Here is a 57,671-nt window from a genome sequence, read left to right on the forward strand (position 1 = left end):
TCACATTCTGTTTTCAGCATTGGGCGGCTAAATTCATAACGGTTAAATTCAGCAATTTCACCCGGTAACAATGGTAAGCTAGTTTCACGCTTCGCAGTATCTTCTGTGTAGCCTGCAGTATAAAGACCAACAGGACCCGCGGTACATAAAACAAGATCAACCCATTCCAGAGTCTTATCTGAAGCAACTAATGGATCTGACTCTCCAGTAAGTGCTTCAGCTTCATCTTCGTTCATCGCAACAACAGTCACATGCTCACGAAGAAAGTCACGCCACCATTGTGGATCATCTTCGATAACAAACTTTGTACCCAGCGTAAGTACAACAGGTACATCATATTTCTTGGCAAATTCGATCGCTCGCATCGTTGCTTCTGGCATTGGGTCACCATCTTTACAACGAACAAGGTAAGCCGTTAGCACAAGTGCTGCAGCTGTTTCGAAAATAGACTCAGGAATATTATCAGGATGCAGTTGGTTCATGCGTCCTTCATTTATGGCGAAAGTACGTTCACCATCTTTAGACATTAGCGCAAAACAACGGCCAATAGGACCCACTACAGGTTGAAGGAAGTTCATATCCATACGGCTAGAGGTATTACAAAGATAACGGTATGCATAGCTACCAATTTCAATATCTTTGCTCATAACACCTAATAGCACTGATTTATCATCAGCCAATACAGAGTAGTTGTGTAATGTATTGCCAATCGTGCCACCCGCAAATTCATGCGTAATGAGATTATTGTCTTTTAATTCACGGTATAGCTCTTCTGCTTTTTCATCAGTGATGACAAGCGAGTGCCCTTTACTTAGCTCATAGCGTTCCAGGAATTCGTCATCAACATACGCTTCAATATCAACCAAAGTCTGATCAATACCGACCACATGAGTACGAGTTAAACGCTTTTCTTGTTTCGTTTGACTTAAAAGCGGATCACGAGCATGTACTGGAAAGTAATGCTTTGATTTTCGTTGGCCTGGAAATTTCATGTAAATGGGCTGTCTGTTGTGAGATTTTTGTGGATTCTATCACACAATATAGTACAAAAAATACTGAGCTCTCACAGTTTTTAAGAGCTCAATAAAGATATCTCAACGACGCAAACCTTTGCTACCAACCCTGAGTGTGCTGAATAACCAAATTTTCCATCATGCGAATATGTGCTTCGTTATCGTTTAAACATGGAATCAAATTAAAAACTTCGCCCCCAGCGTTTATAAAGGTTTCTTTGCATTGCTCTGCAATTTCTTCCAATGTCTCTAAACAATCAACAGAAAAAGCAGGACACATAACGTCTAACCGTTTAACGCCTTTTTTAGCCAATGCTTCAATAGTCGCTTCAGTATATGGCTGCAACCATTCTTCACGACCGAAAATTGATTGGTAACTCATACTCATATTTTCACGAGGCATTGCCAGCTTTTCAGCCAGTTTTTCGGTTGTAGTATGACAATGCTTAGGGTACGGATCACCGTTATCTGCATAACGTTTGGGAATACCATGATAAGAACACAGTAAATAATCTGGCTTACCGTTTTCAGCCCAGAACTCTGAAGCAGATAGTGCTAACGCATCAATATAATCAGGGTGATCAAAGTAATGATTAATAAAACGTAACTCTGGAATATAAGGCTGTTGTTTTAGCTCTTTTGCAATACGATCAAAAACAGCAGCTGTGGTTGTACCCGAATATTGAGGGTACAAAGGCAATACCACCACGTTGTCGCAGCCTTGCTGCTTTAATTCGGCTAAACCCGTTGAAATGCTTGGCGTACCATACGTCATACCGAGTGCCACTGGCACATTTAGCTGTTTTTCTAGCGCTTGTCGCTGACGCAGAGAATACACCATTAACGGAGAACCCTCTTCCATCCATACTGACTGATAAAGCTTGGCTACTTTAGGCGAGCGAATGGGTAAAATAACACCATGTAAAATAGGGCACCAAAGCCAACGGGTCATATCAACAACACGCTTATCATGCAGGAATTCAGCTAAGAAACGCTTGATTGCCGCCGACGATGCTTCATCGGGCGTGCCTAAATTGACTAATAAGACGCCATAGTTATTATTTTTCATTGCCACCCACTGCACATTCATCAAAATCAAGAATAAGTCTATCTTATCATTAAGCGACGAATTCAAGCTTTATAAACCAAAGAAAATATAACGTTTGATATTGCCTTTTCAATTACTGAATCAACGATATATATACCATTATTCCTAAATCACCTAGATCAACGCCCTGATCTGCTAAAATAAGGACATAAAAAAAGCGAGTAACCTAAAGGTTTACTCGCTTTTTCTTACTGGTAATAAAACCAATAATTATGCTAGTGCTTTTTCTAACTCAGCGCTAACTTCTGCAACCGCTTTAGTACCGTCAAACTTCAGGTACTGTGTGTTGCCAGCTTCTGCTTCTTTACCGTAGTAAGCAATCAATGGTGCTGTTTGGTTATGGTATACACCTAAACGAGCACGCACTGTCTCTTCTTTGTCATCTTCGCGGATAACAAGATCTTCGCCAGTTACGTCATCTTTGCCTTCAACCTTTGGTGGGTTGTAAACACTGTGATAAGTACGACCTGATGCAAGGTGAGCACGACGACCCGCCATACGCTCAACAATTACACTGTCAGCAACATCGAACTCAATTACGTAATCAACAACAACGCCCACTTCTTTCAAGCCATCAGCCTGAGGAATTGTGCGAGGGAAGCCGTCAAGTAAAAAACCTTTTGCACAATCGTCTTGGGCAATACGCTCTTTAACCAGACCAAGGATGATATCATCAGACACCAACTGACCAGCGTCAATAACTGACTTCGCTTGTTTACCTAGCTCAGTACCCGCTTTGATCGCTGCGCGTAACATGTCACCAGTAGAAATTTGTGGAATGCCAAACTTCTCCATGATGAATTGTGCCTGTGTACCTTTACCTGCACCTGGAGCGCCCAGAAGAATGATGCGCATCTTGATCCCCTTTAAAAAATAAACTGTAGTTTTACAAAGTTATCGTTTTTAAAACCTGTAATTTAAATAACGCTAAAAAACATCGGATTTAAAAAGGGTAACTTTGAAGACATGGAAAATACACTGAATAGCCCCTACTCGCAAGCCTAGAGCCCGTCTTGCCTGCGATTACATGCGTTATCAGAATACAATTTGATACAAAAACGAAAACAAACAATGCCTGATACTAAGATAATCAGTATCAGGCATAAAAGCGATTAGGCCTTAATCAAAAGCTTGTTCACCGCAGCAACATACTGTGATGGGTCTTCTAATGAACCACGCTCAGCTAACATCGCTTGGCCAAGTAACAGCTCAACCCAACGACCGAATGTTTCTTCATCCGCTTCGTTCGCCATTTGCTTCACTAAACCATGCTCTGGGTTAATCTCGAAAATGTACTGCACTTCAGGTGCATCATGACCAGCAGCAGCAAGTAATTTTGCCATCTGTGTGCCCATCTCATTTTCGTCGGTTACAACAACTGCTGGCGTATCATGTAGCTTGAACGTTGTGCGCACGTCTTTAACACGAGCACCAAGGTAACCTTTTGCACGTTCAACAACTGATTTGAATTCTTCTTCTGCTTCTTTTTGCTTTTCTTTATCTTCTTCGTTTTCAAACTTAGAAAGATCAAGATCTGCTTTGGTAATTGCTTGGAACTGCTTACCGTCGAATTCAGGTAATTGGCTCATCAACCATTCATCAATACGATCGTGCATTAAAATAACCTCTAAACCTTTCGCGCGAAATTGCTCAAGGTGAGGGCTATTCTTTGCAGCAGTAAAGCTGTCAGCCGTTAAGAAATAAATTTTCTCTTGATCTTCTTTCATACGTGATACGTAATCAGCTAAAGATACTGTTTGATCAGCTGTATCGTTCTCTGTAGAACTAAAGCGAAGTAAATTAGCAATTTTTTCTCGATTCGAGAAATCTTCAGCAGGGCCTTCTTTTAGCACTTGACCAAATTCAGTCCAAAAAGTCTGATATTTTTCTGCATCGTTCTTTGCCATACGATCCAACATGCTAAGTGCACGCTTCGTACATGCTTTACGTAGCGCTTGAGTAACCTTGTTATCTTGCAAGATTTCACGAGAAACGTTTAGCGGTAAATCATTTGAATCAATCAGACCACGCATGAAACGTAGGTAGCTTGGCATAAACTGCTGAGCATCATCCATGATAAACACACGCTGAACGTATAGCTTAAGACCATGCTTGCTATCGCGATTGTTCATGTCCCACGGGGCTGCAGATGGAACATACAACAAGCTTGTGTAATCTTGCGTACCTTCTACACGGTTGTGGCTCCACGTTAATGGCTCAGCAAAGTCATGAGAAACATGGTTGTAGAATTCTTTATATTCCTCTTCTGTTACTTCTGATTTATTACGTGTCCATAAGGCTTGAGCTTTATTTATTTGCTCCCACTTACTGCCTGTCGGTTTTCCTTCATCATCGTTTTCAGTCACTAAGATATGAACAGGAATGCCAATATGATCAGAATACTTACCGATGATGTCACGTAAACGGTGCTCGTTTAAGAATTCAGTTTCATCATCACGCAAATGCAGAATAATATCCGTACCGCGTGTTGTTTTATTGATATCTTCAACGGTGTAGTCGCCTTCACCTTCAGATGTCCAACTTACACCTTTATCTGCAGTTTCACCCGCAGCTCGTGTGTTAACCGTTACTGATTTAGCCACGATAAAAGAAGAATAAAAACCAACACCAAACTGACCAATTAATTGCGAATCTTTTGATTCATCGTTGGTCAATTTAGAAAAGAAGTCTTTTGTACCTGATTTTGCAATCGTACCTAGATGTTCAATAACATCATCACGATTCATACCAATGCCATTATCGCTAACGGTTAGCGTGCCCGCTTCTGCATTGAATGATAATTTCACACCGATATCGGCATCATTTTCAAATAAATCAGGTTGAGACAAAGCACGGAAGCGAAGCTTATCTGCAGCATCCGACGCATTAGAAATCAACTCACGCAAAAAAATCTCTTTATTCGAATATAAAGAATGAATCATCAAATGAAGTAATTGTTTGACTTCAGACTGAAAGCCACGCGTTTCCTTGTTGATATGTGTACCTTGTTCGCTCATCGAGTACTCCGAAACAGTTAGTTTACGTAATTCATTAGATATATATGGTCAAATAATGTATTTTCAACCTAAAATGGACCTTTTCATATTCTTTAGGTTTTTTCAGTACGTGTTTTTATTTTTTTATATTCAGACTGTGTTCAGTACAAATATGATATATAGACGCACAAACTATATATCCGGGGCAAAAAATGCTTAAAATTTCCACCAAATATTTGATCGGGCAACGATTCCTTTTTGACCCTTACGATAATAGCCTGATCGATCAACATGAAAGTGATGAGTTAACACGCTTAGGTAGCAATGAAAGCCGAGCCCTAGGTTTACTAATTGAAGACCCTGGCGCCATCATTACTCGTAACCGCTTACATGATTATGTATGGCGTGAGCAGGGTTTTGAAGTTGATGATTCAAGCTTAACTCAAGCAATTTCAACGCTGCGTAAAGCATTAAAAGATTCGACAAAGTCACCAGATTTTATAAAAACGGTACCTAAACGCGGTTATCAAATGATCGCTCCTGTTGAAGAATACAGCAGTGAGGCTAGCAATACAGAACATACTGTAGCAGAGACACCTGATAGTCCAGACTCTGCCGATGAGAACAACCATCACCAAGATGGCGTTCGCCACAGCGCAACTGCAATAGCACACGTTAGTCATTCATCAGGCAAGGCGACTGTTACTACTGCTGCTGTGCCAGCACAGAAAAACATGGTATTAGGCTGGGGCGCTCTAGTGCTCGCATGTCTATTACCCCTACTGGTTAACCTTAGTTTTCCACCTAAATCAGAAGCGTTTGCACCACTACTAACTGTAGATGGCATAACCGTATCAACGACAAAGATTCATCCTGTTCTTAGTGATTGGAAACCGATGATTTCAGAGTGCGTAACAACCTATTTAGAAAGCCATCAAGATAAAATTCGCCCAGTTGATATCATTGTAACTGGGGGTCAAAACAACTCAATTTGGTTGAATTATATTCACGACACATCAGTGCCAAATGAAAATGTAACGCTTCGCCTGCTAACAAGCCAAGAGGATAATTCGAAGCTATGCCAATAAAAAATAAATCGCCCCAAATGCCCTCTTTTGTCAAACGCTTTTGGCCATTTATGGTCTTACTCATATCGGGAATCTTTAGCACTTGGCTTTATTATTCAAGTGACTTTAAGTTAGAACAATTGCTGATGTCTCGTGAATGGCAATCGACCACAGTGAGCCGTATTGAAGAAACGCAATTTGATACACTGGGTATGCTACGTCGCGTAGAGCAAACGAGCCATGTTGTGTATTTACCCAATAAAACATATTCGCGCATTACACTAATGAAATTATTCAGTAATGAAGAATCACCATTAACATTACACATTTCTGAGTCTGGTAACTGGGATATTAGTGGTGGGTATTTATTGACAGAACCTGACGAATTTAAAGATATTACCTCAGGGAAAAATGAAGACTTTCAAAAGCAGCACCTTACTATTGTGAAAAAGATTTTCCGTATGGATGCTCAACAAAGCCGTCGTATTGATATTATCGATCAAAAATCAATGTTGCTAACAAGCTTAACTTACGGTTCAAATATTTTGTATTCACTGTAAGAATAACGACAATTGTAAAATGATATAAAGACTGCTTTTTTTCTAAAACCACATCCAACTTGATGTGGTTTTTTTATACATAGATTTCGCTGGTGAATAAAAAAAGGAGCTATAAGGCTCCTTTTATAGGCTAGTTCAAATTAATTATCGATGGGCTAAATTAGAAATAAACGCGCATACCGATAGTAAATGCACTGTCATCTTGGAATGTATTGCCATTTGATGACTGCTTATCGTAGCTCATATCTGCATATTCTGCATAAGATACTACACTATCGTTCAACCAATAATCAGCACCGATCGTGTACTGGTCAAGTTTATTGTTGTCTGTATCGTAATCAACATAATCATAGATACCGTATAGACCTAAGCCCATAGGCAGGTCGTAACGTGCCATTGCACCAACACCTGTCTGCTTATCGCCTGCGAAATCATAATCAGAGTACATTGCAGCTAAAGATAATGCATCGATATCGTACGTTGCGTTTAACGTCCATGATGTATCATCATCACCGCCGTACTTAACATCAGTCTTAGTACGTTCAGAGTATGTGTAAGTACCCGATAGCCCTAGACCAAAATCAGATGCCCATGCCACACCACCAGCAAATGCTTGATCAATTTCTACTTCATTTTTCAGGTTAATCCCATCATATTCTTGGCCAGTATGGTATTGCGCCATAAACGTTAGACCAAGATCAGACATGTCGTATTTGTACTGAATACCATTGGTTAGGCGATCTGTTGCTGACCAATCATTCTTGATATTTGCAGTACCAGCATATTCCCAAGAAATATCGTACTGGCCTGCTAGTGTATCTTGTACCGCAGACATACGACCGATACGAACTTCACCGAAGTTACCACCTAACGCAACTGAACCAAACTTCAAGAAGACACTGTCACCAAAGTTATCACCATCACCACTTTCAGGAATAATATTTACTTCTGTTAGCACATCACCGTTTACGTACATATCGTTAGCTAGGAAGTACGTCATACCTAAGCCAATTTCTGTACCTTCACCGGTAAACGTACTGTCTGCTCCCATCACGTTGTTATCTGTCGTTTCGTAACGAGCACGTAGGTTACCGTATACATTTACTGCAAGTTCATCGCCACTATATACCTCTGCCGCTATCGCAGATGTACTTACTATAACTGAAGCACTCGCCACTACTGAACCAATTACGGCTGCTACAACTGTCTTTTTCATGTTAGCTCCTAATTGCCAGCGTATTTATAATTAGCCTTACTTGGCCAGATACACTTGACTATGTTTTATTAAAATATCGGTAATAGCCTGATGTCTTCATCCCTCGTCAATGTGCTGCCACACACTGTCGAATACTTGGGAACATCTTCCTTAGCTGTAAACTTCATTCCAATGATGGGAGACATTAAACAATAGATAACAACAACTTATAAAGAAAAACAGACTTAAACATTATTTATATAGTTATCATTAGAAATTAACCTGATATAAAAACTAAACAGAACTACAAAAAACTCAATAGCCTTAAAGGACGAACCTAAAGTGTTGATATTTATAACATTTGAAATTATGTTGATAATTACATAAATTGAGTAATGTGATGAGAGGGGAAATATCCAGATTAGAGAATAATAAACACTGATATTTTTTAAAGTGACAGCCAAAAGACAAAAAAATACCAATCACAGATTATCTCTATGATTGGCATCTATTACGAACTCTGTTCAATTCAATCGAAAGGTCCAATGTACAGTGCTAAGCAGTTAGTTCAGTTTCTGGCGACCCGCCAATGAATGAGAAAGGGTTGTTCCATCAACCAGTTCTAGTTCACCACCGACCGGTACACCATGTGCAATACGCGTTGCTGGTACACCATACTCATGGCAAAGCTCGGCAATATAATGCGCAGTTGCTTCACCCTCTACAGTAGGATTCGTCGCCAAAATCAATTCAGCTATCGTTTCTTTTTGTAGTCGGAACTCAAGGGTATCTAAACCGATATCTGAAGGGCCTATACCATCTAATGGTGATAAGTGACCCATCAATACAAAGTAACGGCCTGAGAACTGCCCTGTTGATTCAACCGCAACAATATCTGCAGGGCTTTCTACCACACAGATCTGACCATTTTCCTGACGACGAGGATTAGCACAAACAGCACAAATATCATCTTCAGTGAATGTACGACAATCACGGCAATGGCCAATATCAGTCATTGCACGACTTAATGCATCAGCAAGCTGTAAACCGCCTTGGCGATTTCGCTGCAACAAATTGAAGGCCATACGCTGAGCCGACTTGGGACCAACCCCAGGTAGACAACGTAAAGCCTCCATTAATTGTTCCAGTAAATGACTGGTTCGCATTGATTAAAATGGCATCTTAAAGCCAGCTGGTAAATTCATACCGCCAGTAACACCTGCCATTTTTTCTTTCTGCGTTTCTTCAACACGACGTGAAGCATCGTTAAATGCCGCAGCAATAAGATCTTCTAACATGTCTTTGTCGTCTTCCATTAAGCTATCATCTAGCTGAACACGACGAACACTGTGATTGCCCGTAATAGTCACTTTTACAAGGCCAGCACCAGACTCACCAGTAACTTCCATATTTGCGACTTCTTCTTGCATTTTCTGCATGCGCTCTTGCATTTGCTGCGCTTGCTTCATCATGTTACCCATACCACCTTTACCAAACATATTATCTCTCTCTATTGGTCTGGTTGAAATTCATTATGTTTTGTAGCAATTTACTACATTACAATGGCCTAATGCTGTCTTCATCCAGCACAGCTGCAAAGCGCTGGCGGATAAAAGTGACATTAGCATCACTCTCTAAACTTTCTTTTGCTCGACCCAACTTCTGCTGATAAAGCCCTTCTCGCCATTCTAGTGGCGTCTGACCTTTACCACTTAGCTCAATCTTTAAATCAATGTCTACACTCTGTAGCTCGCCAATTGCTTGCGCCAGCTGCTCTCGTGCTTTCGGGTTATCTAGATGACTCTGCGATTGGCGTAAATACAAAGTAACCTGATTATTATCTTGCTCAAACGCTGAATTTAACGCCAGCTGTTGAACTAACCGTCCTACATTTAGCTTAGTCACTAAATCGGACCAACTATCCTGATTTGCCGCTTCTTTGACAAGTAATTTCGCCATTTCAGGTGTTTTTTCATGCTCTAACGCTTGCTTTAATTTACGCGGAGCAACCTCAAGCTTGGTATCTTCTTCAGGTACTACCTGCTGCAGCGGTTTCCACTGATACTCATCTTTTTTCTCTGGCACATTCGCTTGAGTACCATTTGCTTGAGTCGCTATCATCGACGCCGGCATCGCACTATTAGTGGCAGTGTTTCCTGTGGTAGGAACACGCATCCCCGCATGCTTGTTGGCAATACGGTCTAACACATTCGTTGCGACTTTTTTAGCTGGCGCCGGTTCACCCTTTTTTACAGGGTGCTCTTCATTACCACGTTTTGACTGGCTTCGTAACTTGTTACGCGCAGCCAGTAAGCCAGAAGCTGCTGAACGTGGTTGTGCTGGCGGTATATTTTGTGATGCAGCAGACTGTTCTGAATGAGGAGTTTGCTGTTGGTACTGTGCAGGTGGCGGCGTTGGCTCTTGTCGAGAAGGAGCCTGTGACGTCGGCACTTGCTGCTGATATTGCTGATGCTGCTCAGCCGGTACTGTACCCGCTGATTCCTGAATAGAACTTGGACTAGCCGCTAAATGTTGGTCACCATGTTGCGAAGTAACGGCTTGTGGAACGGCAGCGTGTGGTGCAGTAACTTGAGGAATAGCGGCTTGTGGCTGCGATCCCATCTGTGCTTTTAATGCTTGAACACGCTGCATACCTTGTTGAGGCGCATTAGGTGCTCTTCCAGACGGCATCGTTTGTGCAGCAGGCTCACTTGCCGGTACATTAATTGATTGAGGTGTAATCCCACTACCCGATACTGGTCTGAACGCCAACATGCGCAACAACACCATCTCAAGCCCTATACGACCATCAGGTGCAAACGCTAAATCTTGACGGCCTTGCAATGCAATTTGATAACACAGCTGAACATCTTGCGGGGTCATTGCTGAACTAAGCGTAATAATACGGTCTGCATCGGGGGCACTCATATCTAATGCAGCCGGTAATGCCTGATGCATGGCAACACGGTGTAATTGTGCAGATAATTCACGCAGTAAACTGTCCCATTCCACACCAACACTCGCGAGTTCTTCAAGCCCACCCATCGCTGTATTCGCTTGACCACCAGAAACAGCCTCTAACAAAAATAATGCTTGATCTGTATTTAACGTACCCAACATCATTGAAACCGAATCAGCATGAACCTGACCATTACCCAGCGCTATCGCTTGGTCAGTCAAACTTAATGCATCACGCATACTACCTTCAGCAGCACGTGATAACAGGCTCAATGCTTTTGGTTCAAAATCAACGTTTTCTTGAGTTAATACGTTTGATAACTGGCTTTGAATCTGATTATTATCTAAATGCTTTAGATGAAACTGCAAACAACGAGATAAAATCGTCACTGGCAATTTTTGAGGATCAGTAGTTGCAAGAATGAATTTAACGTATTCCGGTGGCTCTTCTAGCGTCTTTAATAAGGCGTTGAAACTATGACGAGATAGCATATGCACTTCATCAATTAAGTACACCTTAAAACGGCCACGAGCAGGCTTATACTGAACGTTATCAAGTAACTCACGCGTATCTTCTACTTTCGTTCTTGATGCCGCATCGATCTCTAATAGATCAACAAAACGTCCCTCATCAATTTCTTTACAGGTACCACATTGCCCGCAGGGTGTTGCTGTAACACCTTGTTCGCAATTAAGCCCTTTGGCAAAAATTCGGGCGATAGTGGTTTTGCCCACACCTCGAGTGCCACTAAATAAATATGCGTGGTGAAGACGGTTATGCGCGAGAGCGTTAGACAGCGCAGTCAATACATGTGACTGCCCTACTACATCACTAAATTGATGCGGTCGCCATTTCCGTGCCAGAACCTGATAACTCATGTCGTATAGCCCTACAAAATCAAGAATTCAATGCTAGCACAGAGAGGGTATTTGAGCGAGAGGGCGCAATGATGAGCGCCCAATCATTAGCCAGATTTAGACAATTCTGGCTAGAGGGAATAATTAACTATCGTAATCACTGTGTTTAATGATCCAAACAACCATTAATGGCCGTCGAAATCACAAATACTAAATACATTTAGGCCAATAGTTTTTAAACGCTCTTCGCCACCAATGTCTGGTAAATTAATTACGAACGCAGCATCTTCAACCACACCACCTAAACGGCGTGCTAGCTTCGTTGTCGCTTCAATTGTACCGCCAGTTGCCAGAAGATCATCAACAAGCAGAACCTTGTCTCCTTCTACAATTGCATCGACATGAATTTCAAGTATGTCTTTACCGTATTCCAATTCATAGCTTTCAGAAATGACTTCACGCGGTAATTTACCCGGCTTACGCACAGGTACAAAGCCCACGCCTAATTCTAATGCTAAAGGGGCACCAAACAGAAAACCACGCGCTTCAGTACCAATAACCTTGGTGATCCCTTTATTGCTGTAACGCTCAATCAATACCTGCATAGTGGCACGATAAGCTTCAGGATCTTCCATCAGGCTTGTTACATCACGAAATAAGATACCAGGCTTAGGGTAATCAGAAATCGATTTAATACTGTTTCTAATCAACGTTAGTTGTTCGTTATTTACTGTTTCTTTAGTCATAGTAGTTTTCCACGCACCCAATACACTCTACGAGTTGAATGCTAAAAGCGAAGTAAATGCCAGCGTTGGCAGGCTTAAACAAAAATACCAAACTGAATGATTATCTGCTTAATCAAAGAGAATGGTTCAGTTTGGTATTCTTACAGCCGGCAATTTTATTGCTTTTCTTGAGTTGTAGCAACCGACTCCATTACAGGCAATCGATTAAACCAAATAAGGAGTGTCGCAGCGATCACAATCAGCATCATTTTATGCCAAAGAAGTGGAACAATATAAATTGAAAAAGCAAAGCTAAGCACTATCGAAATATTCGCACGACGTTTTACAACAGCAGATACAGCACGATGCTGATGCCAATTATTCAAGATAGGACCAAAATGAGGGTGCTGATGTAGCCAGCGACTTAAACGCGGCGAACCTCGCATAAAACAGGCACTCGCTAACAATAGAAATGGCGTAGTGGGTAATAAAGGCAGAAAGATACCGATAACACCGAGTACAACACAAATCCAACCTATCGTTATCAGCAATGTCCGTTTAATCAAATCCCTCATTATCTACTCCAGAGTACGACATTTTTGATTCTATACCCAAGTTACCTCAGGGTGCTCGTTTCAGCGAGAATTTATTGGGTTGTAGGCAAGTAACAAAAACGCAGCCTAAAATTATTCGATAATAAGACGAGATAAAAGAGACAAAATATCGGTTATAAGGGCGTGATAACCATTTGTACAACACGCAACAACGAGATGCATAGTTCTTAACTCTTGTACAAATGGCTGGCACAATATTAGCGCGTAAACATACCGATTAATGTTAAACTTGCTGGTAGAGTTGGAATTAATAATACTGCTAAAAAACCAACAAAATAGGTGAAATTGTATGGGTCTTTAAAATCCTGTTCCATTTTATACTTCCTTCTTCGACTATTTTTAGCGACTGATAAAATTTCGATTCGAAGCTTCTTTGAACTTCATTTATTGTTTGGCTACTATAGCGAATAAAGAAAGTGACAAAAACCGAAGGAAAATGAGGGTATTCGAGCAAAGAGTCATAAAGGTTTGATTCAAATCACAATCAAAGAATAAAAGCGATCTAGACTGAATTCACCACCACTAAAAAAATAAAGCAGCTATGACAACGTCAGACATTATTTACCAAGAACTGCAAAGTAACCTAGAACAAGAGCATCTGATGCTCTCAAAAGACCTCAAACACGAAATGCAGCTCAATACATTAGTACCATCAGCATTAACTATTGAAAATGCCGATCTTAATAACCTGATCATGATGGCAAAATCCTCTTTTATTCCTAACTTGTTTGATTTGGCTATTCGAATGGAAAAAGTGGATGCTGCGGTATACTCAATAAAGTTAGGCATGTATGGCTTGTGCGTCGATTGCGAAGAAGAAATTGATGAATCAGAGCTAAAAGCCGATCCTGCACAACCGCGCTGCCATGCTTGTCGTGATCATAGTCGTTATCATCATGACTAGGCATTCCATAGCCAGTCCCTCGCTAAACAAGAAAAGGGCAACGAATCATTTTAGATTCCTCGCCCTTGCCTTGTTAGCAGTTTAAAAGCAAAGTACGTATAAAGGACTCGTACTCCTGCCCCTATTAACCATTACAGTTAGTTAAAGTCATGCTCTGCAGCCCAGATCTTAAATGCTTTCTTCTCTTTGGCTGATGCCTTGGTATACCACATTTTAAGCTGAGTTAAAGAATCGCCCGTAATCTCTATTTTTCCTGCCTCATCGACCTTCACTGCAACTTGCTCTAAATCAACCGCATAACCTTGCTCAAATACAATGCCATGTTTGCTGTTGTACTTAGCAACTAGCTCTTCCATATTACTGTAAGAACCAAAACCATCACCTTGCAGTTCTACCGTTTTAAGCACCTCTTTTGAGCCATCGGTATATTCCAGAGCCCAATCAGCACCACGATCAAAATAAGCCGTAGTCTGTGAAAGTGTCGTTAATGTGGGCAATACAATAGTGGCATCTTTATCTGCGACATTCACATCAAACAAATAAGGGCGTGTGGTATAAATGGTATTTTTTGATCCATTTTTCACTTCACCATCAAAGCGAATAACGACTTGGTGTTTACCATCGGCCAGTTCCACACTTTCAGTGGGTGACCAAAAAGACGATTCCACCTTCTTACCATCAACCACTAACAACTCAATATTCTTACTGGTCGACAGGGTTGCAGCTTGCGCCCCAGCAGTCGTAAACACCATGATTGCCAACGATGTTAAAAGCACACATTTTTTCATGTTAAATCCTTTCGTAAAACGGCAAATAATATACCCATTCATTTTGCCACTACTCTGTAACAACACTCTTCATAACATTAGAGAGTAAATCACGAGAAACAAAATGAATGTGGTCTAGATAGCAGAAAACCGCCAAGAAGGCGGTTTTCTTAAGAAGTTTTCTTCGATTGAATCAATCTTAGAAAGTTACTTCCATACCAGCTACGTAACCGAACTCAGAATCTTTTTCATCTGAAGTACCGATTTCGCCGTATACTTTAACGTTGCTGTGAAGCTGCTGAGTAACGTTCGCGTAGAATACGTTTACGTCTTCATCTTCAGGTGCCCAGTATGTGTAACCTAGAGCAAAAGTAGTTTTGTCCATAGTGTATGAACCAGCTAGAGCTGCTGTATCTGCATCAACTTTCTGCGATGTATCTGAAGCTAGCTCGTAGTCAACCTGACCGAAAGAAGCAGAGAATGCAAATGCATCCATTACATATTCAGCTTCAAGGTTGTAACCGTCAATATTAACGTTAACCGCTGAGCCACCAAATACATCGAACTTGTCAGTGCTTACGTCATCACCAGAGTATAGGTAAACACGTGCATCGAAGTTACCGAAACGCGCACCTAAACGACCTTCATAAACAGTTGCTTCGTCTGCATTACCTGCTGGGTTCGTTTCAGTTAGAAGTGCACCAGCACCGCCATAGAACTGACCATTGTCGAATACGTACTTAATAACTTGATCGCCGTTCGCCTGAACGAAATCAATACCGTCACCACCTAGCTCGTAATCTTTACCAATGCCTGAATCATCAACAAGTAAGTATTGACGACCAATAGTCAGTGTACCGAAATCACCACCAAGACCAACCCACAATTCGTCGTTAGTAACGTCGCCAGATTCCATTTCGAATGCAATACCTGCAACAGCATTCATTTTATCAGAAACTGCAATTGTTGTATTAATTGCTAGGTCACCATCATCCAAACGGATTTTAGCATCGCTATCTGCTGCATAACCTTGGAAGTACTGAACTTCAGCCGCACCAGACATATCGACTTTAACGCCGTCTGCATCATATAGGTTGATGCCTGCATTTGCTGAACCAGCTGCAGTTAGAACTGCTAGTGCTACAAGAGTCTTTTTCATGATAATCCACTGCCTTTTATTATTTAGAGTGAAATTCCTTTTTAAAGAATTCCTTTTCTTATATTCCCTCGGCTAACTCTCTGTTTGAAATGTAAACAGAAAAAGTAAACCAAGAGCGAGTAACTTGTTGAGCTCATCCTGACAGAGTTTCATTCTGCGTGTCAAATACTCTAAAACCAAAAACAAAAAAACATAAAAGCCACTTTAAAACAAACACATACCCATAAAAAAGACTACATAGCGACCACTAATTCCACTAAAACCAACCAGATCAACCTAATTTCTAAACTGTAACAAACAGGATAAAACACTAAAATAATGATTATTACGCACCAAAACCAGACCTTTAATATTATAAAACATCGGTTTTTATAGTTTTTTTATTCTGCCTTGGTATATTTAGATAACTGTTTTATAAGGTTCAATCTAATTTCGTGATATCCGTCTCACTTTATTTATAAAATATACAGAAATTAGTCTCCGCTCACATTTAGAGCTTCGTGCTATAATGCACTCCCTTACCATTATGAAGTTTCAGAGATGTTACACAGTCAGATTAAAAGTGATATCAAACAATGCTATGAGAATCTGGGAAACCAGCTGGATAATTTTATCCCTCGTCGTGCACAGAACTACCTTGTAGCTGAAATTGCTAAAACACTGGCTGGTGAATATCATCAGAAGCACCGAATGTTGGTGGGTGAAGCAGGTACAGGTATTGGTAAGTCACTCGCTTACTTACTTGGAGGGATCCCCTTTGCACTTTTCAATAATAAGAAGTTACTGATTTCGACCGCAACAGTGGCATTACAAGAACAATTAATTAACAAAGATTTGCCATTATTTAATCGTATTTACCCAAAAGAATTCAGCTTCATTCTGGCTAAGGGGCGTCAGCGCTATTGCTGCACCCACAAATTAGAAGCCTGTTGCGCCACAGATAACGACCAACAAGTGGCATTATGGGAAGAAAAACCTAAAAAGTCGGATTTAGATCTTTTAAGAAGAATGCTTAAAGCCACTCAAGACGGTAAGTGGGATGGTGACCGCGACAGTTGGCCGACAACCATTCCAGATCGCGTCTGGCCACAAATAATGGCCGATAAACACAGCTGCCATGCCGGTTTGCCCAAACACCGTAGTTGTCCATTTGCGAAAGCGAGAGAACACTTAGACAAAGCCGATGTCATTATTGCTAACCATGCTTTGCTAATGGCTGATATTGAATTAGGTGGTGGGGTAATTTTACCCGAACCAGAGCAAACCATTTATGTGATTGATGAAGCGCACCACTTACCGAAGGTCGCGAGAGACTTCTCGTCAGCGGCATCCAGCTTAAAAGGTGCGGCTACTTGGCTAGAAAAGTTAAACCAGACCATTGGAAAACTGGCAGAGTTGGCTGATTATAAAAAAGCCGCCCGCTTCCAAGATGCTATTTTAGAAAATATTCAACACCTTATTCCGACATTGCGACAAGTAGCCAATAATGTTGATGCCGGTATGTTCAGTAAAGATGGTATCTACCGTTTTGAACACGGTGAATTACCAGCATGGTTAGAACAAGAAGCAAAAGGCTGCAAAGATGCCAGTAAAAAAGCCTTGCAATCATTAGGTAAAATACACGACTTAATTTCTGAGCGCTTGAAAGACAACGAAATACAACAACGCTTAGGTGAACAAGCCCTTGCTGAATCAGGTGTTTACCTACAACGTTTAGAAAATTTAGAAAAAGTATGGGCATTGATGGCACAGCCCAAAAAAGATAAAGGTGCCCCACTTGCACGCTGGATAGAAAAAAACCCAGATAACGAAGGAGACTATATTATTCAGGTTTCACCACTTGAAGTTGGTTACCGGTTAGATCAGTTATTATGGAGCCGTGCAGCTGGTGCCATTTTGGTCTCAGCAACGCTGCGTGCTTTAAACCAATTTACTTACTTTTGTCGTCAGGTGGGTATCTATGAAATGGACAGCACGCGATTTTTAGCCCTTGCTTCACCGTTTGATTATCAAAATAACGCTCGCTTAGTTATTCCAGCCTTATCCCTTGAACCTCAAGCAGATAAATTTACCGATCTATTAATCAAAACATTGCCAGAATATTTAGAAGGTGAAACGGCCAGTCTCGTGCTCTTTTCATCATACTGGCAGATGAATAAAGTTGCTGATGAATTACGCCCACTCGCCAAGAAAAACAAATGGGGATTATTGGTACAAGGTGAAGAATCACGCCACATAACTCTAAAAAAACATAAAGAAAACTGTAAAAACGGTAAGCCAAGCATTTTATTTGGCACTGGAAGCTTCTCGGAAGGTCTTGATTTGCCGGGGAATTTATTAAAAAACTTGATAATTACAAAAATCCCATTCGGTGTACCGACCTCACCAGTAGAAGAAGCCCATGCGGAATACATCGAAAGCTGTGGTGGTAATCCATTTATGCAAATTTCAGTGCCAGAAGCCAGTAAAAAGCTGATTCAATCTGTGGGTAGATTACTGCGTAAAGAAGAAGACACAGGTCGAGTCGTACTGCTTGATCGAAGAATAATAAACCGTCGTTACGGTAAAGCCTTATTGGATTCACTACCACCATTTAAACGCGTAATAGAGTACACTTAATGCGATCAACTCAGATTATTAAGCTGACAAATACATTGAATAAGATTAATTAGAAATGTTAGATATGATTGAGCCGAGTATGATGGTCATGCTCGGCCTTATTGCTTTTTCTGCTGGATTTATAGATGCAGTTGCTGGTGGTGGAGGAATGCTAACAGTACCCGCGCTTCTATCACTCGGATTACCTCCTCATATTGCGTTAGGTACCAATAAGTTGGCCGCCACTTTCGCATCGTCTACTGCGGCATGGACTTACTATCGTAAACAATTATTCTCTCCTCTTTTTTGGCGCGCTTCGTTTATAGCGACATTCATTGGCGCTATTTTGGGCACCTTAGTCGTGAATATCATTAGCACAAGTTGGTTAGAGAAAGGGCTACCTCTCGTTATCTTAGCTATTGCCGTATACACTATTTGGCACCCACACCCAAAAGGAGATAGCAGCAAGCTACCAGAGCCAAGTAAAGCGCTAATGAAAAAACAATGGTTTCAAGGTGGTTCGCTCGGTTTCTACGATGGTTTAGTCGGACCTGGTACAGGAGCATTCTGGACAGTATCAAGCATGGCAATGTATCAGCTCGATATTTTGCGCGCTTCAGGCTTAGCAAAAGCCATGAACTTCACCAGCAATATTACCTCTTTAATCACCTTCGCTATCTTAGGGCAAATTAATTATGCTTTAGGTTTAACAATGGGTGCCTGTATTATGTTAGGGGCATTTCTCGGGGCGCATTCAGCCATTCGTTTTGGTGCTAAATTTATTCGCCCAGTATTTATCACTGTGGTGGTTATTCTTGCTGGTAAACTTGCTTGGCAAGCTTGGTTTTAATTAAGGTATTTTTTATGTCTGATCTTTCACGTTTAGAAGCTATCGTAGACCAGCTCCTTCACGAAGCGATACAGATTGATCACCAACGAAAAGAAGCAAAATACCCTTTGTTTGATGAGCAGCTGTTTCATTGTCGCAGTAAATTACTCACGCCTTGCGTGAAAGAGATTCAGCATGAAATCTCGGCTTTACGCCAAGAACGTCAAGCAGGAAAATTACTTGCATCACGTACTCAATACATCTGCGAAAGTGTTGTCGCTCAGATTCAAGCAGTGCAGCGCGAAATTGCCACACAAAATATTCGTAAAAACGAGCCGAGAAAAAAAGCAGGCTGGCGTAAACCCATTAATGAATTACGCCAAGATCTGGCCAAACACAAAGAGTGGGAAAGCCGATTAGCGGCCATGGTTCGCGATAAAGAAATGCAACTTAATCGTTGTGGTACTTACGCAGAGCAGCAAAGCATGCAAAAAGAAGTATTAGCGCTTGAAGGTCGCTTAACTCGATGCCGTTCATCATTAGCCAATATTGAAAAGAGTATTAGCCAAAGTGAACGAGGCCGTTAATTGATGTTGCCTCTTGTCTACCACCCTATATATTCTCAGCTGGATTTACCGCCAGCGCATCGTTACCCTATCAGTAAATATCGTCGTTTATACCAATATCTAAATGATTCACTGCCTATAGATAAACAAACGTCAGTTAAATTTCATCAGCCAAACACACTAACATCAGATAACATAAAACGTTTACACAATAGCGATTACGTTGACGCGCTTATCAACAATACTTTACCCGCAGCAAAAATGCGTCGAATTGGTTTTCCCTGGAGCCAGCAGCTCATCGACCGTACGCTTATGTCTACCGCAGGCACGCAGCTTACGGTTGAGCTTGCTCATCAGCATGGTATCGCCATACATTTGAGTGGGGGCTACCATCATGCTCATCATGATTTCGGCAGCGGGTTTTGTTTATTTAATGATTTAGCCCTAGCAGCTCATCATGCACTCACCCTTAATGGTGTCGATAAAGTCATGATTGTCGATTGTGATGTACACCATGGCGATGGCACCGCAACGTTACTGGCGAAACACGATGACATTATTACCTTTTCGGTGCATTGCGATAAAAATTTTCCAGCCCGAAAGCCCGACTCAGATATCGACCTAGCACTACCAAAAAACACCTCAAGTAAAGACTACCTTGATACGTTCAAAGCCATTTATACACTTGCGCTGGCACAACATCAGCCGGATTTAGTGCTTTATGATGCGGGAGTCGATATTCATAAAGATGATGAACTCGGCTATTTTGCTGTTTGCCAAGAGGGCCTATATCAGCGTGACCACTTTGTCTTCAGTACATGTGAACAGGAAAATATTCCTGTCGCAGCTGTGATTGGTGGAGGCTATCGAGAAGATCACCAAACACTGGTGGAACTACATGCACAACTAATTCATGCCGCTCTCGATATTTATAAATAACACCATTGCTGTATGATCAATTATCAACATTCAACTCAGAGCTCTATTATGTCAAAAGATATTAGAACCAAAGATAAGACTCCTTCACCTCTTTCTGATGCACCAGAAGAGATCAAGCTTGCTGTTGATCTAATCTATTTGTTAGAAAGCAACGAGATAAAACCAGAAATTGCACTTGCTGCACTTGAAATCATCAAAAAAGATCTAGAATCAAAAATACAATAATTGTCGATTTATCCCCTCATGCCCAAGAGTATCCTGAAACAATGGAGTCATTATATTGACTCTTTCTTGGCAAGGTAATGGCCATCTTTTAAAATCTCCTCTTTAGCATTATATATATATTTTCATTTCCGCCTAAATTTAAAAGCCTTATAATAAATAACTTATGCCACCATAATATAAAATAAAAATAATTTATTGGTGGTCGTTTTTTATTTCTAACATACTTCGTTATATAAGGTTTATTTATGAAAAAGGAATTTCGTATTGCAGTTATTGCAGCTGTAATCACGTTATCAGGTTGTGCATCAGATTTAGATACTACAGCAAATGTGGATCCGCAGACCAATCAAGAACAACTACAAGATAAAATTAATGCATTTAAAACAGAGATTAATGACGCAGAGATCGCATTAAAGGCAGCGGAAGCTAAAAATCTGACATGGTTTGCTACTCGTCAAATTACTGACGCAAAAGCCGCATTAAAAGAAGCCAAAGAATATTTTTTAGAGTATAAATCTGACTCTTCAAAAATGAATAATAGTATTGGGCTTTTTACCTCGACAACATACCTTCAAGCAACAACAGAATCATTAGATACGTTTACAGATAATTTAAATAAAGCAAAATCAATATATGTTGAAACAGTGACTGTATTAGAAGATGCATTGAACTACCGAAAACAACTTGAAAAAATTGATGCTAAAAAACATTATCCTAAAACAGCACAGCAGCTAGAACGTCAACTTAAAACATTGGTTGATTACGTGGCTAACGATAATAAAGATCGGGCGATTAAATCCCAACCTGAACTTGTTCGAAAACAGCATAATCTAGAAGTAAGAACAATCACAAAAATCTATTTAGCTGATAACCAAAAAGAACTTCAACGCCAGAAGAAGGCAGGTGTCGCACAGCACGCGCCAAAAACATTACTACATGCTGAAGCCAAACTAAAAGCGTCAGAAACATTTATTGCAACAGAACCCCGTGCTATTTCTTCCATTACACAGAAAGCAGAAGAAACCCGTTTTGAACTTGCTCACTCACAGCTAATAGCAACCGCCGTACAAAATCTAAAAGCCATGCCAGATAAAGATTATGAACGCCATATCCTAAGTTATGAGCATATCTTAACTGATATTAGTGCCGCTCTAGATTCAGGTGATGTACGTGATCAACCTGTTCTTCAACAAGGAAAACACGTTATTGCCTACATCAAAGCTAACCAAGAAAGTCAAAATGACCTTATTGCTGCTTTAAAGTCACAATTAGCTGAAGCTGTAATGGTTCAAGAAGCAACAATGCTAGCCTCAACTAAAGCAGAAGAAGTAAAAACAGCAGCTGTAATTGAAGCGCCTGCAACTGAAATAGTTGAAGCCGAAGCCATCGCAGAAACACCTGCAACTGAAACGGTTAAAGCCGAAGCCATCGCAGAGTCACCTGCAACTGAAACGGTTGAAGCCAAAGCCATCGCAGAGCCACCTGCAACTGAAATTGTTAAAGACAAAACAGCTGCATAGCTCGAATTAAAATATTTGATTTACTGCGAATAACAATAAAGGAGAGGGATTACCTCTCCTTTATATTTTTCAACATTCTGTACCAAGATTCCTTAGAACTCTTGGTTCATTTTTGTCAGATACATCAATAAATTTTTTCGCTCAACATCATCTAACTGAGCGGTAATATCTTGAGTTAACGATAAATGCAAATGATCGTGCTCTTGATACATCTCTACCCCTTTCTCGGTTAAATCAACGAGAATAGAACGGCGATCTGACTCATGCGGGCGGCGTTGTATTAATTCAGCCTGCACCATTTTATCGACTTGAACAGTTAACGTTCCTGTTGTCACACCAATTTTATCTGCTAGCTCTTTCATTCGCATTGCGCCATGAGCCCCCAGAATTTCAACAATATGCACCTGCGGTAAAGAAAAGCCTTTCCCGCGTACAACAGATTGCTCCCAAGAGGACAGCTTCTCGTAAAATTCAATGATCGTGTGATTTAACTGTTCAATATCTTTCATTCAATATCCGCAGCCGAAGCTAAGCACTTCGACACTCATTAACTTCAATGGTCAGGTGGCTAATCTTAGCGAAATTTACCAGTAATTGCTTGTATTCCTCAACCAATTTAGGCTTTGTGCTCACAACCGAAATCATTGCAGCATAATGATCGGCGCTGACTTTCCAAATATGAATATCACTGACTCGATCATCATTATCAGCCTCTAATTGACTGATGATTTTCTGGCGATATTCCTCATCAATACTTTGATCTAATAATATAGGTCCGGTCTGTTTCATTAGACCATAAGCCCAACGGGTAATAATAACCGCACCAACGATACCCATAAATGCATCAAGCCAGTTCCAGCCCAAATACTTACCAAAAATAAGCGCTACAATAGCCAATAATGATGTAAGTGCATCTGCCATTACGTGAAAATAAGCTGCTTTTAAGTTGTGATCATGATGATGCTCGCCTTGGTGATCAGTGGCATGCCCGTGATCGTGATGTGAATGATCATGGTGGTGATCATCTTTCAGCAAAAATACACTCACAATATTAATGATTAAACCTAATACCGCGACCGCAATAGCTTCATTAAATTGAATCGCCTCTGGAGACCATAAACGCTGTAATGATTCAACCAGCATGACTAATGCCACCAGCCCTAAAGCTACCGCACTGGTAAAGCCACCGAGTACACTCACCTTACCAGTACCAAAAGAAAAGCCGTCACTATTCGCATGTTTACGGGCGTAACGATAAGCAAAAATAGTGATCATGAATGCCGCTGCATGTGTGCCCATATGCCAACCATCTGCAAGTAACGCCATAGAACCAAATACGGTACCTGCAACAATTTCTGCCACCATCATCACTAGTGTTAGGCATAACACATAATAAGTTCGCCTCTCTCCGCTATGATTTAACGAGACAAAATCATGTCTATGTTTCCATGCTGCTAATGATTGTGTGTTCACCGACTTCTCCATATCCACTTCGTTTAAACGTTCTATCTTGAAATCATATAATGCGACAAAACAAATGATTTGATAGATATATAGTTTGATAATCAAAGTATTCTGACATCATATTGTTTGACTATCAAAGTATATTTTTAAACAAAACCCATTACGATACGCCTTAACCCTAGGGGAACCTCAAGCACAAGACCTCGTTTTTATTGCTCGTGTAATAAAAATAAAAAGTGATGAATGACAAATACAATCATTAGGCGTACCTATACCCAAATCACTATTCCCCTAGTAATAACGATCACTAAGATTAAGGAAATGAAAATGGGATGTTGCAATCAACCACCGAATGGCGGTTCAAATAATATAGGATTACTCTTGAAAGTTGTTGCTGTACTGTTTACTGTCATTATGCTGTTGGCTTTTTTGTTCAATTAATTCGCAAAAATGAGCCACAAATAAATACTACGCTTACTATACTTCAATCACTTGACCTTACCCTTAGGGAAAGGTTTAAGCTTCGACTATCTCATTATGTAGCCATACTTGTGGCTTAATTAATCATGACTTAGGTAATAGCACTAAAACATGAATGTTAAATACTGTTCAGACAATTTGTTTGCTGTCGTACTGGTTGTAATCATTAGTTTGATTGCAAAGCCAGTAATGGGCATGTCTGTCAGTATGGAGCCAATGAGTAATACCCTTTCATCAATATCGATAAACACGTCGAAAGCAAAAGTTCCAACCTCGAAGACGGCGATGAACATGCCTATGGGCTGTCACGGTATGATGGGAGAAAACCAAACAACGACCAGCACGACAGCAGTACAAACATCAATGAATATGATGAATTGTGCCTCTCACTCTGGGCAAATGAGTGACTCTTGCTGCGACATGACGCAATGTAATGTGGTGTCTGGTTGGATTCCGACTAATCTCGCTTTCACTACGCATCTTCTTCGTAACAACCCTACTCCATCAATACTAAACCTCAACCCGATAGCGCGAACAGAAACCCTGTTCCGCCCACCGATAGCATAGCTCCCACTGTAAACACACTGCTGGCTATAAAACTGCATCTAGAATATTTAACACCTTTCTCTATGTCGCTACGCAGTAATTAAACCCTTTAAATAGTGAAAGTCATTTAAAGGAGCAGTAATACCATTCGATATAAGTTGATGATTAGAAACTTATTTAAATGGTTATCAAACCTACAAAGTGGATGTATTTATGCAACCAAGCATACTTTCCCGCGTACTAGCACTAACACTTATGACTGTCACTGTGCAGCCCGTGTTTGCGACTACGGATATAATAAATTCAGGGTCTACTAACACCCAAATGAACGCATCAATAAATGCGAACACCGAACTCAAACGATTAATCAGTTGGGCTATCGAGCACGATGCTGGTATTCAACAAATACATTATCAAGCAGATGCGCTCCAAGATATGGGTGTCGCAACCTCTCAATGGATGGATCCAAAACTCAAAGTGGGCGTTGGTGGTTTACCGGTTGATAGCTTTGCCTTCGATGACGATCCTATGACCAATATTTCTGTTGGATTAATGCAACAGTTTGGACGCGGTAATACGCTTGATTTAAAACAGAAGCAAAGTGATCAACAAGCTAATAGCATTCGTGAGAAAGCCGATATACGTGATCTCGAATTAGAAAATGCCATTACCACACAATGGAACGAGCTCGTATTCCAGCAAAATGTCTATGGCTTATTACAGAAAAACCAAACGCTATTTAGAGAACTTGAACATTATCTCAGTACCAATTACGGCGTTGGTTCAAATCAAACTCAAGATATTATTCAAGCTCAGCTTCAAATCAGCCTTATTGATGACAAGCTGCAAGCTAATCAACAAATGCAGCAAAAAATCAAAGCTCAGCTATCAGAATGGATTGGCGATAATGCTTTTACCATGCAAGCCAATAACTACCCAAGTTGGGTAGTACTTAATGATTATTTATCGACAAGTACAGGGGCTAGTTCATCGATAACGTCCGAAGATAATTACCAAGCATTGGTCAGTCATCCGTCTATTCGCATGAGCGACTTACTGATTAAAAGCAGTGAAACAGGTATCGATATCGCCAACGAAGCCTATCTGCCTGAATTTGGTGTTGAGGTCATGTATGGCTATCGACAAGCCAACGGCATGGGAGGCCAACCGGCATCTGATTTAATGAGCGTTTACCTAACTATGGATATCCCACTGTTTACGGAAAAACGCCAAGATAAAAAGTTGTCCTCAGCACAGCATCAACTTGGCGCGGCGAAATCGCAACGCGACCTTCTTCTTCAACAAATGAACGCCAAAATAAATGCACTGACAGTTGATCGCTACAACCTAGAACAACGCATTGAACGCTATCAAGATTCATTGTTAAAACGGGCTAAAGAAAAAACGCGCGCCATTGAACGTGGCTATCAAAACAATACCAGCCAGTTAGATGAATATATTCGTGCCGCCAGTGATGAACTCACATTGGCTATCGAACAAGAGCGTCTTCAAGCCGATTTAGAAAAAACAAATAGTGGCTTGGCTTACCTGTTAAATAAATTTTAGGAATAACAATGAATAAGACATTTTCAGTCGCAGTCATCACATTGGCTATTGGCGGCGCACTTGGCTACTTTGCCGCAACGACTTTCTCTCAAAACAATGATGTTCAAGAAACGGCGACCTCCAGTGAAAAACAGCCTTTGTATTGGGTCGCCCCCATGGATCCTAACTATCAGCGTGACAAACCCGGTAAGTCACCAATGGGAATGGACTTGATCCCATTCTATGAAGAAGAACAAAGTGGTGGAAAGAAAGACCCCGCGGGAACAGTATTTATTTCTCCGGCCGTTGAAAATAATTTAGGGGTAAAAACAACCAGTGTCATTAATGATAAATTATCCCCAAAAATAAACACCGTCGGTTACATCGCTTTTGATGAGAGTCAGTTATGGCAAATTAACAGCCGTGTAAGTGGTTGGATCCAAAAGCTGAATATCAATGCTATTGGTGAAAAAGTACAAAAAGGCGATGTTTTATTCGATCTTTATTCACCAGAGCTGGTTCGGGCACAAGAAGAATTACTGAACGCAAAACGCATTGGTAAAGCTGTACTTGTACAAGGGGCCAAAGAACGCCTCTCTTCTCTAGGTGTCGACAACAATCAAATCAATGCCATATTGCGCAGAGGTAAATCCTTTAAGAATATCGCCATCAAAGCTCCTGCTGACGGCGTTATTACTGCCCTAAACGTACGAACTGGGGCTTATTTATCACCAGCACAAAACGTGATCAGTGGTGGTTCATTAGACAATATTTGGGTTGATGCCGAAGTATTCGAGCGCCAATCAACCTGGATACAGTCTGGTATAGCAGCTGACATGACGCTTGGCGCCCTACCCGGTAAGCATTGGCAAGGTAAGATCGATTATGTCTACCCGATCCTTGATCCTAACACCCGTACCTTACGTGTACGCCTTAAATTCCCCAACGCCGACGGCGCTCTTAAACCGAACATGTTTGCCAATATAACCTTGATACCACAAAGCAATAATAAGGTCTTGCTCGTGCCTAACCAAGCCGTTATTCGTTCTGCGGGTATGTCGCGTGTGGTATTGGCATTAGGTAATGGTAAATTCCGTTCAACACGTGTTGAAACAGGCCGTGAATCAGGAAACCAAATCGAAATCGTTAAAGGGCTCAATCCAAACGATACCATCGTTACTTCTTCACATTTCTTATTAGATTCTGAATCAAGCTTAAGCGCCGACCTCAGCCGAATAAGCAATCGTAACGAAACCAAAACAGCCGTTAGCGCACCAGTACACGATATGGCTAGTCATTCGACGGAGCAACCAGCAAAGCAATCAACAGATAATTCGGCTTGGACAACAGGTGTTATTCGCAACGTTATGCTTGATCATAAAATGCTAACCATCCAACACTCCCCTATTCCAGAGTGGCAATGGCCCGCAATGCAAATGGATTTCATGGTAAAAGACGATGTTGATATGAACCAGTTTGTCGGCGGTCAAAGCATTCGATTTCTAATCGAAAAAACAGCAAAAGGCCAATATGTTGTCGCAGATGTGGATCAAGTAAATACCGATAACGATACCAATAACAATGCGGAGGTTGCACAATGATCAGTGCTATCATTCGCTGGTCGGTCAAAAACCGTTTCATGGTACTTGTTGCCACGTTATTTCTGGTTGCCGCCGGTATATACAGCGTTAAAAATACCCCGATAGATGCTATTCCTGATCTCTCTGATGTTCAGGTTATTATAAAAACCAGCTACCCGGGGCAAGCACCGCAAGTCGTTGAAGATCAAGTTACTTACCCATTAACAACAGCCATGCTGGCTGTGCCGGGGGCTGAAACCGTACGGGGATATTCCTTCTTTGGCGATTCCTATGTTTATATCATTTTCAACGATGATACCGACATGTACTGGGCTCGTTCGCGTGTTTTGGAGTATTTGAGCCAGGTCGCACCTAAGTTGCCACCTAGCGCAAAACCTACCCTTGGGCCCGATGCTACCGGTGTGGGCTGGGTATACAGCTACGTGCTGACCGACAAAACAGGTAAGCATGATTTAAGCGAATTACGCAGCATGCAAGACTGGTTCTTAAAGTATGAGCTGCAAACAGTTGATGGAGTATCAGAAATTGCGACCGTTGGCGGAATGGTCAAGCAATACCAAGTACAGATTGATCCTTCAAAATTACGCGCTTATAACCTGACCTTACAGCAGGTTAACAAAGCAATTCAGGCTGGAAACCAAGAAGCTGGCGCGTCAGTCATAGAAGTGGCTGAAGCTGAGCATATGGTGCGAGCAACAGGGTATATTTCAAGCATATCGGACCTTAAAAACGTACCATTGAAGGTCACGGACAAAGGCACACCACTACTACTCGGTGATATTGCTGATATTAATCTTGGTCCACAAATGCGCCGAGGTATTTCAGAGTTAAACGGCGAAGGTGAGGCTGTCGGTGGCATCATTGTGATGCGCTATGGTGAAAATGCCCGTGAAGTGATCCATAACGTAAAAGCAAAACTTGCCGATTTACAGCGCAGTTTGCCTGATGGCGTTGAGATAGTACCCACATATGATCGCTCAGAGCTCATCGATAATGCCGTAGAAAACCTCTATGAGAAATTGCTGGAAGAATTCATTGTCGTAATCATTGTTTGCGCCCTATTCTTATTCCACATTCGCTCATCGTTGGTCATTATGATCAGCATGCCCATTGGCATTTTGGTCGCATTTATCATCATGCACTGGCAAGGCATTAATGCCAATATTATGTCACTCGGCGGTATTGCCATTGCCATTGGTGCAATGGTCGACGGCGCGATCGTAATGATAGAAAACGTACACAAGCATATTGAGCGAACACCGCTAACCAATAAGAACCGTTGGCAAGTGATCACCAAAGCGGCAGAAGAAGTCGGTGCGCCGCTGTTCTTCTCACTATTAATCATTACATTAAGCTTTGTGCCCGTATTTGCCCTTGAAGGTCAAGAAGGCAAGATGTTCTCGCCGTTAGCATTCACTAAAACCTACGCGATGGCAGCTTCTGCTGGCCTAGCGATCACATTAGTGCCTGTTTTGATGGGGTATTTCATTCGCGGCAATATTTTTCCTGAACACAAAAACCCCGTTAACCGTGCTGTTGTCGGTTTATACCGACCATTGCTGAACCTTAGTCTACGCTTTCCAAAAACAATCATTATTATTGCTTTTGCTTTAATGGCCTCGGCTTATTACCCAATACACAAAATGGGCAGTGAATTCATCCCGCCTTTGGATGAAGGCGATTTGATGTACATGCCAACCACCTACCCGGGAATTTCGATTGGTAAAGCCAGAGAGCTACTGCAACAAACCGATAAACTGATCAAAACAATTCCTGAAGTCAAAACCGTATGGGGCAAAATTGGCCGAGCTGAAACAGCGACCGATCCGGCACCATTAACCATGGTTGAAACCATCATTCAATTTAAGCCTGAAAGTGAATGGCGAGAAGGCGTGACCAAGGCAAGTTTGCGTAAAGAGCTCGATGCACTAGTGCAATTTCCTGGGGTAACGAATGCGTGGGTAATGCCGATTAAAACCCGTATCGACATGCTGGCAACAGGCATTAAAACTCCTATTGGCGTCAAGATTGCGGGACCAGATCTAAAAGAGATTGAAGGTATTGGCGAACAGCTTGAGCAAGTACTGAAAGATATCGATGGCACAACCTCTGTGTATGCGGAACGCGTCGCGGGTGGACGTTACCTTACTATCGATATCAAACGTCGTGCTGCTGCGCGTTACGGGCTGAATATTCAGGATATCCAACAGGTGATCAGTACTGCTGTTGGCGGCATGAATGTAGGGGAAACCATTGAAGGCTTAGAGCGCTACCCTATCAATGTACGCTACCCGCAACAATACCGAGATTCATTAGACAAGTTGCAAACCTTACCGCTTGTTACCCCTAATGGGGCGCGTATCGCACTGGCAGATGTTGCTGATGTACGTTTTGAAGATGGTCCACCTATGATCAAAACAGAAAACGCACGTCCAAATGGCTGGGTATTTATCGATATTGAAGGTCGAGATTTAGGTTCATACGTGAAAGAGGCTCAACAACGTGTGGCTGAACAGCTCAAGCTGCCTGCCGGTTATTCACTTGTCTGGTCAGGACAATATGAATACATGGAACGTGCTAAAGCCCGCTTAACGACCGTGGTTCCAGCAACCATCGCGATCATAATGGTATTGCTGTACCTCAGCTTCCGTCGTGTGGGCGAAGTCATGATTATCATGGGTACATTACCACTCGCGATGGTAGGTGGTCTGTGGCTTATGCATATCCTCAACTATAACTTCTCTATTGCTGTTGGCGTTGGTTTCATTGCCTTATCAGGTGTTGCTGTCGAAATCGGGGTCATCATGTTGGTTTATCTCAACCAAGCTTGGCACTACAAACAGCTTCACGCTGAAGAAAACCAACAAACCTTAGGCAAGGCTGATCTTGCAACGGCTATCAAAGAAGGCGCAGGTTTACGTGTTCGCCCCGTAATGATGACCGTGGCAACCGTCATTATCGGTCTCATTCCTATCATGTATGGTGATGGTACGGGATCTGAAGTCATGCAGCGTATTGCAGCGCCCATGATCGGCGGCATGGCATCAGCACTACTGCTTACGCTCGTTGTACTGCCTGCGGTCTTTAAGCTATGGAAAGAAGTAAGCCATAAATTGAAGTGATTTAGCTATTTATCTCGTTAGCTAACGAAGTAGGCAAATCACAAAGTAACTAACAAAGTAAAAAGGCTGTGTTATTTCTCTCTCAAATAGCACAGCCAATCAATAAAATGAAAAGGAATTAATAATGAAAGTATTTACATTACTCGCACTGACTTTGGCTCTTTCTTCTACCACCGCTTTAGCAGCAGGTGATCACTCTGGTATGGACCACGACAGTATGGACATGAAGAACATGGCAGGTATGGATCATAGCAAGATGAACCATGGCGACATGGATCACAGTAAAATGGATCATGGCGCTATGATGTCTGCAGTGGGTATGCCCGCGCCTGCTGAACAGGCAACTCAGACAATTCAGGTAAGTCTGAGTGATGATATGAAACTAAAATTTGAACCATCACTGAACCTTAAACAAGGTGATATTGTCCGCTTCGTTATCATTAATAATGGACAGATACCTCATGAGTTTTCCATTGGCAGTATTGATGAACAGAAAAAGCACCGCGACATGATGCGATCAATGCCAAACATGGAACACAGCGATGGCAGCACGATCAGCTTAAAAGCGGGAGAGAAAGGCGAGATAACATGGCATTTCATGGGACAACCATTCGTTGAGGTCGCATGTAATATTCCCGGTCATGCTGAAGCTGGAATGAAAATGAATTTCGTCTTAGCGGCAAAATAAATCACGCCTTCTTGTTTGTTTATAAGATCAGTTTTGTAAAATCAGGTTCGTCATTCCTGATTTTCACTATCAATAAATTCCCCTATCACGCGCATCAACCTGATGCGCTTTTTTCTCCTGAATAGTTATCGATTTTATGAAAATACTCATTATTGAAGATGAAACCAAACTAGGTAAATATCTCCAACTCGGATTAAATGAAAGTAGCTTCACCACCGATTGGGTAAATAATGGTTTGGATGGATTACATCAAGCCATGTCGCCTGAATATGATTTAATCCTTCTTGATGTCATGTTGCCGGATCTTGATGGTTGGGAGATATTAACCAAAATAAAAGCATACTATCCAACACGCCCAATAATTATGCTGACAGCACGAGACAGTGTTGAGGATCGGGTAAAAGGCTTACAGTTAGGCGCAGATGATTATCTAGTTAAACCCTTTGCATTTATAGAGCTTATTGCCCGTATACAAAACCAAGTTCGAAAAAATGAAAATGTCGCAACAAAAACAACACTCACTATTGCGGATTTACACATCGACCTTCTTCGACGGCGTGTTACACGCAATGACCAACATATAGATCTAACAGCTAAAGAATTTTTATTATTAGAGTTATTGGTTTCGCGTGAAAAAGAAGTGCTATCTAAGGCATTTATTGCCAGTAAAGTATGGGATATGAATTTTGACAGCGATACTAATGTTATTGAAGTTGCGATTCGCAGGCTACGCAAAAAAGTAGATGATCCGTTTGAATTCAAGCTCATTCATACCTTACGAGGTATGGGATATGTGATGGAGAATCGAGAGTGAATAAACCGTCATCACTAACAATAAATATTGCTGTCTGGTTTGGCTTAAGCTTATTGTTTACTATCACTATTGTAGCTTGCATCATTAGCGCCTCTCTCTATAGCCATTTTAATGCTTTGGATAAAGAAAAGTTGCAGGCTATTGCAAATACAGCTAATGAATTAATTAAAGAACAGACACTTAGCAACTCCTACTCAACACTTAATACTATTATTAATAACGAGGAAAATATAAGCCTGTTTATCTACAATAAGAAGGATGAGCTATTATTTAAAGATGAACAATCACATATATTACTCTCTCCTGCGCAATGGGAACTGAATATAATCAACAATTGGGTCCAGAATGAAAATCAGTACCGAGGAATAAGAATATCAGGAGGAAGCAATATCTCTACCCCCGTTTTTATTTCAGTGGTTATGAATAAAGAGGTACATCAAAAGTTTTTAAATAAAATGTACACCTTACTTTTTGCAATTTTTATGGTTACTGCAATCAGCTTAAGTATTGGCGGATACTACATCGCATGGCGAGCACTAAAACCATTAAGAAACCTAGGAATAACACTCACTCAAATTAATGCCTCATCATTATCAACTCGTCTGAGCGATCAGGCTGCACACCAAGAGCTAGCACCTTTGATCCATGCCTTTAATGAAATGCTCGCTCGGATTGAAAGTTCTTTTTCCCAATTGTCATTTTTTAGTTCCCACCTCGCCCACGAATTACGTACACCACTGTCTGCAATCATTTTACAAAACCAAGTGCTACTGCAAAATGAACGCGATAAAAAAACGTATCAAGAAGCCCTTCGCTCTAATCTTGAAGAGCTGGAATTCTTATCTAAAACTGTTACTGACATACTGCTGCTTACACAAGCGCAAAGCAACCAGCTACTATTTAAAGTCGAGATCATTGATCTCAAATCCTTAGCCGAAAAAGTAATTGAATACTATCAACTTTTAGCGGAAGAGAAAGGCGTAAAATTCACCGTTATTGGTGATTGTATCGTTCATCATGATAGCGCCCACCTACGTCGTATTATTGGAAACTTACTCTCGAATGCAACTCGTCATGCAGATCCTGATAGTGAAATTACTATCGTAATCATACCAAATGAAAAACTTGTCACTTTTTCAGTAACGAATCAAGGCAAGTCAATCAATATCAATGAACAGCATCTTATTTATCAACATCAATATCGTAGCCCTGCCTCAAGTAATATTAATTCTACAGAGGTCAATATCGGTGTAGGGCTCAATATATGCCAAACTATTATCAAAGCGATGGGAGGAAAAATTACGCTATATTCAAAAAATAAGGAGACAACCTTTACGGTCAGCCTCCCCATTAAGTATGCTTGAATATAGAATAAAAACAGGGAGGTAACGATACCTCCCTCTGTCATACCAAATAACTTTAGTTATTCGAATCATGGATACGGTAATGGTACTTAACATTTACCAGGGCTTGATATTCAATCACGTTAGGCTGTTTAGCAAATTCTTTTACTGTTACTTCTTTATCTTCAATCATAATAGATTTGGCATCTAAGTCGCGCGAAGAAACATTAAGAATGGGTCTTAGCTCTGTTGACGATTTTCCATTCAAACTATTCAAAATATCATAACCTTGCTGATACGCTGAACTACGTGTTGCAGTTACATCAGACAATAATGTGGCAGTCCCTGTTTGCACGGTATAGTTTGCAGCTGATCTCATATAAGTTTTATCCATTGATTCAGCTGAACTAGCCATCACTTGTGTACTCATTAATACTAAACCAGTAACTGCCAATAATACTTTTTTCATCTTTACTTTCCTTTCTTGTTATTTATTACCAACAAGAATAACCAAGTAAATTGACAGCTAGCTGTCGTGAAAATTACATTTTTGTCAGGTTGAATATAAATATATTAAAAGTAGAAATACCAAGGCTATTATTCATATTAACACAAACGATAATATCTATAGAGTGAATAATATCCCCCTTTATATTCAGTGAGCAAATTCTGAACCGTAACTGAATTCGAGCCAATACCTGCCACCAGATCTATTAATAATCCGTATAATGCCGAAAAAAATACCCTTAATTACATCGTATAGGATAATAATGGCCTTTCTCCGATTAATCACAGCTTTGTGCTTATCTGTCATATCAATATCACCGAGCATTGCTCAAGAGCTACCACAAGAAATAAGACAAAAAGAGCTCACTATGATTGATGACAAAGTCGTACTTGGTCGAACAGAAAAAGTCTACTTGCCAAATATTACAGCCCTGAACGACATTGGTATTCCAGCAAAGATTGATACGGGGGCTGATTCAACCTCTATTCACGCCGAAAACATCAAGATTACTGCTACCAACCCGATATTTAACGGCTTGGAAGGCAAAGCCCTACTGGATGCGATAGCCATTGAATTTGATGCGCTAACCAGCACTAAGCTGCGAGATCGCGAAGATAAATCCGATATTATGGTGAGCTTTGATATTATCCACCCTTACAGTGGTGACACTATCGCAGTCACCTTGCCGCTATTTCGCCTAGCGATGATAAAAAGCCGCGAAGAAGGCCACCTTGCTCGTCCTGTTGTTGAGTTAAGTTTACAAATTGCAGGCAAAACAGTTCTTACCGAAGTCAACCTAACTGACCGCACACGTTTTTCATATCCGATACTTATAGGCAAAACCTTCTTACGAGATACCGCGTGGGTTAATGCAGGCTATGACTACTTACAAGAACAAGACACAGCATTGATCATCGGTCGTAAAGAGCGGGCACTTATCAATGATATCCCCCTTGAGACTAGCGTATCTTTCACTAACCGTTATAGCATCTTGCATGCACTTAATATCAAAGTGGACGAAAAAGCCAAACAAGTAAGCTTTACGGTTGAAGGTGATAATAAACAGCATAAAAAGATGACTGTTCCTTTAGTTAAAATGCTTAAATTTAGTAATGCTCAGCGACCACTAGTTTATGTACCAGTACAGCTTGGCTCGATAGACGACGACAACGTATTCAACCAACCATTATTGGTTTACTTACGTGATAGATCTAAAAATAGTAGCCAACTACGTTTAGGGACTGAAGCACTTAATCAAAACTTTATCGTCGATTTAGGCAATACTTATCTTACAGAGCGCCCTATTGCACTATTCAGCTCTGTTTCAGACGAAAAAACCTCATTTATAATGAGCCCTAAAGAACAAATTACCATTGATGGTATTACAGTAAATGCCAAGCCCTCTGCGACAATCAAAACACCTTTAGTTAAGGTCTCTCACATTACTGAAGACAAAAGAGACACGGGCCGTATGGTCAGTTATGAGTTAACGGATATAAACAATAACGTCCATTCATTCGAGAAACCGATCAAGCGAAAGATTAAAGTGGGAGATGATGTTCGCCCTATTGTTGTTTCAGAGATCACCTTACCGTCTTCATTGCTGATCAAAGATGTTGCTTTAAAAGCAATACCAACCAAGAATAATGATCCCTTCCGTTTTGACGTTACGCCAAACCTAGTGCACGGTTCATTACTGATCAATGCACGTACAACCAATTTAATTCATCGTCATGCCGCATTAAAAGCCGGCTATATTGAACAAGCTCAAGTTGCAGGTTTATCTTTCCCGGTAAAACTTGATACTGGTGCCGACGTAAGCTCAATGCACGCTACTGACATAACAACATTCGTTAAAGATAACAAAGAATGGGTATCATTTACTTATACGAATACAAGTAACGTAAAGAAGACGCTAACGAAAGAGGTTATCGACGAAATGCGTATTAAAGGTAGAGTGGGCGAAAAATCTAATGTGCGACTTGTCGTCAATATGCAGGTTAAGTTAGGCAGTGTTGAAAAAGAAATTGCAGTAAACCTTCGAGATCGTAGCCGCTTTAAATACAGCATGATACTGGGCAAGAATTTCTTAAATAATGACATTATCGTCAGCAGTGATCAGCAATTCATTCTAACCAACAGCGCTTCATAAGATATAGCCAACCTAAATAAGTGTCTTTTTTAAAGCTAAACAGTGAATAAGTTTGTATTAAAAAGCGGCGTTACCGATCAACCCACAGATTGAACGGTAACGCCGCTTTTTTTAATAACTAAAAAGAACCAAGTCTTTAAATTTACACACCAGCACGCTTTAGCAAGCCATTCATCAATGATGAACTTGCTTTTACTTGCTTCGATTTATTCTTTAATTCACGCGCCAAAGCAACATCATGGATATCGTTCGCAATATAAATCATTGATTGATACATATCACGCGGAGTCTTAATGCGTGCTGTGTCATTAAGTGGTGTGATAATTTTAACGACATCGCCTCCTGTTTTTTTATTCTCATTAGCATACTTAAGAATTGAATCGAACAGCTTATCCAAATCAATCATAAAATCAGAGTTTTCTACACCCTGCTTCTGCATCTCTTTCTGGTTTCTCTTTCTTACTCGGTTGATAATAAATGCAGGTGTATTAAGTTTCTTATAAGCGACGAAACCTGCAAGAATGAGTAAGGCAACACCACCCGCTACGTAACCCCAGATAGAACCTGACGACTCAACAACTGGTTGAATCACCTCGGCAGCATTTGTAACAGACACTGGTACATCAGACATATTTGTGACCTTTAACTAGAATAATACGGAACATCACAGACATTATGCATTTAGTTCCCACAGGACTATGCGTTTTATCAATATTTAAGTTGAATAGAGTGACAGAGATCTAAGGTTTGACAATTTATTGCGCATATTCAGCAATAATATCCCCCTGTACGACTGTAATGAATCCGACAAACAGATTACAGATGGAATATTTCACGGTTAAATATGCAGATAACAGCAACCATATAAAAGCAGTGTCACCCTTTCAGTATAGGGCTTCTCCGTTTGCTTTCTTCTTTCAACAACCTTCCGTTTTTAGGTACATGGTCGATGCTTTTGCAGGAGAAGTAATAGGGTTACCTTTCGCAGCTAACAATGCAAAAAAGCTCCACACTACACTGAGCCCAGCACAGATACTCAACGGTAACACCCAGCTCCCTACTGATTCGTGCAGAACGCCCATTACAATAGGCCCTGACGCTGCCAATAGATAGCCACAACATTGTGCCATACCTGATAATGCCGCCGCTTGATGTGCGTTTTGCGTACGAATACTCACGAGTGCGAGCGCAAGAATAAAACCACCACCAGCCCCTACACCAAATAACATTACCCAAAGCATGGCTAATGGAGGGATGGTTATCAATCCAACAATGCCGATGAAAACCAGTAAAGTCATGCATACTGCCAACGCACGTTTATCATGAATTTTAGCCATCAAAGGGATCAAAATAATCGCAGGTACAGCCGTTGCCAATTGAAGCATGCCGTGGATAAATCCTGCTTCTTGATGGCTATAACCATAGTCGATCAAAATAATGGGTAACCAACTGATAAAGATATACATCAGCAGCGAGTTCAACGCTAAGAAAACAGTAATATGCCAAGCACTGGTTGAACGCCAAAGGTAGCTATGGCTATCAATCTCTGCCGTATCTGATGTTGGGGCGCTATGTTTTTTTAATTGTGGTAGCCAAAGCCCAATCGCAATAACTGGGAAGACAACAATTCCCCCCAAAGATAGTGACCAATCAGGGATAGCAGTAATAGATAACGTATCTGCCATATTCATCACTGGAATTGCAAAACTCGCACTTAACGTTGAACCAACCCCCATCATCAATACATACACCGCTGTAATCGTTGCCACCTTATTGGGGAAATCACGCTTCAATAAACTGGGCAGTAAAACATTAGCGATAGCAATACCAGCACCGATAATCACGGTGCCAATAAACAGCCAACTGGCAGAGCCCAACGACCTTACAATAATGCCCGTCAGTATTAACACCAATGCAGCCATCAATGATTGTTCAAGCCCACGATTACGCCCCAGAATTGACGCAATAGGAGAGAAAAAAGCAAACGCTAATAATGGCAAAGTGGTTAACATGCCTGCTTGCATCGCAGATAAATCTAACTGTTCGCGAATCACGTCCAACAAAGGACCAACACCAGTAATAGGGCTACGTAAGTTAAGTGATATCAGTAAAATGCCCACAATAAGCAAAAAAGCTGTCGATGCTTTTGGAGGCGTTGAAGATAAAAGCGGTTGTGGCATAAAAATGCTCCTGTTATTCACAATAGCACTAGATTACTCTTACTTTTTCTTACCGTATTGGGCTATATTGACAATATATATCTATAAACAGTCAATGTATGTTACCTCTTCAGCCTTACTTTCCCGAATTCGACTCTGACGAGTACCCTCAAAAAGTCGTTGCTTTGCAACTGACTGGAGGTGAAAAAGAAGCCGAAACACCCTTTCACCAGCACCGAAAATGTCAGATTGTGCTTCCCTTAACAGGCTTCGTAAAATGTAAAATTGCGGATGCTATATGGATGGTGCCCCCACATTGTGCGGTATGGATCCCAAGCCACGTACCACACAGCAACAAGATCTCGGCTGACGCGAATGTCTGTATGCTTTTTATCGATCCGGATGCGATTGTTATGCCTGATCAGAGCTGCACGATTTCTATCTCACCGTTGGTGCGAGAATTGATCGTTCACCTCACAATGCAAGATCAACATTACTTACTCACCAGCCAAACTGCACGACTAGTGGATGTATTGATCGAGCAATTAGCCACTATGCCAACAGAACACTTTGATTTTCCTATTCCAGTGGAACCTAGACTGAATGCGATCGCTTTAAGGTTACTTGCTGCTCCATCAGATCGACGCACGATCGGTGAGTGGGCTACACAATTTGCAATGAGTGAACGTACCTTGGCACGCCTAGTCAAACAAGAAATTGGGTTAACGTTTGGAAAATGGCGCGGTCAATTACATATCGTGGTGGCGCTACAAAAATTAGCGTCAGGCGACTCAGTACAGCGGATTGCTGATCACTTGGGATATGAATCGGTCAGTGCATTTATTACATTCTTTAAGAAAACCCTCGGACGCCCTCCAAAACAATATATGAAAGGGCGTGAAGCATAGTTACTAACTAAAAAAATAAAGCCGCTAGTTCCTCTCAGAACATAGCGACTTCATCATCTTTAAGTTAACCGCGTATTGGCTTAACCTTTAGATTTGATCCAATTATCGATACTTGTCTCTACCACTTCCATAGGCTGATCACCGTATTTAAGTAACTGGTCATGAAACTCTGCCCAATCAAATTCGTTACCCAATTCAGACTGTGCTTTCTCCAGCATTTCTTTGATCACCAAATAGCCAGATTTGTACGAAACAGCCTGACCAACATACGCAGCATAACGGAAGCTTTCTGATTCAATATCACCATCACCCAGTGCAGAATTACTACGCATATAATCACGTGCCTGTTGGATACTCCAACCTTTGGCATGAATACCGGTATCTACAGCCAAGCGCATATTTCGGAGTTGGGCTTCGTTCAAGCTACCAAAATACTGTAAGGCATTACACTCTTCAGCATCTTGATAAATCCCACCTTGAAAATCATCATAGTTCAGATCCACTTTACACATACCCGTCGCATTGACGAAAGTCGGCTTACCCTCTTCATTCAACTCACCATATATGCTCATTTCCATACCCAGCCATTCGGTATATAACGCCCACCCCTCGGCATAGGCGGTGTACCCAACGTTTTTAATATATTCCGGCTTATTGGCTGGTGGATATTCAATAGAATAGGCATTTTGGAAGTGGTGGCCCGGCGCTGCTTCATGCAGCAACAAAGTAGAGACATTCCACTTTTGCAGGCTGTAGTCAGGGTTGGTATTTAAGTTAAATTCATTGCCACCGTAAGAGGCCACCCCTGCATACAATTCACGACTATCAGGCACAGGTACAATGCTGTAATCCGTTTCAATTGGCTTAAAGTACTTGGCGACTACATCGTTAGCATCATTTTTAAACTTGTAGTAGTCGACTAGTGCTGCCTCACAGGCAGACGAGTCTGATGCAGAGGTGCAGGCTTGCGCATACGGCGTACCCGTAATCGTCCGGCCATCTCGGCCATAGAAGAAAGTTTCGCTATTTAGATAAGCAAAGAATTCAGCAAGGTTAATATTGCCGTTATCGTCCGCCAACGTGAACGTTTTATCTTGAATAACATTTCCGGCAGCATCTCGCCAATCAGCAATGACCGTTTTGCCGCGCTTTTCTACAATCAGCTTAGCGACTCGTTCCATTTCGGCTTTAGCATCTGCCACTAGGTCTTCACCTAACTGACTGAGTTCCATCGCTGGTTTCCCCGTGGTACTGTTGCGATCCAGTTGCCACTGATACCATGCCTGCCCATTAGGTAAATCACCCCAACCTATATTGGTATCAGTCAATGCCCCTGCCGGATCACTACCACGAGCAGCACCCATAAAGTCGCCTTTCAGGTAGGTAACTAGATCACTTGTTGCCGCAATCGCATCATCCACAGCCCTCTCGTATTCAGCAATAAAAGCTGGCTCATAATCACCACTGTGGCTATTAATATCATCCAGACCGATTTTGAGTAAGGCATAAGTATCTTTAGTTACAGTATCTTCCGTACTTTCAATCAGGCGTTGTATTAACACTTTAGGTAATTGTGCATGCTCAATCTCACCCATTGAATACTGGGAATGTAAATTGTTAACCCAAGCTGTAAATTCACGAACGACCTGAACATGACTTTTATACGCTTCAACATCTTTCTGCTTAGCACCCGCCGTTTCTGCATTCCACTCGATATAGTTATAAAAATGGGTGATCGGAATCGTGAAATTACCGAAACGAGTATTAGGCAACGACGCTCCACGAATGCCGATGTTTCGGTCAAAACGGAACGTGTCGTAATAAATTTTATCTTCATCAGATAATGCACTGCGATCGAGCGCTTCAAGTTTATCTAGGTACAGTCTATCTACCGATTGTCGCGAAGAAGCCATCTGATCGGTTATCTGACCAAACGTCGTATTATCGAGTATATCCATCGCCTCTTGGTAACCAGAAAAAACGCCCCTCATATCTACCGCAACATCTGGTGTCAGTTTTGGCTGCTCAATAATGTTAGTTTCATCGTTACAACCTGCCAACGATGTTAATGCTAATATTGCCAGCGACAAAGAGGACAGACGCATAGTTCCACTATGTTTCATTGTGTATTCCTTTTTATTTTTATAATCGTATCTCATTGATGAATTGTGCAATTCACCGGCAAGGCTAAAGGAATACATATGTCGATATTGTGAACGTATTCACACTATAAATAGCCTAATTTTTATTCAATTAAGCGGTTATTCTTGCAACTGTAATTTTATTCAAGCTGCGACGGGAAAGGCTAATAAAGCAAGCGCTTAATTGCATGAATACAAAGGGCTGGTGCATATATAAAAATGAAGTCGAGTGAAGTAAAACCCAAATCTTGATTGAAGATCAAACTTATTAAATTAAGTGTGAACTCAGCACAGATATTCTTTCAATAAATAGAATAAAGCAGATAAATAACAAATAGCAGGTAAAAAAATGGCTTCCGAAGAAGCCACTATATTATCTAGTTATGACGACTAGTATTCCCAGTGCTCAAGACTGTGAGCGCCAGAGAATTGGTTAGGGAAGTAATCTTCACATGTACCTTCACGCCATACATCGGCTGTTGCACAGTGTAGACCACCACCAAATGCGTAAGCATCACGTAAATCAACCGGTACAACATCAAAGCCGAGCTTATCGAATTGCTCCATTTGTGCGGTTTCAGATGCTTCAACACAGACTGTTTTATGATCTAAGATCAATGTATTCATCGACAACCAAGTGCTTGAGTAACAAAGCGGTGGTGGGTTATCCCACGCTGGGCTGACCGCTTCTACAATTTCCCAATCATTTTTCTCGAAGATTTCACGCTGTCCTTTGAATAATGGACGATTAGGGTTCAGCAACATTAAACCAGGACGTAACGGACAGAAGGTCGCATCAATATGAATTGGATGGTTATCTTCAAAGCTTAACGTGTGAACACGGTAACCTTGAGATTCATACTTACGCTTTATCCAACGAATACCCGCTAAGTTGGTGGTAAGACCGTGTTGTACAAAAATATCTTTACCTAAACGCATTACATCAGCGGCATCGAACAGAATATCAGTTTCTTTGGTGCTGTACTCTTTACGCAGTGAGCGCTCCATGGTTTCTGCATCAGACAGGTATTCGTAAGCCGCCACATAGTCCATACGGAAGCTATCATCAGACAAACGTGGACGCGGTGCTTGCTCAATCATACAATTTGGATCTGATTCAAAATACTCACGCATCAAATCTACATAAGCCAAATATTCAAAGTAACGGCTACGGAAGCTCATTGGTGCCATCAGCATGCTCTTACCCATGGTAAGTAGGCAGTCACGTGGAGGCATTACGCCAAAACCAGAGCTGATGCTGAAATCAGGAGTGGTAATGCGCTCATGCCAGTCGACTGCCCCTGGGCGGTCAACGATGATATTGCGATCTTCTAAAATCTTCGCAAAACCATTCAAGCATTCATTGGCACGTTCGATAGACTCTTGAGAACGACGACCTGCCTTACCACCTCTCATTGGAGAACCAGCTGGTATTTTTTCATTACTTGCCGGGCAAGCTTCCGGAATATGTTGATTATCCGCAATACCAACAATAACGTGACGAAGTGGATCGAAGTCATTATAAGACTCAACATGTAGACCTTGTCTTACATAAGGTACACCAGAATCTTTTCTTTCTAGTGGTAAAGAGGCATTAGGATATAGATCGTTAGAAATACTCATTACAAATCTCCAATAGAATGAATATAAATCAAGAAGTCGTGCTTCCATATATTATTAATGTTGTCACCTTATATTTAAGCAACAATATGCCAGCCATAATCCATGATAAATATTATTAATAATAATTTCTTTATTCTGATTAGCAGTTATATTCGCTGCTCTTCAATAACACTAATATCGCGCTAAACGCCGACTGATAATAGTCATTTACTGCTAACAACTGACTGTTCCCTGCTCTGATGTTGTTTTTATTATATAGCCAATAAAGTATTCATTTCGATAACTGATATACCCAGCCTAAACAATACAATCCATTACAGAATATTCACATTTCGCATAATTATGCATAAATCACCCCCATTTAAATAGAAGATAGTTATTACTCCTATTCCATTGCGGTATCGCATTGATGTTATTTATAACGGTGTAACATCACATTTATAAAGTGATTAGTTGGCATTCATTTTTTTTCAAGGGTAAATATAATGCGATACGACGAGGGAGGTACATTTATGTGTCAACGTGTTATTGCCAACACCCCTAAATTTCTGATGTTCGACTTACAAAAAATAGAAGAAACAGAACACATGATATTTGGAGCGGACTATATATTAATACGCCCTAAAACAGCGGGATGCACGCTGCATTTAGCCAATACTAACTACCAGTTAAGAGTAGGACAACTGATATTACTCGCACCATTTAACCCATTTAGGCTATCATTAGACCAACATCAAAGTGTGCCAACCGACTGTGATACATTGCATTTCAGATTAAATGCAATGGGGCAAACATTCGTCGATAGTGTTCAATTTTATACTATCAAAACCATGCTAGAGCAGTCACGCAATGGTACTTTATTCGAAGGTCAGGGCATTTCTGATATCCACCACTTATTAGATAAGATGGAAAATTCCTTTGAGTTTTCTCAAGTGCTAAATCTGCTTGGTTTACTCGAAAAATTATCAGCAATGATACCAGCCCGCTATCTTGCTAATAACCGTTTTGAAGTGAATAATATTAAACGCACAGAAAACCGCGTCCATATTGTACAAGAATATATTGCGAATAATTTAGCAGAACAATTATCTGTGGCATTAGTAGCAGAACAACTTCATATGGCTGATAGTACTTTTTCACGGTTTTTTCATGCTAACCTTGGGGTTACTTTTCGGCAATATGTTATCGAGCAACGTGTTAGACAAGCGGCTAGATATTTAGTCATGACAGATTGGACTATTGCTCATATCGGCTCTGAAGTAGGATTTTCATCTTTATCAAACTTTAATTCAAAATTTAAAAGCCTATTACGTGTTACGCCACGAGAATACCGTGCGAATCATATTGATATGCGTAAAGATATTGAAAGCAGTCGAGCTGTAGAAGGTCAAATACAAAAACAGCTATCAGATACAATGATATAACTGGAATCAAATAGCGTTTTATATTTTAAAAGAGAGTAACAATAATTTGCTACTCTCTTTTTATTAGTGAGAAGGGAACGAAACAGTTGATGGTTGGTGACTAAAATATTTAGCGACTAACCAATAAGTACCACAAGCAAATAATGAGGAGTAAATCGGTGCTTCAACCCAACCTAAATTGAATTGTAAAAAGAATAAACAACCCGAACTAAATCCGATGATCATCGAAAATAACGCCGCATATATATTGGCAGACACAAAGTGAGCAAGCAATGTAGGGGCAACCAATGCAGCCATTAATGTACCTGAGCCCAATATTGCCAACATAGACAGCATAAAAGGAGGAGCAAGCAACATAAGCACAAACCCCGTTCCACCTAATAGCCACACCGCACTTCGATTCAATATTAATAATGATTTTTCTGATAACCGACAATTGGGCCAAATAGCCTGACGCAAGTCATGCGATACAGAACCCGCAATGGCATGCAAAACAGAATTAGCTGTCGACTTCATAGCAAATAAAATAAACAGTGTGACAACGGCTGACATTGAAGGGGATAGAAAGTTGGCGAGAAAGGTAGGCATAGCTTCATCTGGTGTTGCTAGACCGGGTACTTTTAAACGTGTATATAGCCCCGCTAAGGGCACGAGGCTAAGCAAACAGGCAATGGGGGTCATATAAGCTGCCACATGATGTAGCTTGGTGGTTTTTGCCAACGCCATGAACCGAACAGACATATAAGGTAATGTTGCACTGTAAATAAACGCGTAAGGCAATACCATGAGTACATGCCAAACCGAGGAACCATAAGGACCAGAATCAGTCGGGGCAAGTAATTCAGGATCGATCGCATTTAAGCCTGAAATAAGCTCACTGGGTGACATATCGGAAAAAATAGTCACAACGATAATAAGGGCTGAGACGCACATTCCTATTACCATAAAAGCATCGGTAAATGCGACAGCTGCTAGCCCACCAATAGAGGTATACAAAATAATGATACCAACCATTAATAATGCAGCCGTATCTTGATCGATACCTAACCATTGCCCAGCCAGTAACCCAAGTGCCTTTATTTGCCCCACCAAGAAAACCAGCAATAAAATAATCGTGATAATGGCGGCAAAGGCTTGAGTGAAACGCTTAACAATTTCGGGGCCTTCATGGCTGCGGGCAATATATTCAGGAATGGTGAAACTACCCATTTGCTCTGCTTTTTGATGTAAAAAACGCGCACAAAATAAGACCGCAAATACCATAGCTGGCGCAAAAAAGAAATTACCAAGTAATTCAATAGCACCGTATTTATAGGCAACACCAGGGGATCCCATGAACCCCCAGCCTGAAAACCCTGTTGCAACAATCGTCGCGGCACCAATGAAAGGGCCAAGGCAGTTGGCGGCTAATAAAAAACCACCTTCACCATTACCTGTTTTCATAATTTTATTACTATATAGCGCGAGTCCTACCATGATGCTCACCGTCACCAATAGGAGCACCCAGTTAAATGAGGTGATCATCGTAGCCTCCGGTTAATGTTCTAGTTGACTATTTTTGAGAGCAACGCGCTTCTTGGTCATACTAATAACAATCTCGCCCATACCGCCGCCTATCACTAAGATGCCACCGATACTTTGAAGCAACGTGAGTGATTCGCCAAACATCGCAATACCAATGCCCGCCCCAACCACCGTTTCGAGGTACGACACACAGGCTAACTCTGCTGCTTTCAAGTGCTTCGCTGCAATAGTCAGTAACGTTAATGCACCAAAACCAATAAAGAATCCCATCGAAATTAACCAGATCCAAGAACTGGTATTCATATCAGCAAGCGAAGGAGGTTTAACGACAAAACATACCCCAATAGCCACAGCACCAAACAAGAAGTTGAAGAAAGAACGTGAATCGGAGCTTACATCAGTACGATAGCGACTGAAGAACAAATACAAACCGTAACCGACCCCAGAAGCTAACCCAAGCATATCGCCGATGAAGTTTTCTTTAGAGAAAGACAGAGATACGGTCAATCCATCACTCGCACTGTAATTAATAATTCCGATAATAAACAAACACCCAATGAATACTGCTGTTAATAGTGAAGCAGTCAACTTAGATATTTTTTCTTTAAGAAAAATAGCCGCTAAAATGGTCGAGAATACCGGACCGGTGTAGATAAGAAATACCGCATTGGCTAAGGTGGTGTATTGGGTGGCAGAAACATAAGCTGCTAGGCATAAACCTAAACAGGCACCGCTCGCAATAACCGTTGATGTTATTTTGGTGGTTTTTATCAGTGATGTTTTACCTTGATAAAACATCAAACCTAAAATACAAATCGCGCCAACAGTCATGCGTGTAAATGCGATAACATCACCGCTAGTATTAATATTTCGGGCAAACAATCCAACACACCCCATTAGGGCAGCCGAAACTATCATCGTGGAATAGCCCAACGTTTTGGTGTTCATGATTTACTCCTTTGATTATTGTCATCAGGATGATCGCAAAGCATTCCACCGCCAGTGATTTGGTAATAACCGTACACCAGCATTACCACCACACATAGAGCAACATTAGCGAGTATAAATACATCGACAGACCAATATCCTGTAAGCATCTTCATTCCCTTTTCAAGGCTAAAATAACAACATACGAAAATGAGCAATGAAGTATGTTGTGATTGATATTTATATTGATTGAGTACTGACTCAATAACTAGTCAAAACCTGCCGTCTACTTGCTAATTACTGCTCAATAGTTGAAAACACGATCAAAAAAGGCAGCCCGATGGCTGCCTAATAGAAGGAATAATAGATACGCTTAAGCTAGCGATTTAATACGGTTTTCATATACGTTTAATTAATTAAATTACCTTTGCAGTATTTAATCTTCAGCAACGAATACGTACATATCACCACGGCAATAGTTAACACTGTATTCCATTAACTGCCCAGAAATATCAAATGCAACCTGCTTAATCACTAAAACAGGTACTGTTGATTTAAGGCCTAAATGATCAAGAAACTCATCCGTAGGCATTTGGGCACTGACTCTACTTTTCGTTCGAGTCAAAATAATGTTCTGACTACGAAAATACTCATACAGTGATACTTGAATATCATCTGCGTCGGCGATTAAATGCGCAGGAACATAGGATTCTTCAATTGAGACAGGTTGGTCGTCAACATAACGGATCCGCTTAAGTAAAAATACTTCATCGTTTACCGAGATATTAAGCTGTTCTGCTACATCGGCATTGCTTGCAACGATTTCTTTTTTAATCCATAACGTATCTGGACGCTTCCCTTTTAAAACAACTTGCTGAGAGAACCCTTTCGGCTCTTTTAACGAATACTCTAGCGTGTCACTTACCATAGTGCCACAGCCCCGAGAACGTACAACAACCCGATCCTTATCAAGTACATCAAGCGCTTTGCGAACAGTAATACGTGAAATACTCAGCATTTCGCTCAACTCACGTTCTGTCGGAAGAAAATCACCACCCACCAGCATTTTTTGCTGAATCGCCTGTTTAATGGTCTCTGATACTTTCACGTATAGTGGTGATTTATCTTTTTGCGCTATACGCGCCTTAATAAGTGAGATCAAGCTATTGTAATCATTCATCTATTCATGCTTTTCCTTGAGTACTGATTTGATTATACCCAAGCGGATAGGCTGTAGCCAGAGTGCTAAACAAACAGTTATTGCCATCAACGCCGCACAAATTTGATAAGCGATGTGATAACTACCTGTCATATCAACGGCAATAGCGGCTAAAACGGGGCCAATAAAACCACCAGACCCCCAAGCAGTGTAAAGCACACCGTAATTTGCTCCATAGTTTTTTAAGCCATAAAAACTTGCCATAATCGAAGGGAAAACAGCTAAAAGTGCACCATACCCTATACCAGCGACACCCGCACCGATGATTAACAGCACGCTATTATCATAACTTGCAAATAACAGCATATTGACGCCCTGCAAGGCAAACGCCAGTGTCAATGTGCGAACACCACCTAATTTATCCGACAATATTCCTGTTGCTAGACGACCACCAGAGTTAAATAAAGCTAATGCAACCACCAAGTAAGCCCCGTCGGTAATATCTGCTTGAACGGCAGCTATCGAGGTAATATTAGCAATAACCATTAAACCAGCAGCAGAAGAAAATGCATACATTAGCCACAAAATATAGAATTCTCGCTTTTTAACCATTTCATTCCATGGCGTTTCCGTAAATTTATCTACCGTAGAGTTCTGGTGAGTTAAATTAGTCGTTTTGTTCTTAGGCAATTTCGCAATATAATTTTCTGGCGGATTATCGATTGTACAAGCAAGCGGAAAAGCAATGAGCAATAACATGCAGCCCAAAACAAAAAAGCTCTGGCTAATACCATACTGTGCAATCAAGTAACTCACTAGCGGAGCAAGGTAAATGGATGCAATACCAAATGCTGTTGCAATTAAGCCATTCACCAACCCTTTTTGGCTACTATGAAACCATTTCATGACAACAGGATTTAAACACGCATAAGCAAATCCAATTCCGCATCCAGTAAGTACACCAAAAGTCACGGTCAATACCAGAGGAGATAAGCTGATACTTGAAAGTAACAAGCCCCCACCCGCTAATAACGATCCCGTCATAAGCACCTTTCGCGGACCAATTTTATCTTGCACAAACCCCGCACCGAGCACTGCTAATGACAGAACAACAATAGAAACAGTATAAGGGAAAGATGCCTGTGAATTACTCCAGCCATGCTCAACAACCAGCGCATTTTTAAACACACTCCACGCATAGAGAATACCAATACATAGATTCACGCCGCAGCTAGCCATTAGCACTTGAATGGCTCTATCTTTGAAGCTCATGAGCTTTTCCAACATGGTTAGAATAATACCCAATCGAATAAGTAAAAAATCATCTTTTATGCGTAAGAAAAATCAATAAGAATGAGCAGGCACTTATTTAAGTTGGTATTCATTATGAAAAGAAAGAGAAATAAGTCACCTTACTTCTCTTATCAATTTATTTGAGAGTACTATTTTTGATAACTAGATGATCAGAGATTTATCTAGATGGCTGATACATTAATAACGTAATAAATAGTCAGCAATTTCTGTTTGGCTTGGGGCACAATCACCACCTCGATGGCTAACCACAAACGAAGCGACTGCATTTCCAAGTAATACGGCATCAGGCAACTCCCAGCCCGACACTAAACCCGCGAGTACACCACCTGCATGGGAGTCACCAGCTCCAATCGTATCAACAACATTAGCTTTAAAAGGCGATACACACCCTGTCATGTGGCTATCTGTAAACAATGCGCCATCACTATCGATACGTAAAATTAATGGGCACTGATATTTATCAAACCACGAAGTAGTAAACATATCAGCGGAAGTCATACCTAATACTTCCGCTTCTTGTCGATTAAGTGACACTATTGGTTTAAGAGCTAATAAACGGGAGAATAATTTAGGGGGTATTTCGACAATCCTAGGCCCAAAATCAACAAATATATCAACCGTTGTTGGTAAAGATTCCAACCAAGAAATAAGTACTTCACCACTCTCTGATGCTAGCTGATAACCCGATACATACACTAAAGCATCATCGGCAAGCGTTAAGCTGGCAAACAAAGACCTCGTCCACTGATTTTCAACGCCACTTACAGAGACAAAAGTGCGCTCGCCATCTGGCTCAACTAATGCCATACACCAGCCATTGTCACCATTATCGTTACGAAGCACGCTATTAACACCCTTCTCTGCCATGGCACTTTCAATCAATGTCGCCCAATTCCCCTTCCCAAGAGGCAAAGCATTAAGGGAGTCGATACCCAGTCTCTTCAGGGTTATAGCAATATTAAGGGCACAACCTCCAACATGAATCCCTTTCTCAGTAACTTCTGTATCTCCGCCTCGCTCAGGTAATTTCGGGGTATCAACCACGATATCAACCACCGCGGCACCCACCACACAAAGCTGACGTTGGTTATTCAGCTTTGGAATTAATTCCAGCAGTGCATTATGCGGCATAAGCTCGCTCCTTCACCAAGCGTAGCTCGGTAAATGCTATGCTGTACTTGGTGAAATCAAGTTGGTTAGCCGCATCTAGCTGAGCTTTTAAATCGGGATCAATACTGTTAATACCATTAATAGCCCCGCAAATTGCAGTAGCCATCGCACCAATAGTGTCGGTATCGCCACCTAGGTTGGCACACAAAATCGCACAACGATTAGGATCCGTACCTGCAAGTTCAACCATCGCGATTGCAGCAGGCACAGACTCAATCGTACTGGTGCCAGCACCAACAAGGTCATATATTTTCTGCATAGCACTTTCAACACCAATGTTCTCTCGCGCTACGGATAAAGCCAGTTCAATTCTCGCCCCCATAGATGCACTAAAAGTAGTAATGTTTTTAGTCTGTGCTGCATTCGCAATAGCGGGTAACTGATCGCTAATAGTTTGCCAAGTCACACCATCGACTGCTTTAGAAACAGCCCAAGCAATAACAGTTGCACCAGCAATCGCGACATCAGATTTATGAGTAGGACTTGATGCTAACCAGACTTGCTCAATAAAGTCATCCAGCGAGCATGTCGGCATTAAGCACCCTAACGGTGAAACGCGCATTGCTGCACCATTTGTTACACCATTATTTTCCAATTCATCAATCGGTGTTCCAGCTTTAATCGCCGTCATTGCCGCCTTAGAAGATGGACCAAACACATTTTTGTTGAATGCATCAAAACCATCAGCCCATGTCATCACGTTTCGGGCAATGATCTCAGGCACAACCGTTCCATCACATTCTAGAATCGCATCTGCTAAAGCCAATGCCATCGAGGTATCATCGGTAAAATGGCAAGCATCAAAATAGCACGCAGCATTGTTTTCTGCAGGGCCTGGAAGAAAACGGTCAATCCAACCAAAATGAGCTTTAACACGCGTTCGCGGCCATAACTCTGATGGCATTCCCATAGAATCTCCAAGGGCCTGACCATAAAACGCACCAAGGATTCGACTTTCTGTGTTGTTATTCATTCTGACTACACCTAAAAAACTAAAATTTGAGTCTCATCCGCCTCAAGATAAGGCGGACAGAAGTGCTAAGTTATGCTTTAGCGATTTTTTGTTTTGATTCGTTATCACCTTCAATGGTTATTTCGCTAATTTCACCACTCGACTCGCGGAAGAAGAACATGAATAAGATGAAGATAACGGCAATCATAATCGCCCCAAACCCCCACATTCCGGACCAATTAAACGTCAGACCATTCAGTGGCTCTGGGTAAGCAAACATCTTCTCCATCATTACGCCACCTAGGCGATAACCCAGCAGGCTACCCAAGCCCTGACAACAAAGCGTAATCAAGCCTTGCGCAGCGGTACGCATGTGTTTAGGCGCTTTTTTATCAACATAGATATAGGCGGTAACGAAATAGAAGTCATAGCTAACACCATGAAGCAAAATACCGGCGAACAACAATGAGTACAGGTACCATTGGTCGGCACTACCGTAAACGAAGAAACCGTAACGGACTGCCGCAGTAAATAGACCAAGCATTAATACCTTTTTAATACCATAACGCTTGGTAAAGAATGGTAATGCCAGCATAAAGAATATTTCAGAGAACTGCCCTAGCGTCATCCAACCTGTTGCGTTGCTCATTCCAACTTCGGTCAGATAGCCATTGGCAAAAATGTAGTAAAAAGCAAGTGGCATGCTAAACATGAATGAACAGATAAAGAACGCAAGGAAGTTTTTGTCTTTCAGTAAGACCAAAGCATCAAGACCAAGCATCACTTTCAGGCTTAGCTTGCCTGTACTCTTTGGCGGTGTGTTGGGTAGCGTTAAAGCAAATACACCTAAAATAGCTGAACTCACAGAAGTAACAATCAGAGGAATGTTTGTTGCAGAAATATCGCTGTAGCCTAACCAGCCCGGTAAGAAACCACACGCAATGCCTGAAGCAATCCAGCCAATCGTTCCCAACACACGTATCCGCGGGAAGTCACGCTCTACATCGTCAACATGGGAAAAAGCAATACTGTTGGTTAACGCGATAGTCGGCATATAAGTCAATGAATACAGCAACAATAACGGGAAGAAACTCGAGAACTCAGTTTGCTGTGCGGCAAAATACATCAACACCGCGCCGGACAATAACATGACGGATAACACTTTCTGAGCAGGAAAAAACCTGTCAGTAATGGAACCCACCAAGATTGGCGAGATAATCGCAGCTATTGCAGTACACGCATAAGACCAAGCAATTTCTGTTGGCGTAAATCCGTTAGTATTCAAAAACTGCCATAAAGGAACAAACCAAGCTCCCCAGATGAACCATTCAATAAACATCATGAATGACAATTTTTTATTTGTTTTAGTCATTATTATTTCCTGTAGTAGTAGGGCAAGACCAAGACTATTACTTAGGTAATACCAAAACAATACCAGAGAGGTTAAATGGTGATCAAGTTAATAGTTTTTATTACTCTATTATCATTAATCAATAAGTTAGAACATCAGACTTTTGTCTTATTAGAATAAGTATAGGTTTACTCATCAAAGAGCAAGCATATGCCACATGTTCGCCGGAGAAAGGTAAGGAAAGAGGGAAAGTTTTAGGGTAAGTGAGAGTATCTAACTGCATTTATTATGCAACTGGTTAAAAAGCTATAATGAGTAAAAGTATTGCAGCTATCTCTAACTTATATGGGCATTGTATTCTGGAAAAGTATAAAAACGAGAAGCTACACTTTCAAACCGGACTATTGTCCTAATTCATTTCAATCACGCCCTATTATGATTCTTGTCATTCAGAGAACAGTTAGGAATTATCTCAATGACAGCACATATTAATGGTAAACCAGAAGACTTTGCAGACACAGTCATCATGCCTGGAGATCCTCTTCGTGCAAAATATATTGCCGAGACTTATTTAGAAGATGTTAAACAAGTTACCGACATCCGCAATATGCTTGGGTTCACTGGCTACTATAAAGGCCATCGAGTATCCGTTATGGGACATGGTATGGGTATCCCTTCTATGGTGCTATATGGGCATGAGCTAATTCACGACTTTGGTGTTAAGCGTATTATTCGTATTGGTAGCATTGGTGCAACCCAAAAAGATGTACATATGCGTGACGTTATTCTAGCTCAAGCAGCTGGTACCGATTCTCCAACCAATGCCAAACGCAGCAGTGGCTACCATATGGCAACATCCGCCACTTTTGACTTACTCCATCACGCCTACACAGTTGCACAACAAAACCAGGTCGACGTAAAAGTGGGCAACATTTTTACCGGGGATCTTTATTATGATCCAGACATGGAAATGATTTCAGCCCTTGAAAAGTTCGGCGTGCTTGGTGTTGACATGGAAGTGGCGGGGCTATATGGATTAGCTCACCAATTTGGTATAGAAGCTCTTGGGATATTGACGGTATCTGATCACTGCATCACGGGTGAAGAAACAACAGCAGAAGAGCGTCAATTATCATTTAATCATATGATTGAAATTGCCCTAGAAACTGCTATCAAATAAGCCTGAAAGCTATTATCTCTGCCTCTACATATTGGAGTGACGATGAAAAATAAAATAACACTCACAGCGATTAGCTTTTTGGCCAACTTTGTTATGGCAGGCTTCGCGACACAATTCGGCATGCTCGTAGAACCCATTGCTGATATGTATTCAGCAAACGTTAACGATGTTGCCTTTATTTTCTCCCTGCTTAACGGGGGAGCCTTAGCTGGTACTATTGCCGCATTTTTTCTTATAGAGAAAATAGGTATCAAACGCATTACTGTTTTAAGCTACAGCGCTATTGGTATAAGTGCACTCGGTTTGTACCTCGCCCCCTCTTTAGCACTTGTCATGCTCGCAATGACGATCATCGGCTTTTGCGGTGGCGTTGGTCTGTGTATTGCTGGCACCATTGTCGTATCCGTCTGGAAAGACAAAATCCAAAGTACGATGCTGGTCGTGCAAGATGCAACCTTCAATGTTGCTGGCGTAGTATTCCCTCTGGTTACCACTTACGCTCTGACTAACTCACTGTCATGGAGCATAAGTTACTTAACGGTCGGCTGTGTTGCTATTGCTACCGCACTTGTCGCACTTATGACTAACTTCAAATCATGCGAGGGATCTGAACAAGAAGATACTAATGGTAATAAGTCGGAATGGAATTTAGGTATTATCAGCGGTGGGGTGGGCTTATTTCTAGGTATGCTTGCGCTATACACCTTCTTGACTTGGGCACCAATGTTTGTAAAAGAAAAGTTTGCGATTCCATTTGAAGATGCGGGCAACATTATCACCCAATATTGGTCTGCAGCATTGGTAGGGGCACTTGTTTCAACCGTCATTGTATCGCGCATGAAGATTCAACACTTTTTAATTACAATTATCTCTTTTGCTATGATGCTAACAGCACTGATTGTAACAACTGAACAACTAAGCTGGCTTCCTTACCTCACTTATGGCTATGGCTTTGCTTGTGCTGCGTTATACAACGCGTTCATTGCTTACGGTGTTTCATTTGTTAAATCAGCAAGTAGCAAAAATGTCTCTTACATTCTAATAAGCGGTAGCGCTGGCGCAATGTTTAGCCCAGCGATCAGCTCTATGTTTGAAAGTATTATTGGTCTGCAAACCGTTATGTATGCAATCCCAGTCATCTATGCTGTTGTCTTAGTGATGCTTTTTGCTTCTAATAAATTAGCGAAAAGTTCAGCATCATCACTTACACACGCCTAATCATACACATCTAATCAATAGCCAGCCTGAACTGCTACAGGCTGGTTTATTTCTGCTCTACATACTTTTTTAATGCATCTAGATTCTCGATTTTAATTGTGTGCCTTTGCTTTGAAATCAAGCCTAAATTCTCTAACTCCTTCACCGCTCTACGGTAAACTCTATCTGAGGTGCCAAAACGTTCTGCCTCTAAATAATGTTTACCAAATCCATCAACGGGTAAGTCATTAAGATGCTGATGATATATATCGTAGGCAATATTATAAGCGATGGGATATAACATTCGACGAGTAAAAATCTCAACGGTATCTTGATAATCAATAGCAATAGCACTGGCAAAAAACAGTGACAAATGAGGGTGCAGCTGCAATGCTTGTTGAAGTAATACACCATCAATTACTGCTATTTCTATCGCCTCTAGAGCGATAATATCCATCTGGCAGGTGTATCCGGTAAAAAACTCCATCTCGCCAAATAGCTGAGATTCGCACTCCAGTGTACCGAGCTGAAATACCCGACCATTTCTCGCCGTTACGCCCATCGATACTCGACCACTCTCCACCAAATATAATGAAGAGACAGCTTCGCCTTGAACTAACAGTTTGTGCCCCTCATCAACAATTTTACGGTCTTTAATACAGCTCAAAATGACTTGCTCAATAAGAGAATGGTTATCTTCCCATAAGTAAGTAAAGCGTCCCTTTTGAATAGCCTGTAATTGCATATAACAACTCAATAAATAGTTAACTCGGTTGGAATTAGAATTATCGTTTGTTACCTAATCAAAGGCAAAAAATATATGGTAGATAAAGTAACCTTGCAGTGATGCTTAAGTACTAAAGTTCACACGTTTGCTCACATTCAGAGCTTCGCATTACAAATTTGAGACGCAGACACTGAAAATCTATACATTGCGTCCAGATTCATTTGCAATAAAGAGAGCTAGCCCACTATTGAGGGAAAAAAAATGCATAATGTCCATTTTTTCCTTATTGCTGAAAGCAACAGTACGACCAAAAGACAATTACTGAATGGGAATAATTATGTCGACCTTACTTTATGAGGTCATGATATTGGAGAGTTGCTGAAACACGATTTTGGGCAGTAGTAAATTAATTATCTTAATTGTTAAATCCACCTTTAGCCAGAACGTTGCTCTTGGATTATAGGCAAGATGAAGGGCTAAATCCCCTCTTCTATTCACATATATCCCTCAAAAATGTCAGTGATATTCAAAGGCCGAAATCTTGATGAGTAATACATATTGTCTCACATTATCTAACTCATTCAATAACGACGGGAAGTACCTGTTTTAAAATTAATTAACGAGTATTTTAAAATAAAAGCGCCACTCTATAATAATAAGTAGAATGGCGCGATGAAATTCCTCTTTATTACTGAACAGTGATGTATTTGTCGTTAGTCAATAACTCGATAACGATATTTACATTATCACTCACTTGCTTCGCAACACGGCCTGGGAAGGCTTCGTCTAGCTTATCCAACTTATCATATTCAGTATGCCAAATTTTACCCCACTTGGTTTCCGTATCTCGGTCACAAGCTGTCTTGATATCAGAATCATAGCAATCCCACATTTCCGGATTGGTGGTTTGTGAGTAACCATCGTATCCATATTTACCGTTAATATTAAAGTTAGTTGCTTCAACATAAGCAATCGGTATTCCGGCACAAGCAAATCCAGCATGATCAGACCATGAGCCCGTCTCTCCTTCTGGATAGCCTTCAAGTGCTGG

50 protein-coding genes (2 of these 50 only partly in view) are annotated in these 57,671 nt (G+C 41.1%); 21 read left to right on the top strand and 29 right to left on the bottom strand.

All coding sequences use genetic code 11. The features are described from left to right. From C9J48_RS03250 to htpG, 4 genes are all read right to left on the bottom strand, one after another. A protein-coding gene (locus C9J48_RS03250) for an inosine/guanosine kinase (protein WP_006231091.1) crosses the window boundary here: on the bottom strand, nucleotides 1-992 show its 5' portion. 313 nt of this gene lie to the left of the window's left edge; the window shows 992 of its 1,305 coding nt (coding positions 1-992); it begins with the start codon at nucleotides 990-992; its stop codon lies off the left edge, out of view. Between the two features lie 121 nt (nucleotides 993-1,113). Then, nucleotides 1,114-2,082, bottom strand: coding sequence for a ferrochelatase (gene hemH, locus C9J48_RS03255; protein WP_036803485.1), 969 nt, complete (start codon nucleotides 2,080-2,082; stop codon nucleotides 1,114-1,116). Nucleotides 2,083-2,331: 249 nt separating this feature from the next. Then, nucleotides 2,332-2,976 carry an adenylate kinase gene (gene adk, locus C9J48_RS03260; RefSeq protein WP_006231089.1) on the bottom strand — a complete coding sequence of 215 codons (645 nt, stop codon included), beginning with the start codon at nucleotides 2,974-2,976 and terminating at the stop codon, nucleotides 2,332-2,334. A gap of 257 nt (nucleotides 2,977-3,233) precedes the next feature. After that, complete coding sequence (gene htpG / locus C9J48_RS03265) at nucleotides 3,234-5,138, bottom strand: molecular chaperone HtpG (RefSeq protein ID WP_006231088.1); 1,905 nt, start codon at nucleotides 5,136-5,138, stop codon at nucleotides 3,234-3,236. Between the two features lie 191 nt (nucleotides 5,139-5,329). On the opposite strand from htpG, the gene C9J48_RS03270 reads away from it, so the two are divergent. After that, nucleotides 5,330-6,205 carry a winged helix-turn-helix domain-containing protein gene (locus tag C9J48_RS03270; protein WP_006231087.1) on the top strand — a complete coding sequence of 292 codons (876 nt, stop codon included), beginning with the start codon at nucleotides 5,330-5,332 and terminating at the stop codon, nucleotides 6,203-6,205. Beyond that, on the top strand, nucleotides 6,196-6,744 hold the full coding sequence (locus C9J48_RS03275) for a regulatory protein ToxS (protein ID WP_006231086.1): 549 nt from the start codon (nucleotides 6,196-6,198) through the stop codon (nucleotides 6,742-6,744). The genes C9J48_RS03270 and C9J48_RS03275 overlap by 10 nt, the downstream gene beginning before the upstream one ends. A 160-nt stretch (nucleotides 6,745-6,904) precedes the next feature. On the opposite strand, the gene C9J48_RS03280 is transcribed toward C9J48_RS03275, so the two are convergent. From C9J48_RS03280 to C9J48_RS03305, 6 genes are all read right to left on the bottom strand, one after another. Then, nucleotides 6,905-7,960 carry a porin gene (locus C9J48_RS03280; protein ID WP_006231085.1) on the bottom strand — a complete coding sequence of 352 codons (1,056 nt, stop codon included), beginning with the start codon at nucleotides 7,958-7,960 and terminating at the stop codon, nucleotides 6,905-6,907. 542 nt (nucleotides 7,961-8,502) lie between these two features. Next, complete coding sequence (gene recR, locus C9J48_RS03285) at nucleotides 8,503-9,105, bottom strand: recombination mediator RecR (protein WP_006231084.1); 603 nt, start codon at nucleotides 9,103-9,105, stop codon at nucleotides 8,503-8,505. Between the two features lie 3 nt (nucleotides 9,106-9,108). Then, complete coding sequence (locus tag C9J48_RS03290) at nucleotides 9,109-9,438, bottom strand: YbaB/EbfC family nucleoid-associated protein (RefSeq protein WP_006231083.1); 330 nt, start codon at nucleotides 9,436-9,438, stop codon at nucleotides 9,109-9,111. A 58-nt stretch (nucleotides 9,439-9,496) separates the two neighbouring features. Further along, nucleotides 9,497-11,776: a DNA polymerase III subunit gamma/tau gene (dnaX, locus tag C9J48_RS03295; RefSeq protein ID WP_006231082.1), complete on the bottom strand. Its 2,280-nt coding sequence runs from the start codon at nucleotides 11,774-11,776 to the stop codon at nucleotides 9,497-9,499. A gap of 164 nt (nucleotides 11,777-11,940) precedes the next feature. Further along, nucleotides 11,941-12,501, bottom strand: a complete 561-nt coding sequence (gene apt / locus C9J48_RS03300) for an adenine phosphoribosyltransferase (protein ID WP_006231081.1) — start codon at nucleotides 12,499-12,501, stop codon at nucleotides 11,941-11,943. A gap of 155 nt (nucleotides 12,502-12,656) precedes the next feature. After that, nucleotides 12,657-13,055: a YbaN family protein gene (locus C9J48_RS03305; protein WP_006231080.1), complete on the bottom strand. Its 399-nt coding sequence runs from the start codon at nucleotides 13,053-13,055 to the stop codon at nucleotides 12,657-12,659. Nucleotides 13,056-13,635: 580 nt separating this feature from the next. Here C9J48_RS03305 and C9J48_RS03310 point away from each other — a divergent pair. Continuing rightward, on the top strand, nucleotides 13,636-13,998 hold the full coding sequence (locus tag C9J48_RS03310; protein WP_006231078.1) for a TraR/DksA C4-type zinc finger protein: 363 nt from the start codon (nucleotides 13,636-13,638) through the stop codon (nucleotides 13,996-13,998). Between the two features lie 137 nt (nucleotides 13,999-14,135). On the opposite strand, the gene C9J48_RS03315 is transcribed toward C9J48_RS03310, so the two are convergent. Both C9J48_RS03315 and C9J48_RS03320 read right to left on the bottom strand, forming a co-directional pair. Beyond that, a complete protein-coding gene (locus tag C9J48_RS03315; protein ID WP_006231077.1) occupies nucleotides 14,136-14,786 on the bottom strand; it encodes a YccT family protein in 651 nt (216 codons plus the stop codon). A gap of 178 nt (nucleotides 14,787-14,964) precedes the next feature. Next, entirely contained in the window at nucleotides 14,965-15,924 is a 960-nt protein-coding gene (locus C9J48_RS03320; RefSeq protein WP_006231076.1) for a porin, read from the bottom strand. Nucleotides 15,925-16,464: 540 nt separating this feature from the next. On the opposite strand from C9J48_RS03320, the gene dinG reads away from it, so the two are divergent. The 6 genes from dinG (at nucleotide 16,465) to C9J48_RS03350 (ending at nucleotide 22,601) form a co-directional block, all read left to right on the top strand. After that, complete coding sequence (gene dinG, locus C9J48_RS03325; protein WP_006231075.1) at nucleotides 16,465-18,543, top strand: ATP-dependent DNA helicase DinG; 2,079 nt, start codon at nucleotides 16,465-16,467, stop codon at nucleotides 18,541-18,543. A 55-nt stretch (nucleotides 18,544-18,598) separates the two neighbouring features. Then, the gene (locus tag C9J48_RS03330; protein ID WP_006231074.1) at nucleotides 18,599-19,372 is read left to right on the top strand and encodes a sulfite exporter TauE/SafE family protein; all 774 of its coding nucleotides are present in this window, start codon (nucleotides 18,599-18,601) and stop codon (nucleotides 19,370-19,372) included. Between the two features lie 14 nt (nucleotides 19,373-19,386). Next, nucleotides 19,387-19,938: a primosomal replication protein PriC gene (priC, locus tag C9J48_RS03335; RefSeq protein ID WP_006231073.1), complete on the top strand. Its 552-nt coding sequence runs from the start codon at nucleotides 19,387-19,389 to the stop codon at nucleotides 19,936-19,938. Nucleotides 19,939-19,941: 3 nt separating this feature from the next. Then, a complete protein-coding gene (locus C9J48_RS03340; protein WP_006231072.1) occupies nucleotides 19,942-20,856 on the top strand; it encodes a histone deacetylase family protein in 915 nt (304 codons plus the stop codon). A 48-nt stretch (nucleotides 20,857-20,904) separates the two neighbouring features. Then, nucleotides 20,905-21,081, top strand: coding sequence for a pleiotropic regulatory protein RsmS (gene rsmS / locus C9J48_RS03345; protein ID WP_006231071.1), 177 nt, complete (start codon nucleotides 20,905-20,907; stop codon nucleotides 21,079-21,081). A gap of 245 nt (nucleotides 21,082-21,326) precedes the next feature. After that, nucleotides 21,327-22,601: a hypothetical protein gene (locus tag C9J48_RS03350; protein WP_006231070.1), complete on the top strand. Its 1,275-nt coding sequence runs from the start codon at nucleotides 21,327-21,329 to the stop codon at nucleotides 22,599-22,601. 92 nt (nucleotides 22,602-22,693) lie between these two features. Here the strand turns inward: C9J48_RS03350 and C9J48_RS03355 are convergent, their stop codons facing one another. Continuing rightward, nucleotides 22,694-23,110: a MarR family winged helix-turn-helix transcriptional regulator gene (locus C9J48_RS03355; protein WP_006231069.1), complete on the bottom strand. Its 417-nt coding sequence runs from the start codon at nucleotides 23,108-23,110 to the stop codon at nucleotides 22,694-22,696. 19 nt (nucleotides 23,111-23,129) lie between these two features. Further along, nucleotides 23,130-24,086 (bottom strand): CDF family Co(II)/Ni(II) efflux transporter DmeF, encoded by a 957-nt coding sequence (gene dmeF, locus C9J48_RS03360; protein ID WP_036803310.1) that lies wholly within the window; start codon nucleotides 24,084-24,086, stop codon nucleotides 23,130-23,132. Nucleotides 24,087-24,656: 570 nt separating this feature from the next. Between dmeF and C9J48_RS03370 the strand changes: the two genes are divergently transcribed. The 7 genes from C9J48_RS03370 (at nucleotide 24,657) to C9J48_RS03400 (ending at nucleotide 34,225) form a co-directional block, all read left to right on the top strand. Then, nucleotides 24,657-25,112, top strand: coding sequence for a hypothetical protein (locus C9J48_RS03370; RefSeq protein ID WP_006231067.1), 456 nt, complete (start codon nucleotides 24,657-24,659; stop codon nucleotides 25,110-25,112). 192 nt (nucleotides 25,113-25,304) lie between these two features. After that, a complete protein-coding gene (locus C9J48_RS03375; protein WP_006231066.1) occupies nucleotides 25,305-26,657 on the top strand; it encodes a TolC family protein in 1,353 nt (450 codons plus the stop codon). Between the two features lie 8 nt (nucleotides 26,658-26,665). Beyond that, entirely contained in the window at nucleotides 26,666-28,237 is a 1,572-nt protein-coding gene (locus C9J48_RS03380) for an efflux RND transporter periplasmic adaptor subunit (protein ID WP_006231065.1), read from the top strand. Further along, nucleotides 28,234-31,359, top strand: a complete 3,126-nt coding sequence (locus C9J48_RS03385) for an efflux RND transporter permease subunit (protein ID WP_006231064.1) — start codon at nucleotides 28,234-28,236, stop codon at nucleotides 31,357-31,359. The genes C9J48_RS03380 and C9J48_RS03385 overlap by 4 nt, the downstream gene beginning before the upstream one ends. Before the next feature lie 124 nt (nucleotides 31,360-31,483). Continuing rightward, on the top strand, nucleotides 31,484-32,047 hold the full coding sequence (locus C9J48_RS03390; RefSeq protein WP_006231063.1) for a cupredoxin family protein: 564 nt from the start codon (nucleotides 31,484-31,486) through the stop codon (nucleotides 32,045-32,047). Nucleotides 32,048-32,183: 136 nt separating this feature from the next. Next, nucleotides 32,184-32,861 (top strand): heavy metal response regulator transcription factor, encoded by a 678-nt coding sequence (locus tag C9J48_RS03395; RefSeq protein WP_006231062.1) that lies wholly within the window; start codon nucleotides 32,184-32,186, stop codon nucleotides 32,859-32,861. After that, nucleotides 32,858-34,225: a heavy metal sensor histidine kinase gene (locus tag C9J48_RS03400; RefSeq protein ID WP_006231061.1), complete on the top strand. Its 1,368-nt coding sequence runs from the start codon at nucleotides 32,858-32,860 to the stop codon at nucleotides 34,223-34,225. The genes C9J48_RS03395 and C9J48_RS03400 overlap by 4 nt, the downstream gene beginning before the upstream one ends. 55 nt (nucleotides 34,226-34,280) lie before the next feature. On the opposite strand, the gene C9J48_RS03405 is transcribed toward C9J48_RS03400, so the two are convergent. Continuing rightward, a complete protein-coding gene (locus C9J48_RS03405) occupies nucleotides 34,281-34,673 on the bottom strand; it encodes a DUF3316 domain-containing protein (RefSeq protein ID WP_006231060.1) in 393 nt (130 codons plus the stop codon). Between the two features lie 301 nt (nucleotides 34,674-34,974). Here C9J48_RS03405 and C9J48_RS03410 point away from each other — a divergent pair, with 301 nt between their 5' ends. Continuing rightward, on the top strand, nucleotides 34,975-36,864 hold the full coding sequence (locus C9J48_RS03410) for an ATP-dependent zinc protease family protein (RefSeq protein ID WP_036803308.1): 1,890 nt from the start codon (nucleotides 34,975-34,977) through the stop codon (nucleotides 36,862-36,864). A 142-nt stretch (nucleotides 36,865-37,006) separates the two neighbouring features. On the opposite strand, the gene C9J48_RS03415 is transcribed toward C9J48_RS03410, so the two are convergent. Both C9J48_RS03415 and C9J48_RS03420 read right to left on the bottom strand, forming a co-directional pair. Next, entirely contained in the window at nucleotides 37,007-37,495 is a 489-nt protein-coding gene (locus C9J48_RS03415; RefSeq protein WP_006231057.1) for a hypothetical protein, read from the bottom strand. A gap of 286 nt (nucleotides 37,496-37,781) precedes the next feature. Continuing rightward, a complete protein-coding gene (locus C9J48_RS03420; RefSeq protein ID WP_006231056.1) occupies nucleotides 37,782-39,044 on the bottom strand; it encodes an MFS transporter in 1,263 nt (420 codons plus the stop codon). A 98-nt stretch (nucleotides 39,045-39,142) separates the two neighbouring features. Between C9J48_RS03420 and C9J48_RS03425 the strand changes: the two genes are divergently transcribed. Beyond that, nucleotides 39,143-39,931, top strand: a complete 789-nt coding sequence (locus C9J48_RS03425; RefSeq protein WP_006231055.1) for an AraC family transcriptional regulator — start codon at nucleotides 39,143-39,145, stop codon at nucleotides 39,929-39,931. Between the two features lie 80 nt (nucleotides 39,932-40,011). On the opposite strand, the gene C9J48_RS03430 is transcribed toward C9J48_RS03425, so the two are convergent. Next, nucleotides 40,012-42,054, bottom strand: coding sequence for a DUF885 domain-containing protein (locus C9J48_RS03430; RefSeq protein ID WP_006231054.1), 2,043 nt, complete (start codon nucleotides 42,052-42,054; stop codon nucleotides 40,012-40,014). 408 nt (nucleotides 42,055-42,462) lie between these two features. Then, nucleotides 42,463-43,695 carry a hypothetical protein gene (locus C9J48_RS03435; protein WP_006231053.1) on the bottom strand — a complete coding sequence of 411 codons (1,233 nt, stop codon included), beginning with the start codon at nucleotides 43,693-43,695 and terminating at the stop codon, nucleotides 42,463-42,465. 512 nt (nucleotides 43,696-44,207) lie between these two features. On the opposite strand from C9J48_RS03435, the gene C9J48_RS03440 reads away from it, so the two are divergent. Continuing rightward, nucleotides 44,208-45,119 carry a helix-turn-helix transcriptional regulator gene (locus tag C9J48_RS03440; protein WP_006231052.1) on the top strand — a complete coding sequence of 304 codons (912 nt, stop codon included), beginning with the start codon at nucleotides 44,208-44,210 and terminating at the stop codon, nucleotides 45,117-45,119. A 63-nt stretch (nucleotides 45,120-45,182) separates the two neighbouring features. Here C9J48_RS03440 and C9J48_RS03445 read toward each other — a convergent pair whose 3' ends face one another. The 8 genes from C9J48_RS03445 to C9J48_RS03475 all read right to left on the bottom strand — a co-directional run bounded on the left by C9J48_RS03445 (nucleotide 45,183) and on the right by C9J48_RS03475 (nucleotide 53,537). Then, nucleotides 45,183-46,643: a sodium:solute symporter family protein gene (locus C9J48_RS03445; RefSeq protein WP_006231051.1), complete on the bottom strand. Its 1,461-nt coding sequence runs from the start codon at nucleotides 46,641-46,643 to the stop codon at nucleotides 45,183-45,185. A 12-nt stretch (nucleotides 46,644-46,655) separates the two neighbouring features. Then, nucleotides 46,656-47,591 carry a DMT family transporter gene (locus tag C9J48_RS03450; protein WP_006231050.1) on the bottom strand — a complete coding sequence of 312 codons (936 nt, stop codon included), beginning with the start codon at nucleotides 47,589-47,591 and terminating at the stop codon, nucleotides 46,656-46,658. Beyond that, on the bottom strand, nucleotides 47,588-47,740 hold the full coding sequence (locus tag C9J48_RS27790; protein ID WP_006231049.1) for a hypothetical protein: 153 nt from the start codon (nucleotides 47,738-47,740) through the stop codon (nucleotides 47,588-47,590). The genes C9J48_RS03450 and C9J48_RS27790 overlap by 4 nt, the downstream gene beginning before the upstream one ends. A gap of 266 nt (nucleotides 47,741-48,006) precedes the next feature. Then, the gene (locus tag C9J48_RS03455; protein ID WP_006231048.1) at nucleotides 48,007-48,750 is read right to left on the bottom strand and encodes a GntR family transcriptional regulator; all 744 of its coding nucleotides are present in this window, start codon (nucleotides 48,748-48,750) and stop codon (nucleotides 48,007-48,009) included. Next, nucleotides 48,751-50,001, bottom strand: a complete 1,251-nt coding sequence (locus C9J48_RS03460; RefSeq protein ID WP_006231047.1) for an L-lactate MFS transporter — start codon at nucleotides 49,999-50,001, stop codon at nucleotides 48,751-48,753. 219 nt (nucleotides 50,002-50,220) lie between these two features. Continuing rightward, nucleotides 50,221-51,174, bottom strand: a complete 954-nt coding sequence (locus tag C9J48_RS03465) for a PfkB family carbohydrate kinase (protein WP_006231046.1) — start codon at nucleotides 51,172-51,174, stop codon at nucleotides 50,221-50,223. Then, nucleotides 51,164-52,186, bottom strand: coding sequence for an ADP-ribosylglycohydrolase family protein (locus C9J48_RS03470; RefSeq protein WP_006231045.1), 1,023 nt, complete (start codon nucleotides 52,184-52,186; stop codon nucleotides 51,164-51,166). The genes C9J48_RS03465 and C9J48_RS03470 overlap by 11 nt, the downstream gene beginning before the upstream one ends. A 70-nt stretch (nucleotides 52,187-52,256) precedes the next feature. Next, nucleotides 52,257-53,537, bottom strand: a complete 1,281-nt coding sequence (locus C9J48_RS03475) for a nucleoside permease (protein ID WP_006231044.1) — start codon at nucleotides 53,535-53,537, stop codon at nucleotides 52,257-52,259. A gap of 454 nt (nucleotides 53,538-53,991) precedes the next feature. Here C9J48_RS03475 and deoD point away from each other — a divergent pair, with 454 nt between their 5' ends. Together deoD and tsgA are read left to right on the top strand one after the other, a co-directional pair. Further along, nucleotides 53,992-54,696, top strand: coding sequence for a purine-nucleoside phosphorylase (deoD, locus tag C9J48_RS03480; RefSeq protein ID WP_006231043.1), 705 nt, complete (start codon nucleotides 53,992-53,994; stop codon nucleotides 54,694-54,696). Between the two features lie 42 nt (nucleotides 54,697-54,738). Next, nucleotides 54,739-55,914: an MFS transporter TsgA gene (tsgA, locus tag C9J48_RS03485; RefSeq protein ID WP_006231042.1), complete on the top strand. Its 1,176-nt coding sequence runs from the start codon at nucleotides 54,739-54,741 to the stop codon at nucleotides 55,912-55,914. A 46-nt stretch (nucleotides 55,915-55,960) separates the two neighbouring features. On the opposite strand, the gene C9J48_RS03490 is transcribed toward tsgA, so the two are convergent. Continuing rightward, nucleotides 55,961-56,638: a Crp/Fnr family transcriptional regulator gene (locus C9J48_RS03490; RefSeq protein WP_006231041.1), complete on the bottom strand. Its 678-nt coding sequence runs from the start codon at nucleotides 56,636-56,638 to the stop codon at nucleotides 55,961-55,963. Nucleotides 56,639-57,308: 670 nt separating this feature from the next. Further along, nucleotides 57,309-57,671, bottom strand: partial view of a M28 family metallopeptidase gene (locus C9J48_RS03495; protein WP_006231040.1) — the 3' portion only. It continues 780 nt past the right edge of the window; 363 of the gene's 1,143 nt are visible here — the last part of the coding sequence; its start codon lies beyond the right edge, outside the window; the stop codon is at nucleotides 57,309-57,311.

Origin of the sequence: Photobacterium profundum (genome assembly GCF_003026285.1) — a bacterium.
GTDB lineage: Bacteria > Pseudomonadota > Gammaproteobacteria > Enterobacterales > Vibrionaceae > Photobacterium > Photobacterium profundum.

Bases quoted from the DNA above. Each gene is read 5' to 3' on its own strand.
- hemH (WP_036803485.1), bottom strand. From the start codon at position 2,082: ATGAAAAATAATAACTATGGCGTCTTATTAGTCAATTTAGGCACGCCC.
- adk (WP_006231089.1), bottom strand. From the start codon at position 2,976: ATGCGCATCATTCTTCTGGGCGCTCCAGGTGCAGGTAAAGGTACACAG.
- htpG (WP_006231088.1), bottom strand. From the start codon at position 5,138: ATGAGCGAACAAGGTACACATATCAACAAGGAAACGCGTGGCTTTCAG.
- C9J48_RS03270 (WP_006231087.1), top strand. From the start codon at position 5,330: ATGCTTAAAATTTCCACCAAATATTTGATCGGGCAACGATTCCTTTTT.
- C9J48_RS03275 (WP_006231086.1), top strand. From the start codon at position 6,196: ATGCCAATAAAAAATAAATCGCCCCAAATGCCCTCTTTTGTCAAACGC.
- C9J48_RS03280 (WP_006231085.1), bottom strand. From the start codon at position 7,960: ATGAAAAAGACAGTTGTAGCAGCCGTAATTGGTTCAGTAGTGGCGAGT.
- recR (WP_006231084.1), bottom strand. From the start codon at position 9,105: ATGCGAACCAGTCATTTACTGGAACAATTAATGGAGGCTTTACGTTGT.
- C9J48_RS03290 (WP_006231083.1), bottom strand. From the start codon at position 9,438: ATGTTTGGTAAAGGTGGTATGGGTAACATGATGAAGCAAGCGCAGCAA.
- dnaX (WP_006231082.1), bottom strand. From the start codon at position 11,776: ATGAGTTATCAGGTTCTGGCACGGAAATGGCGACCGCATCAATTTAGT.
- apt (WP_006231081.1), bottom strand. From the start codon at position 12,501: ATGACTAAAGAAACAGTAAATAACGAACAACTAACGTTGATTAGAAAC.
- C9J48_RS03305 (WP_006231080.1), bottom strand. From the start codon at position 13,055: ATGAGGGATTTGATTAAACGGACATTGCTGATAACGATAGGTTGGATT.
- C9J48_RS03310 (WP_006231078.1), top strand. From the start codon at position 13,636: ATGACAACGTCAGACATTATTTACCAAGAACTGCAAAGTAACCTAGAA.
- C9J48_RS03315 (WP_006231077.1), bottom strand. From the start codon at position 14,786: ATGAAAAAATGTGTGCTTTTAACATCGTTGGCAATCATGGTGTTTACG.
- C9J48_RS03320 (WP_006231076.1), bottom strand. From the start codon at position 15,924: ATGAAAAAGACTCTTGTAGCACTAGCAGTTCTAACTGCAGCTGGTTCA.
- dinG (WP_006231075.1), top strand. From the start codon at position 16,465: ATGTTACACAGTCAGATTAAAAGTGATATCAAACAATGCTATGAGAAT.
- C9J48_RS03330 (WP_006231074.1), top strand. From the start codon at position 18,599: ATGTTAGATATGATTGAGCCGAGTATGATGGTCATGCTCGGCCTTATT.
- priC (WP_006231073.1), top strand. From the start codon at position 19,387: ATGTCTGATCTTTCACGTTTAGAAGCTATCGTAGACCAGCTCCTTCAC.
- C9J48_RS03340 (WP_006231072.1), top strand. From the start codon at position 19,942: ATGTTGCCTCTTGTCTACCACCCTATATATTCTCAGCTGGATTTACCG.
- rsmS (WP_006231071.1), top strand. From the start codon at position 20,905: ATGTCAAAAGATATTAGAACCAAAGATAAGACTCCTTCACCTCTTTCT.
- C9J48_RS03350 (WP_006231070.1), top strand. From the start codon at position 21,327: ATGAAAAAGGAATTTCGTATTGCAGTTATTGCAGCTGTAATCACGTTA.
- C9J48_RS03355 (WP_006231069.1), bottom strand. From the start codon at position 23,110: ATGAAAGATATTGAACAGTTAAATCACACGATCATTGAATTTTACGAG.
- dmeF (WP_036803310.1), bottom strand. From the start codon at position 24,086: ATGGAGAAGTCGGTGAACACACAATCATTAGCAGCATGGAAACATAGA.
- C9J48_RS03370 (WP_006231067.1), top strand. From the start codon at position 24,657: ATGAATGTTAAATACTGTTCAGACAATTTGTTTGCTGTCGTACTGGTT.
- C9J48_RS03375 (WP_006231066.1), top strand. From the start codon at position 25,305: ATGCAACCAAGCATACTTTCCCGCGTACTAGCACTAACACTTATGACT.
- C9J48_RS03380 (WP_006231065.1), top strand. From the start codon at position 26,666: ATGAATAAGACATTTTCAGTCGCAGTCATCACATTGGCTATTGGCGGC.
- C9J48_RS03385 (WP_006231064.1), top strand. From the start codon at position 28,234: ATGATCAGTGCTATCATTCGCTGGTCGGTCAAAAACCGTTTCATGGTA.
- C9J48_RS03390 (WP_006231063.1), top strand. From the start codon at position 31,484: ATGAAAGTATTTACATTACTCGCACTGACTTTGGCTCTTTCTTCTACC.
- C9J48_RS03395 (WP_006231062.1), top strand. From the start codon at position 32,184: ATGAAAATACTCATTATTGAAGATGAAACCAAACTAGGTAAATATCTC.
- C9J48_RS03405 (WP_006231060.1), bottom strand. From the start codon at position 34,673: ATGAAAAAAGTATTATTGGCAGTTACTGGTTTAGTATTAATGAGTACA.
- C9J48_RS03410 (WP_036803308.1), top strand. From the start codon at position 34,975: ATGGCCTTTCTCCGATTAATCACAGCTTTGTGCTTATCTGTCATATCA.
- C9J48_RS03415 (WP_006231057.1), bottom strand. From the start codon at position 37,495: ATGTCTGATGTACCAGTGTCTGTTACAAATGCTGCCGAGGTGATTCAA.
- C9J48_RS03420 (WP_006231056.1), bottom strand. From the start codon at position 39,044: ATGCCACAACCGCTTTTATCTTCAACGCCTCCAAAAGCATCGACAGCT.
- C9J48_RS03425 (WP_006231055.1), top strand. From the start codon at position 39,143: ATGTTACCTCTTCAGCCTTACTTTCCCGAATTCGACTCTGACGAGTAC.
- C9J48_RS03430 (WP_006231054.1), bottom strand. From the start codon at position 42,054: ATGAAACATAGTGGAACTATGCGTCTGTCCTCTTTGTCGCTGGCAATA.
- C9J48_RS03435 (WP_006231053.1), bottom strand. From the start codon at position 43,695: ATGAGTATTTCTAACGATCTATATCCTAATGCCTCTTTACCACTAGAA.
- C9J48_RS03440 (WP_006231052.1), top strand. From the start codon at position 44,208: ATGTGTCAACGTGTTATTGCCAACACCCCTAAATTTCTGATGTTCGAC.
- C9J48_RS03445 (WP_006231051.1), bottom strand. From the start codon at position 46,643: ATGATCACCTCATTTAACTGGGTGCTCCTATTGGTGACGGTGAGCATC.
- C9J48_RS03450 (WP_006231050.1), bottom strand. From the start codon at position 47,591: ATGAACACCAAAACGTTGGGCTATTCCACGATGATAGTTTCGGCTGCC.
- C9J48_RS27790 (WP_006231049.1), bottom strand. From the start codon at position 47,740: ATGCTTACAGGATATTGGTCTGTCGATGTATTTATACTCGCTAATGTT.
- C9J48_RS03455 (WP_006231048.1), bottom strand. From the start codon at position 48,750: ATGAATGATTACAATAGCTTGATCTCACTTATTAAGGCGCGTATAGCG.
- C9J48_RS03460 (WP_006231047.1), bottom strand. From the start codon at position 50,001: ATGAGCTTCAAAGATAGAGCCATTCAAGTGCTAATGGCTAGCTGCGGC.
- C9J48_RS03465 (WP_006231046.1), bottom strand. From the start codon at position 51,174: ATGCCGCATAATGCACTGCTGGAATTAATTCCAAAGCTGAATAACCAA.
- C9J48_RS03470 (WP_006231045.1), bottom strand. From the start codon at position 52,186: ATGAATAACAACACAGAAAGTCGAATCCTTGGTGCGTTTTATGGTCAG.
- C9J48_RS03475 (WP_006231044.1), bottom strand. From the start codon at position 53,537: ATGACTAAAACAAATAAAAAATTGTCATTCATGATGTTTATTGAATGG.
- deoD (WP_006231043.1), top strand. From the start codon at position 53,992: ATGACAGCACATATTAATGGTAAACCAGAAGACTTTGCAGACACAGTC.
- tsgA (WP_006231042.1), top strand. From the start codon at position 54,739: ATGAAAAATAAAATAACACTCACAGCGATTAGCTTTTTGGCCAACTTT.
- C9J48_RS03490 (WP_006231041.1), bottom strand. From the start codon at position 56,638: ATGCAATTACAGGCTATTCAAAAGGGACGCTTTACTTACTTATGGGAA.